The organism is Pseudoalteromonas arctica, from assembly GCF_012927645.1.
Classification (GTDB): domain Bacteria; phylum Pseudomonadota; class Gammaproteobacteria; order Enterobacterales; family Alteromonadaceae; genus Pseudoalteromonas; species Pseudoalteromonas arctica_A.
On sequence record NZ_JABBMT010000006.1, the window covers coordinates 57672 to 115342 of the forward strand.

Here is a 57671-nt window from a genome sequence, read left to right on the forward strand (position 1 = left end):
ACCCACCTACAAGCCCAACATGATGATTTATGGCAAACCTACCAACAACGCATCGCAGAACATCAAGCCAATAAAGACAGCGTACCGATTAAATTCGTCCCGTAATTAGTTAACGAGCGTAAAAAATAACTCCCTCACTTTTGCTATATCGGTTCACGTGGTGGGGCTGATAGTGTATTACTTTTCTCTTTGCGAAGAATGTCAATAATACGGTTATAAATAACCAAAGTAGTCAATTCCGTTTCATCACTTACAGTATTCACAAACTGAACTACCACAGTATCAATATTGTCATGATAACGCGCGATACTTTGATAGCCTAAAACCCAACCTTTGTGGTCATATACATAAATTTCGGAGTAAATATCTTGTTCATTACCAGAAAAAACACTGCCATCATTTAAAGCTCTCACGAATCGCCCTACATCTTCAGCAGTGGCGAGCATGCCAAAATCAATGCTTTTTAAATCCGCCTCTACTCCCACATAGTATCCACTCATCACATCATCTATATTCACTTCACTAAGAGAACTATATGTATTATTTAAACCAAGTGGCATTAATATAGCTTCTTTTATGTATTGTTGATGTGGATAACCCAATGCTTTATCAATAATTTCTCCAATAAAAAAATAGTTTGTGTTTGAATAACTATATTCTTCGTCAGGCTCGAAATCCGCAGGTAAGTCTAATATCAAATCTAACCATGCTTGGCTTGTTTCTGGCGGGTTATCCCATTTAAAGTTGGGCTGATCTGTTAGGTTAGGTAAACCGCTTCTATGTTGTAGCATCTGTTTTAGGGTAATCTTATCTGCGTATTCAATTCTTCCAAGTAATTCAGGGAAATAACCCCCTAATGTATCATCTAACGATAATTCGTGATTACTCACTAATTTTGCCGTCGCAACCGCAAGGTAAAGCTTACTAATACTCGCAATTTTAAATAAAGCCTGAGGATCAGCTGGGATTTTACTGCCTCTATCTTTCCAGCCTGCAGTGTAAAGCTCACTCTCCTGCCCCGCAGTTTCAACATAAACAATTATCCCGTCTAGGCCATAACCTATTGCATCATCAACTTGTTCTTGAACACTATTTGGCAGAGGCATAATCCAAGCCTTAATTCCTTGCCAAGGTGGAAAAATCACCAGACTAGTAATTACTATTGGAATCGTAATTACTCTAAGTAGCTTAGTTAATGTTTTTTTATTCATTATGGTTACCAATTTAATCGCTTAGTAATGTTCTGTTAGATTATTTAAGCATATAAATACTACGTGCCAAGTTGCCCTCATTTACTTCTCATACCCTGCTCTTTGTGCAAAAAAAATTTAGTGAGTTATTCACAAAGAGGTTAAGAGAGACTGCGCTTTAGAGGAATATAAGCAAATGCCGTGCTAATAACGCAAGGGTTATTACGTAGTGATCCTTATATGTATTTGCCGTAAGTTACATGCTTAACAGCCACACCGACAGACTAAGTAAACGAATTTATTTATTGATTTAAAGCTGGCTGTCAATTTATAAAAATGGTGGTTAATAATGTTATCAGGAAAAATTAGGAGCCTACTACTCATCAAAACAGGACTAAGTTTAACTTTTAGCAGTGTCTATAAATCACTCATAGTAGACCCTCAGTTAAAATATAAATCTCCTAGTCAAAACCATAAAAAATATAACCAAGTAGAATTTATAAACCCTGAGTTAAATCTTGCGCCAATGTAGCTGTTGGCTTTTCAATTACACGCACTAGCTCTTTACCATTTTGCTTAACAATAAAAGTAGGGGTGTATTGTAAGTCGTTAGCCTGTGCAATACCTGCATCGTCTTGCTTGTTATAGCCAACAGCCACGTATTCAATGCTTGCAAGTTTTACTTTAGACTCTTCAAGTAACTTAATTAGTTTTGGTACTTCGCGCTGACTGTCGTGGCACCACGTGCCAAACAATACAATAAGCTCTTTTCCTGCTAATTTTTGCATTAGCGCTATATCTTGCGTCGTTGGCGTAAACGCCTGGTATTGTTCGTTAAATTTACTGTGTTCACTCAGCAGTGCATCCGCTGTAATACCGCCAGAAAACGGTGCCGTATCAGCGCAGGCTATCACTGGCATTCCTAAAGCGAATAATAAAATTAATTTTTTAAACATAAGGTTACTTTTTTAAAAGGAGTAATGTGACGACTATACCCAATATTGCGCAGTGAGTGAATAGAGCGGTAGTTAATTTTCTTTATCCATGAAGAAGTTCACTTGTGATAAATTAATTAAATATTCACGCCTTACATTTTTATCTGCTGCCAGCTTATCTAAATCACCAATTAGTGTTATTAGCTTGCTATGATGCTTTAAAAAATCCGTTGATTTTGAATCTTAGCCTACCGAACCCCATAAGTTTTGATGTAATTCCTGTGTTTTATGCCATTGTTTAACTGCTAACCACTCAACTAATGGTTGTGGATCACTTGGGAAATTAATCTGTTTTTGTGAGCTGCTATTGAGCCAATCATCCAACGCATTGGGGTTTAAATAATTCATTACATGCGCGGCTTTCATTGCTAATAATGTTTGTGCATTCGCGTCTTGTTCAAACTGCCCTGACAATGGTTTTAATAATAGTTTTTTACCTAATTTTAGTGCTTCGCTAGAGAGCTCAAAACCTGCATTTGCGATCACGCCACTGGTATTAGCTAAATCATTTAAAAAGCCGTCGCGCGAAGGGGCTCGTAGATGAATATTCGCGATTGAACTATTTTGTGCGTGCGGATGGTAACAATAAAATTCTTTTTCAGGGAACTCTTGTAAGTAATCAATCACACTTCGCAGTTCTTCAAAAGGTAAATATACCAATACTTTATTATCAATATTGACTGGATTATCATGCCGATGATTAGCAATAAAAGGAGGAATGATATTTTGTGCAAATGGCTGCCAATGCACGCCTAAATAGGTATCTGCAGGTGCATAATATTTTATCAATGAGCGGCGCAGCAAACTATGGCCAAACATTGGTACTTTGGGTGATAAAAATGCGGCTTGATGGCTCATACCTATTACTGGTACTTCTTGGCGTTTTGCTGCCCATGCGGTGATCGGTTCAAAGTCATTAAACACAAAATCATAACCCGATACATCTAACTGTTTAATGTCTTTTAGTAATCTACAAATACGGCTATTTTTCACTGTTTGGTAACTATTTACTTGGCCATTTTGAGTAGTAAAAGATAACCCCCGAAAGCTGCGATAATTAGCAAACTCATCCATATCAAAGTAATTCTGCTGGGCTCGCCCTGAAAACACATAATCTACAGCAATCCCCATTTTTTTGAACGCACTCGCCATCACCCGGGCTCGAGTTATATGACCATTACCAGTCCCTTGAATGCCATAAAGTATTTTCATAAAGTAGCCACTATCAAGATTGCCAATAAACCACAACTCCCCCCCATCAATGCACCAAGTACTACATCAACAGGAAAATGTACCCCAAGTAACACGCGCGATGCTGCAACCCCTGTTGCCCACAAAAAACATAGCTCTGCAAAGTGCGGGAAATACTGCGCTAAGATAACGGCCACTAGAAATGCGCCAGCACTGTGCCCAGACGGTAAACTAAATTTATCACTAGGCGTAATGTAAGCGCTTTTTACTAAACAATCACATGGCCGAATTCTGGCAAAACTATTTTTAGCCACGTAATAAATGGGTCGCTCAATTAAAAAGCCCAGCAATAGAGTCATCGCCATAAGCCGTAATTCAGCTTCACTGCTAAGCCAGCCAAAACCAACAGCGATTAATACATACAGCCCTCCATTGCCTGTTTTTGAGAAACCTAAAGCTGAATTTTTTAACCACCTTGGGGCATTGCCATTAAATAGCATCAAAAACAAACTTTGATCCAATTGGACAACTTTTTTTAGCATGTTGTTCTCACTCATCACTTGCTCCTTTAATTGTGCAAACTCTGTACACAATTTCAGCTTAGGCGGTGAAAATAACAATTGAGTGACGCTTTTAAGACACTAATATTGCTTTTCCTGTTTTAGCACAATAATTGTTTAAAAAGAGTGCAATTTACTGTTATTAAGTCGTTGTTATTGCATTTAAGAAAGGTATACTGAACATCAGCTCACGTATCTTTAGAAAGGATAGAAAAATGGATTACAGCACTTCAGATTTATGCGATCACTTTGTCGATGTGGTCGATGTGCTCGAACCTATGTTTATTAACTTTGGTGGTCGTCACAACTTTAGTGGCCGTATTAAAACCGTTAAATGTTTTGAAAATAATGAACTGATCCGCGACATACTCTCTCAAGACGGCGAAGAATGTGTATTATTAATAGATGGTGGTGGTTCAACTCGTCGCGCATTAATCGATATCGAGCTTGCTGAACTCGCTGTTGAAAATAACTGGCAAGGCATTGTGGTATACGGTGCAGTACGTCATGTTGATGAACTTGAAGAACTTGATTTAGGTATTCAAGCAATTGCTTCTATCCCTGTTGCAGCAGACAGCACTGGTGCTGGTGAAGATGGCATTGGCGTTAACTTCGCTGGGGTATCATTCTTTGATGACGACTTTATCTATGCAGATAGCACCGGTATTGTATTATCTGGTGAAGAACTTGAACTGGAAGTCGTAGAAGAATAACGAGTGTCAAACCACCTACATATCTATGATGAAGCGACTATAAAACCTTGGTGTAGCAGTCGCGCTAATGAAAGAAAAGCATGGCAGTCAATAGCCCTGCTTGACACTGGTGTTGATCCTTTACAAGCCATGCACGATGCCGCACAATTTGGTATTAAGTATGTATTATTAGGTATTTGCGAAGATATCGGGCCACGTGCCAACTTAGGCAATGGTGGTGCCGAAGATGGCTGGCAAGCATTCCTTAAACGCTTTTTAAATCAACCTGATAACCAATTTTTAGCGAATGAAAAAGTGTTGTTACTAGGCGAAATCGCGATCAGCGATTTGACTCTCGCGGCGTGCGATTTATCCAACCAAAATCCTCAGCAATTAACGCAATTACGCCAGTTATGCGCCCAACTTGATCAACGTGTTGAGCAAGTACTGAGCTTAATTTTTGCTGCGGGGTTAGAGCCAATCGTTATTGGCGGTGGCCATAATAACTGCCTCGGTATTATTCGCGCATTAAGCAAACATAAACAGCGCCCAATAAACGCGATCAACTTTGACCCTCATGCCGATTTCCGTGACTGTGAAGGCCGCCATAGTGGTAATGGTTTTCGCTATGCCTATAACGAGCAACACTTAAATAATTATCATGTTATTGGAATCCACGAGCTGAAAAACAATCAAGCTATTATTGATGCTTTAGCTGCTGCCCAATTTAGTTATGATAGCTACCAAGCGCTGCAAGTGAGGCGCGAAAAAACCTTAACTGAAGCATGCCAGCAGGCACTATATAATCTCATTGATGCACCACTTGGGGTTGAAGTCGATCTTGATAGCATTTCACTAATGCCCGTCAGTGCGTATACCAATTGTGGTTTTAGTGTTAGCGATGCCGAACACTTTGTGCATTTAGCTGCCAGTCAAGTAAACAGCCAATACTTGCATTTATGTGAAGCAGCCCCCAACCAACATCCTAGTGGTATACAGGCCGGAATGAGCGATACAGGGCAAATAATCACGGCCCTTGTGAATGCTTATTTACAAGCTAAAGCAAACTAAATACATATACCCAAAATCCATAGATTTAATAGTTTATTCACACCAAATTGATAACTTAATTGTGCTGGGTGAGATATTTGCCAGTGAGCTATATCGGCACGCATGCCGACTTTTAACACTCCGCGATCAGTTAAACCCAATGCTTTAGCGGCATTACGCGTAACTCCGGCGAGAGTCTCTTGCGGAGTTAAGCGAAATAAAGTGCAGCCCATATTCATCATTAATTGCAAAGAACACAAGGGTGATGTACCTGGGTTAAAGTCTGTCGAAATCGCTATTGGTACTTGATACTGTTTTAATAGCTCAATTGGCGGCTGTTTGGTTTCGCGTAAAAAATAAAATGCGCCGGGTAATAATACTGCCACAGTGCCTGCTGCAGCCATGGCCTTTACTCCAGCTTCATCTAAATGTTCAATATGATCAGCAGATAACCCATTAAATTCAGCGACTAATTGTGCTCCTTGCTGGTTTGAAAGCTGTTCAGCATGACATTTTACTGGCAAATTATGTTTTTTTGCGGCATTAAAAACCCGCCGAGTTTGCTCATTACTAAAACCAACATTTTCGCAAAACACATCGACTGCATCAGCTAAATTGCCCGCCACGACCTGCTCCAACATATCATTGCACACTAAATCGATATACTCATCACTGCGCCCCTTATATTCCAAAGGTAAGGCATGCGCCCCCAAGAAGGTTGTTTTTATATCAATCGGGTGATTTTCACCTAATAAGCGTGCCACTTCAAGGATTTTAACTTCGTTTTCGCAATCAAGTCCGTAACCAGATTTGATCTCTACGGTACTTACTCCCTCGGCATAAAGGGCATTGAGACGATCCTTCGCGAGCACAAATAAAGCCTCGTGATCCGCAGCTCGCGTTGCTGTTACCGTACTCGCGATACCCCCCCCTTGCGCCGCGATTTGCTCGTAACTAACACCTTGTAAACGCTGTTCAAACTCTTCAGCTCTTGAGCCCGCAAACACTAAATGGGTATGACAATCAATTAAACCTGGCGTTAGCCACTGCCCTTTTGCCGAAATAATCGGCGTTGCCAGTGCATCAAACGGCGGTAAATCGGTTTGCTTGCCAAGCCATGCTATGTGGCTGTCTTTAATCGCCAGAGCTGCATTTTCGATTGCGCCATAAGGTGCTGCAATACTGCAATCCATAGTTGCGATATTGGCATCGGTGATCAATAAATCCCAGTCATTAGCCGGATCATTTGCTGTGATTGTTGTCATATTAACTCCACAAATTATTTTTTATCAGTCTAACAAGTCATCTTGTATATACAAGGTAAATATGCCATCTTATAGTTAATAGCAAATTTAAAAGACCATAATAATTTAATGACGATACCTAAGTTCGCACAAATAAAGCAATTTATTGTTAATAATATCCGCAGCGGCGCATGGCTTGAAAACCAACGAGTGGCTTCTGAAAATGAATTAGCCGAACAATTTAGTGTTAGTCGAATGACTGCGCGCCGAGCGTTAAGCGAGCTCACCGAAGCGGGAATTCTTACTCGCAGCCAAGGTTTAGGCACGTTTGTTGCCAGTTTTAAGTCGCAATCATCATTGCTTGAAATTAAAAATATAGCCGATGAAGTCAAAGCCCGTAACGGCAATTACAGCTGTACTGTATTAGTGCTTGAATCTATCAGCGCTGTTGCACCAATTGCGATTGCACTGGGTGTTGAAGTCGATAGCGTGGTGTATCGCAGTGTCTTAGTGCATAACGAAAACGAACAGCCACTGCAAGTTGAGGAGCGCTTTGTTAACCCAGCACTAGCAACAAGCTACCTACAACAAGATTTTACTGCGTTAACTCCGCACGAATATTTATCTAGCGTCGCACCATTAACTGAAGCGCGTCATACGGTAGAAGCAATAATGCCTAACAGCGAAATGTGCCAATGGCTTAATTTATATCATGAAGAGCCATGCTTACAAGTGATTAGGCGTACTTGGTCATCATCTGGGATTGTTAGTTTTGCCCGTTTAGTATCACCGGGTAGTAAGTATCGCTTAGGCGGACATTTAACTTTTAAAAAGTAATATTAGAAAAATATAAAAATCAAAACGATGTGCTTCACAGCGTATTTTTTGAAACCAATAAGCTTGTATATACAACAGGAGTAATCTATGAACAACAGACTTGATGAATCTCGCGTTATCCGCGCCCCACACGGCGATAAAATCAGCGCTAAGAGCTGGCTCACCGAAGCGGCTAAACGCATGTTAATGAATAATTTAGATCCTGAAGTAGCCGAACATCCACATGCTTTAGTTGTGTACGGTGGGATTGGTCGTGCAGCACGTGATTGGCCTTGTTTTGATAAAATCATCGAAACCCTCGACAGACTCGAAGACGACGAAACGCTGCTCGTACAATCAGGCAAACCTGTTGGGGTATTTAAAACTCACAGTAATGCGCCACGGGTATTAATTGCTAACTCAAACTTAGTACCTCACTGGGCTAATTGGGATCATTTTAACGAACTCGATAGACTCGGGCTGATGATGTATGGGCAAATGACTGCGGGCTCGTGGATTTACATTGGCTCACAAGGCATTGTACAAGGTACATACGAGACCTTTGTGGCGATGGCAAAACAACATTTTAATGGTGATGCAGCAGGTAAATGGGTGTTAACCGGTGGCTTAGGCGGTATGGGCGGCGCGCAACCACTTGCGGCAACCATGGCGGGATTTAGCGCCTTAGTAGTTGAATGCGATGAGACGCGTATCGATTTTCGGATCAAAACCCGCTATGTGGATGTTAAAGCAACTGATTTAGAGCATGCCCTTGAGCTTATCAACGAGGCGTGTGACAAAGGCGAAGCGCTTTCTGTAGGCTTACTTGGTAATGCCGCTGATGTATTTAGTGAACTAGTGGAACGCAAAATTACCCCTGATGTTGTAACTGACCAAACCTCAGCACATGATCCGCTTAATGGTTACTTACCACAAGGTTGGAGTATGCAACACGCGGCTAAAATGCGTGAACAAGATCCGCAAGCGGTTGTCAAAGCAGCTAAACAGTCGATGGCTGTGCAAGTCAATGCAATGCTAGCACTACAACAAGCCGGCGCTGCAACAACTGACTACGGCAACAACATTCGTCAAATGGCATTTGACGAAGGCGTAACAAATGCCTTTGACTTCCCAGGTTTTGTGCCAGCTTATATTCGTCCATTATTTTGCGAAGGTATTGGTCCATTCCGTTGGGTGGCGCTATCAGGCGATCCTGAAGATATTTATAAAACCGACGCAAAAGTGAAAGAGCTTATACCTGACGACAAACACTTACATAACTGGCTGGATATGGCTCGCGAACGTATTCAGTTCCAAGGTTTACCAGCACGTATTTGCTGGGTTGGCTTAAAAGACCGCGCTCGTTTAGCGCTGGCGTTTAATGAAATGGTCAAAAATGGCGAGCTTAAAGCACCGATTGTGATCGGCCGTGACCATTTAGATTCAGGCTCAGTTGCGAGTCCAAATCGTGAAACCGAAGCAATGAAAGACGGCTCAGATGCAGTATCAGATTGGCCATTATTGAATGCATTACTGAATACCGCAGGAGGTGCAACATGGGTGTCGCTGCATCATGGCGGTGGTGTAGGTATGGGCTTTAGCCAACATTCTGGAGTAGTCATTGTTGCTGATGGCACCGACGAAGCTGCTGCGCGGGTTGGCCGCGTATTATGGAATGATCCTGCAACGGGCGTTATGCGCCACGCAGATGCAGGTTACGATATTGCAATTAATTGTGCGACCGAGCAAGGCCTCGACCTACCAATGTTAAATAAGGAATAATCATGTTTAAACTCACCCTAACACCTGGCAAGCTCGATTTAGCAACACTGCGCCAAATTCATTTATCAGCAGTGACGTTAACACTCGCCAAAGATAGTGAGATAAAAATAGCAGCCAGTGCACAAACCGTGCAAAACGTGATTGATCAACACAGAACGGTATATGGCATTAATACCGGTTTTGGCTTACTCGCTAATACTAAAATTGCTGAACATGAATTAGAGTTACTTCAGCGCTCCATTGTACTTTCCCATGCTGCGGGCATCGGTGCGTATATGGATGACAGCACAGTACGATTGATGATGGTACTGAAAATTAATTCATTATCACGTGGTTTTTCTGGTATTCGCCTAAAAGTGATCGAATTCTTTATGCAGTTACTTGCTGCACAAGTCTATCCATGCGTGCCAAAAAAAGGTTCAGTAGGTGCATCGGGCGATTTAGCGCCGCTTTCACATATGTGTTTACCACTGCTCGGCGAAGGCGAAATGCGCTATCAAGGTAGACTCATTAGCGCTGCTGAAGGTCTTAAAATAGCCGGCCTTGAGCCATTAACGCTGGCTGCTAAAGAAGGCTTGGCCCTGCTAAATGGTACTCAAGCCTCTACCGCATTTGCGCTTCAAGGGCTATTTCGGGCTGAGGATTTATATGCACAAAGCTGTGCGATTGGCTCAATTAGTATTGAAGCTGCAATGGGCAGTCGCTCGCCATTTGATGCACGTATTCATGAAATTCGTGGCCAACTTGGTCAAATCGATACCGCAGCACTGTTTCGCGATATGCTCGGTGAACATTCACAGATCAGCGAAGCTCATGTGAATTGTGAAAAAGTACAAGACCCTTACTGCCTACGCTGTCAGCCACAAGTACTTGGTGCGTGTTTAACACAAATTCGCCAAGCCGCTGAAGTATTATTATGTGAATCTAATGGTGTAACCGACAACCCATTAGTATTTGCTGATGTAGGCGATATTATCTCTGGCGGTAACTTCCACGCCGAGCCTGTGGCGATGGCTGCCGACAATTTAGCATTAGCGATTGCCGAAATTGGTGCACTAGCTGAGCGTCGTATTGCGTTACTCATTGATTCAAACTTATCAAAACTCCCACCATTTTTAGTTGAAAATGGCGGCGTTAATTCAGGTTTTATGATTGCACAAGTAACCGCAGCAGCATTAGCGTCTGAAAATAAATCATTGGCGCACCCGGCTTCTGTGGATAGCTTACCAACGTCTGCGAACCAAGAAGATCATGTTTCTATGGCAACGTTTGCAGCACGTCGTCTGCAAGAAATGGCTGATAACACGCAAGGCGTACTGGCAATTGAATGGTTGGCATCTGCGCAAGGGTTAGAATTTAGAAAGCCATTGCAGGCATCAACCAAAGTTGAGCAAGCTAAAGCAACACTGCGTACAAAAGTGAGCTACTACGATAAAGACCGTTATTTTGGCCCAGATATCGAAGCAGCTAATTTATTATTACAGCAAGGTGAGTTATGTAATTTATTACCTAAAGGCGTATTACCGTCGTTTTAAATAGCAAATTGATAGTTAAAACCAAGTGATTCAATAGCCGAACCATCAATGATGCGTTCGGCACTTTCATCACGCGTAAATGTAGGAGGGGTTGTTCCGTATTGCTGGCATTTTTGCTGATAGTAATCTGCTTTGCTTGGATGAGCTGGATTAACTATATTGTAAATTGGCGCTGCAACTTGCCAATTATCCAACACAGTAACAATCGCATTAATCACATCTTGTTGCTGCACCATATTAACGGTTTGCATGCGCGAACTTTGTAGCTCTTTACCTGCCACAAAACGCCCAGGCTCTCGCTCTGGCCCAATTAAACCACCGAGTCTAAGTACTTTTCCACCCGCATTTAATACCAGTTGCTCAGCATCAACTAAGGGTTGTTGGCGTGCAGTGCTTGCTTTAATCTCACTTTGCTCTGTGTAGGTTAGATTATCTTGATCATACACAGCCGTTGATGAACACAACAAAAAGCCTTTTGCATTCATAATGCCTGCTAGTTCAATGGCTAATTTTAGCGTGGCTAAATAATGGCTATCAGCGTGACGACTACGTGGCGGTATAGCACATACCCACCACGCATTATGTAAATCAAGTTGATGAACTAGTTGCTCATCTGCAAATACTAACTGGCGCTGAAAAGCATGTTGATGCTCAGCACTGCGATGGGTGCCTTGAACATCCCAGCCTTTTGCAAGCTGTTGTAAACACAATGGCTGACCCAACCAACCTGCGCCCAAGACTATTAATTGGTTTTTATTTGTACCCGCCACGTAACATCACCCTTACAATTAAATAGAAATTTATTCACTTCTCTCATCGTACCCAATAGCGATTAAGATAAAGATATGATTAGATATGAGTGCTTACTCTACTAAATAATAAGAATGTGTGCACTTATGTTACGAAATCTATCATTACGAAAAAAAATCCTGTTATTAATTGGTGGCACTATCAGTGTGTTGTTACTTATTGCCTCGGCTTACTTTGTGAATCATATCGCTGCCTTGTCTCGTCAAAGTATTGAACGCGAAGCATACAGCTACTTACAAAGCGAACAGCTGTCTATGCAAAGCTATTTTGCTCAATATGGCAAAGTTGTAGAAACTTTTGCGAATAATCCTCATCTCGTTAACTGGTTTGACGCATGGAATAAACGCGACCAAACACTCCAAGACGCGCCAGGCTACGACGAAGTAAATCAAGACTTTATACGCATCAGTGGCAATGATGAAAATATTCTCTCGGCATTTTTTGCCTCCGCCAAAACCGGTGAATATTTTAAAGAGCATGAACGTACTACCCACTATAATGGCCAGCCGTATTACGCTTATAAACGTGGTTGGTGGCAAGATGCATTAAAAATAAACCGTTTATATGTCGGGCCCATTTCAGTTGATTTAACCACAGGTAATGCCTCTGCGGTTGTACAACAGCCTGTTTATAATAAGCAACGCGAACTAATTGGTTTTGGTGGCGTAGATTTACAACTAAATAAAATCAATAAAATGGTCGAAGATATTCGTTTTAACGGCCAAGGTTTTGGCTTTTTACTCGATAGCGACCAAAAAGTGGTGCACTTCTCAAAACGTACTAACCATAAAATTTCAATCACCGATGAAGGCCCTAACGGTAAAGAAGGCTTAGAAGTACTCGAAAAACAATTTAGCGACACGCAAGGCTTTGGTGAACTAAATCAGCAAATGAAAAATAATACCTCAGGTGATGCCAAAGTAACCTTGCAAGGACAAGAATACTTTGTGGTTTATAACCGCTTACAATTAGAGCATCCTTATCTAAACTGGTACGTGGGTATTTTAGTGCCGCGCACTATGATTGATGAGCCAGTGAATGACGCAGTCGTGACCACTACCAGCTCAGTAATTATTATTTTATTAATTATCATAGCAATGATTTTGTGGGCTACAAAAATGATCTCACAACCGATCATCACCTTAACCCATATCATGCGCGATATTGCTTCTGAGGATGGCGATTTAACCCAAAAAATTACTATTGATAGCAAAGATGAAGTTGGCCAGTTAGCTCTTCATATGAATACCTTTATCGATAAGTTACGCGTTATGATGCTTAATACCGCAGCACAGGCTGAGCAACTTACCGATGCGGCGGCACAATTAAAATCGGTTTCGCAACAAACTAATGACGAAATTCAACAAGAAAAACAGCAAGTCGATAGTGTTAGCGTCGCAGTAACCGAAATGGCGACCACGGTTATGGAGATCTCGCGTAATGCACAACACACCAACAATGCAGCTGAGGAAGTCCAACAGATCACTGCAGATGGTGCCACCCGCTCGAAAAATGCACAAAGTGTGATGACCGCCTTAGCTGAACATATTGGCAAAGCCGCTAAAGTGGTCGCAGGCTTAGAGCAAGAAAGTGGTAACATCGGCGCCGTAGTTGATGTGATCAACTCCATTGCAGAGCAAACCAATTTGCTGGCACTGAACGCTGCAATTGAAGCCGCCCGTGCTGGTGAGCAAGGTCGTGGCTTTGCGGTTGTAGCTGATGAAGTTCGCTCGTTGGCCAGTCGCACACAAGAGTCAACTGATGATATTCGCAACATGATCTCACGCTTACAGCAAATTGCCCAGCAAGCTTCAACTATGATGCAACAAGGACAAGAGCGTGCGCAAAGCTCGGTTACGCAAACGCAAGAAGTCCTCGATGCATTGCAAAACATTGCTGACTCAGTGACTAAAGTACAAGATCAAAGTCATCATATTGCCACCTCAACCGAGCAACAAACAGTAGTTGCCGAAGATATAAATAATAGTTTAGCGGCAATTAATCACTTAGTGAACAGCACCGCAGATCATGCTCTTGAGCTTGCTGATGAAGCGAGGGATCTTAACGAACTTGCCAGCTTACTAAATAAAACCGTTAATCAGTTTAAGCTTCAGTAAGCCAATATTGATAAATAAAAGAGTGCTCCGGCACTCTTTTTTGTTATAGATCAATATTCCCTCGACGCATCCTTTTTATACTAACGAAAATGATATAAAAGGTGCGCGTGATGATTTATTTACCCAAATGGGATCAAAGCTTAATAAATAAGTACAATGTGTCTGGACCAAGATACACCTCCTACCCAACAGCATTGTCGTTTAATGATGGCTATCAACAACAAGACTTGATCAGTGCAATAAACTCATCAAACAGTCGCAACTTATCTTTATATATCCACATTCCGTTTTGCAGCCAGCTTTGCTATTACTGTGGCTGTAATAAAGTAATAACCCGCCACCAATCAAAAGCTGACTTATACCTAGATTATCTTGAAAAAGAAATCATCGCTCAAGCACAGCTATTTGATAGCTATCAAGTACAGCAACTGCATTTAGGCGGTGGTACGCCCACCTTTTTGACAACCAGCCAAATGAGCCGTTTAATCGCACTACTAGAGCTACACTTTAAGTTTGCTCCCGATGCAGAGCGTGGTATTGAAATAGACCCTCGCTCACTGGCAACTGACATGCTCAGTCACTTACGTAGCCTTGGTTTTAACCGTGTATCATTTGGTATTCAAGACTTTAATGATGATGTACAGCTTGCCGTTAATCGCCCACAATGTGCTGATACGGTAAAAAGTTTGCTCGGTGAAGCCCGTGAACTCGGCTTTAAATCAATTAATGCCGATATGATTTATGGCTTACCACTGCAAACCCCTGAGAGCTTTAAAGAGACTATTGAGCAATTAATTGCCCTTAGTCCTGATCGTGTATCGGTATTTAATTACGCACACTTACCGGATCGCTTTGCCGCTCAGCGAAAAATTAAGGACGCCGATTTACCCAGCGCCCACGATAAGCTCACCATGTTTAAGAATACCTTAGAACAAATGAGTAACGCAGGTTATCAGTTTATTGGTATGGATCACTTTGCAAAAACCAGCAATGAGTTAGCCATTGCCCAAAATAGTCAGCAATTACATCGTAATTTTCAAGGCTACACCACTCATGGTGACTGTGATCTACTGGGTTTAGGGGTGTCATCAATTTCACAAATTGGCACTGCTATTTTGCAAAACCAAAAAGAGTTAAAGCATTACTATCACGCGATTGATGATCAGCTTGGCAGCGCAATCAGCAAAGGTATGAAACTTGATCATGATGACGTTATTCGCGCTGCTGTGATCAAACAGCTTATTTGCCACTTTGAACTGAATATGCAAAGTATTGCTAATACCTATCAACTCGACTTCAAAAATTACTTTGCCGGCTCACTGCAAGCTCTAGAACCGCTAATAGCAGATGGCATGGTAACTATCGAGGCAGACTTAATAACCATCACAGCGCGCGGTAATTTGTTTATTCGTATCATTTGTATGTGTTTTGATGCTCATTTACAAAAACAAATTAACGCGACCCGCTTCTCTCGAGTAATTTAATCTGAGCACACAAGCATAAAAAAAGCAGACCGAGATCTGCTTTTTTTTTTATAGATACTGTAAAATTAGTTAAACACCACGTTTTCGCTACCAGGGGCTGCTTTAAACTCTTCAATGATTTTCTCACAGTCAGCTTTAATTTGCTCTGCATGAGTTTCTTCAGCACGCCAGCGAGCGCTATCTTGTTTAAATATTTCTTTTTTCGAATATTTTTTACGAGCATCATGAGTTGGCATTTCTTTAACTACTTCATACATCGCAAATATGCCTGGATAACGCCCTGAAAGGTCTTCGTCATCCGTAAAGCTGTATTGCGACATTAACACCCAGACACGTAAGCACCCTTCTGAGAACTCACATTGCTCTTGATGCATCGCGCGGGCGATTAAATGAATGCTGTCTGCGAGCTTGGCATTACGCTCTAAGCGTGACTTAGCTAACTTAGCTTGCTGTTTTACCTGCTCTTTCGCGATCAGTTTTTTTTGCGCACTGAGTTTATACAGTAATTGGCCAGCATAAAATGCCAGCCCTGCAATGATCACAGCGCCAACACACAGAGCTAAGATCATTATGTTCATTATTTATCATCCTCGTCATCTAACCATTCATTGGCTAAATCATTCGACAAGTAATGATCAAAGTCGCTATTAGCTGCTTCGCTAAACTCTTCATCATCAAAATCGTCAGCTTCGTCTTCAATACCAAGTAATTCACATAACACTTGATGACGAGCAATACGGCTGTTGAAATATTTAGCATCTTTACCTGTTAATAACTGGCCACTTTCATGCAGCTCAACCAACTTTAATAGACGCTCGTCATTTTCTAGCGCTTCTAGTTCTTGCTCTGGTGAAAGCTCAGGCTGCACCACTTTTTTCAACTCTACTTGTGGCTTCAAGTTACGTTTGAGCTCAATTACAGGCTCTGCTGCAACAGCAATTAAAGGAACTGGTTTTTTGCTGCCAACACGTTTGTCTTTATGTTGCTGATTACTATTACTCTCAGGCTGTAAAGCATCAATCGAATTACGTGAACCAGGTTTAGCACCTTTGGTTTTTTTAACGCGTTGCTCTTTTAACGCACGTATTTCTTTAAGCTTATCTTGGCTTAAACGAACAGGACCGTTAGACGGGATTTTACGTGACTTTTTAGTTCTACTCATATCTTGATCATCTCACTTAAGAGGTTTTGAACAACGCGCACACTGGCGTTGCGATGCTGGCCTTGCCAGAAGAATTCGGTTTGTGCGGATTGAGGTTGAGTAACTCGACTACTTGCGCACTTTTTATACATTTAAGTATAAACGATGGCTATTGTAACAGGACAAATAAAAAGGCGGTAGAGAAAACATCTCTACCGCCTGCTAATCTGAGCGCCATGTAACTGGACACTTCTCCCTTCGACTTTTTAGTCTTTATTATTGTTATTATTTTGTTGTTCCATGTTGTTATTATTTTTACCTTCCGTGTAATATTCCATTTTGTTTTTATTTTAAACTTCCGTGAGATTTTATTATTCTCGGTCTTCATTGACTCTTTTTTAATATTCCTTCGGTGACATCAACCGATGCCTTATCCCCGATAATTACGCCACACTACTTTCCGTGTAGTTTAGTCCATTTTGTTCTTATTGTTTCAGCGACAGGGGTTAATTTACGCATTAATAATTTTGTTACAACTAATTTATATAACTTTTCTTATAAAATGCAAATCACAACACAACCAAAACATTAAATTACAATAAGTTACGATAAAAACAAAAATAAAAATAGGATTTAGCTTACAGCAGGGCATGGTCAATATCTTACAAGGAAAGAGGTAATATCGACAACATACAAATACAAAAAAAGCAGCTTTCGCTGCTTTTTATAACCACTATAGATTTTATGATTAATAATAAAACTAATCTATACTACTTTAGTGTAGTCCACCTAAGTACTTAGAAAGTACTTCGATATCTTTGTCTGTTAGCTTGGTGGCAATATCTTGCATCATGCCATTTAAATCATTATGACGCACACCATCACGGAATTTCTCAAGTTGTGACTTGATGTATTCTGGATGTTGAAAAGAAATTTTTGGAAACTTAGCTAGTGATGAACCATTACCGCGAGGCCCATGACATGCTGCACATGCTGGAATATCACGTTCTGCATCACCTGCTTTATAAAGCATGGCGCCAACGTCAACCACATCTTTAGGTGTCGCACCTTCAGACATGTTAAGTGACGAAAAATAAGCAGCCAAATCTTTCATGTCTTGATCGTTCAATGGCATTGCCATCGCGCTCATGACTGGATCCATACGACCTTCTTTGCCGCCTGAGGTCATACCTGACTTCAATTCAGTAAGTTGCTTATAAATATAATCCGCGTGTTGGCCTGCAAGTTTCGGGTAGATATTAACCGGCGCGTTACCGTCTGGGCCGTGACAAGCCGCACACGTTGCTGATTTTTCTTTACCTGCGTTTACATCGCCATCAAATGCTGTTGCGTTGCTTGCTGACAACGCACCAAGCAATATAGTTAAAGATAGTGCTATTTTTTTCATGGTGAATTCTCTGTTTCCGACCCTGTATCATCTACAATATGGATGTTGTGATTCATATATTCTACACGATAATAAATTCTCTGGCACGTTTTCTACTCATATTAAACTTATAAATTATAGGGTTTTGACCTAGATTAAGCTTTCGTTGCATCATTTTCGTTAGTTTTAGCCTGCTATCTTAGTCTAAATCCGCTTTTTAATAGTGTAGTAATAGTATAAAATACGCCCCTTAGGTGAACTTTAATTAAGTAAAGTTTACTCGCTGTAATACTTAATTTAGTTTCTAGGAGAGCCTGTGCTCAAATCTCGTATCAAATATAACACTGCGTCGTTCGTTACCAGCGCTCCAGATATCACTAAATTGCCTGCTGATACGGGAATTGAAGTCGCCTTTGCTGGCCGCTCCAACGCTGGTAAATCTAGTGCTCTTAATGCCTTAACTGACCAAAAGCTGGCACGTACAAGTAAAACCCCTGGCCGTACGCAACTGATCAACACATTTGAATTAGCCGATGTTGATAATATGCGTCTAATCGATTTACCTGGCTATGGTTTTGCTAAGGTGCCGATCGAAATGAAAAAGAAATGGCAAAAGTCATTAGGTGAATACCTGCAAAAACGTCAAAGTTTAAAAGGTATCGTGATCTTAATGGATATTCGTCATCCGCTTAAAGATTTAGACCGCGATTTAATTAATTGGGCTATTGGCAGTGAAATTCCAGTATTGGCACTACTAACTAAAGCAGACAAACTAAAGCAAGGTGCACGTAAAGCACAGGTGCTGCAAGTTCGTCGCGAGTTAAGCAGTTTAGAGGGTGATATTACCGTTCATGCATTTTCATCTTTAAAAGGCACCGGCTTACCTGAAGTCGCTAAAAAATTAGATGAATGGTTCCTAGGGCCAATTGTTGCAATACCACCTACTGATGTTGAACCAACGCCTGAATCTGACGCTTAATTACACGTTTAAGTAAAAATGCTTACCCGCAGATTGAATGAAATAGCCTTGCTTATCCGCTTGTGCTATTTCAGCCCACTGATAAAACACACTCCTTGATACCCGAGCACTACAGCCATACGGTAACTGTAAATAGGGCACATCATTGCCCTGATAATCTTGTACTATTAAAGGCTGATCGCAGGTTACTAGCCACGTTCGCTGTAAATTATCCACACAACATAACACTTGCCCTTGCTCTGTCATTTCAAAGCGCCAATTAACGATTATAAAAGGAGCATCGTGGACGCTAATAGCTATTTTTTCGATTGGTGTTTTTAAATAAAAAGCATCCTGCTCTTTACACAAAACTGAGGCAAACAGCTTAACCATAGTGATACGATTAATTTTACTACCGCTATAAAACCAATCTCCTTGTTGATCAATCACAATTGGCAGCTCACCACAATGCTGCGGCTGCCATTGTGCAAATGGCTTACTTGGCTGCTCAAGTGCAGTGGCAAGCTCATTTAAAGAGTGCATTATTTAAGCGTGTTCATCGTTAATGAAAAACTAACTGGTACTGCCGTTGCTATCGATGGTAAACCAGCTAACTTTTGCAATTTCATAATACCGTCGATGACCGTAAAGTCTGCGCCATTAATGATAATTGGGCTTATTGATGAAACAGTAATATCCCCTTGCGATGATAGGTTGGCTATAACATCCAGTGTAATCTCTTTCTTAGCACCATGAAAATCAAGTTCAGCACTAACAGCTTTAAACACATGCTGACCAGGCTCAAGCGCTTTTAATTGCTTGCTTAAATTAGCTGTTATGATTGCAGTTGGAAACTTCGCTGTTTCAAATAGCAACTTGGTCATGCGTTCATTACGAATAGGGATCATAGTTTCAACTGAGCTTAGATCAATATCAACTGAGAAAGCGCCATCTTCAGCTAAACTACCTGACACATTTTTGAAGTGATGCACTTCAGCAATACTATTTGACTTAATAGACACAAAACTTACTTTGCTTTGATCATTGTTAACCTGCCAATCAGCACAGGCAACACCAGAGACTAATAGGCTTGATAACGAAAGACCTAATATCGCAATTGATTTAACCATCACGCATTCCTTTCAAAATGAAAATGAGATTCAATGGTATCACTTGCTCTATGAAGTGCAATCGTAACAACAAAGAATTAAAGGTTGGAATAAAAAACGACCCAACAAATTAATGCTGGGCCGGTATAGCAAACTGGGGAGAAGCTATCAATACGAGCACCCTTTCGAGTGCATCATCAACAGGATGTCCTACAGGACGAGGACGACGCGGACTTTACCAAACTAACCATGATAAATAAACTAAATACAGGTACTAACTAGTCGAATTGATAAACATATAACTAATACTACAAATTGCATGTTAATTTAACCTAATATTAACATTGAGTTTCAGCTCAAAATTTGCTCTATTATTTAATTGGAATAAAAAATCCACACACTTTTTCTGCAAACAGCAGTGCAAAGCGTGATCAAACACACACTAAAAGAGCACTGATCATGAAAAAAATAACCACTCTATACTTATGCTGCCTGCTATTTATCTTCAGTAATAGCGCTAATGCAGGCTATACCCAAACTAAATACCCAATTGTATTAGCACATGGCTTGATGGGTTTTGACGATGTATTAGGTGTCGATTATTTTTATCGGGTACCAGCAAGCCTCAGTCGTGATGGCGCACAGGTTTTCGTCACGGCCGTATCCTCGCTGAATAATTCTGAACAACGAGGCGAGCAGTTACTACAGCAAGTTGAACAGGTTATTGCGCTAACTGGTACAATAAAAGTGAATCTCATTGGTCATAGTCAAGGTGCGCAAAGTATTCGCTATGTTGCCTCACTACGCCCCGACTTAGTTGCCTCTGCGACCAGTGTTGGCGGGGTTAATTTTGGGAGCCCTGTGGCTGATGTGGTGCGCCAAGGACTGACTCCTGGATCTAAGCTAGAAGGTATAGCTAAAACAGCCTTTGATGCATTTGGCGGGTTAATCGCATTACTCTCTGGCAATAGTCAGTTACCACAAGATGCGCTTGGTGCACTGGAGAGCTTAACCACTGAGGGCGCGCTGGCCTTTAATCAAAAATATCCAGAAGGCCTACCTGCTGAGCAATGCCAGCAAGGACCTATGCATGCCAGTAATGGCGTATATTACTTTTCTTGGAGTGGTACTCGAACTTTAACAAATATATTTGACCCATCAGATGCAGCACTGGCGATCACTGCAATACTGATCCCAGGCGATGACGATGGCTTAGTCTCTCGTTGTAGTAGCCATTTAGGTTATGTATTAAAAGATAATTACCGCATGAATCACCTGGATGAAGTGAATCAACTAATTGGCTTTCATCATTTATTTGCAACCGATCCACTGACAGTCTACCGTCAACATGCTAATCGCTTAAAAAAATTAGGCTTATAAATAATGAAGCGGTTGCTCATTTTAGTGTTAGTGATATCTATCACTAGCACAGCTATGATTTTTTTACTCAGCGACGATAAGCTTACAAGTGCAACGCCACCGCATGTCGATCAACCGATGGCAATCGATAGCATTTTTGAACACGTTATTTTAGCTAGCCAAGAGTCCGGTGAGTTTAGTGCTTCGCAGGCTCTAGAACAGTGCGAAAAGTTAGCTGCATGCGAAATCAATAGTGAGCTATTTAATCGCTACCTCAGCTTTAAAATAGCGCTGGCAGAGCTACAACAACAACTTGCTCATTTGCCGCTAAGCGAACAATTAATTGCAATGATCGCTTTTCAACAACGCTACTTCAATGCAGCTGAAATCGCTCTTTTATTTAACGATGATAATGAGTGGCAGCACTATACAATTGCCAAGCTTGAAATTAATCAGAACAACCATATTAGTGATGAATTAAAGCAACAATTGTTATCTAATTTAGAGGGCGAGCAACCTGAGCGTATTACCCAGGCACTTAAACCTAGTAACGATCTAAAAGCTTTAAACACTGAGCTAAAAGATGCCCTGCAACAACAAGACTACAATCAACTGGCAGCGGAGTTTGGCGATGCTGCGGCAACAAGGTTAATCGCTCTAGAGCAGCAGCGCCGGCAATGGCAAACATTGAGTGAGCAACTCACACAACAAATTAAACAGTTAAAACAAGACCATGAACCACAACAAGCAGAGCAAAAAATTACCCAGCTACTTGATGAGCATTTAACCGCAAATCAAAAGCGACGATTTTTAGTGTTATATCCATTGCATTAAATGAGTGACCTACTATAGCGTTAAGAAAGTAGCCGAATGGCCAGCTTTTAAAAAACTTACTACCCTATTCACAGACATAAAAAAGCGCGGTTTCACTCAATGCAGCCGCGCTTATATGATTTAAAAAGCTCAGTGATTAATGGGCTTGTTGCCAATTATCTCCGCTATCAGCTTCAACCACTAATGGCACATCTAATTTCGCAGCATCAGACATTAACTGGCAAATTTCTGTAGTGTATTGCTCAACACACTCAGTTTTGATTTCAAATACCAATTCATCGTGTACTTGCATCAGTAATTTAACCGTATTCGGTGCTTGTTCGTACACCCATTTATTTACTGTTAACATGGCTTTTTTGATGATATCTGCCGCTGTGCCTTGCATTGGCGCATTGATCGCAGCACGTTCAGCTCCTTTACGGCGTGCGCCATTACGGGCATTGATCTCAGGTAAATGTAAGCGACGACCAAAAATAGTTTCAACATAGCCATTTTCGGCGGCTTTCTCACGGGTTGATTCCATATACTCAAGTACCCCTGGGAAGCGCTCAAAATATTTATCAATATAGTGCTGTGCTTCATGGCGTGGCACATCAAGCTGACGCGCTAAACCAAATGCCGACATACCATAAATTAAACCAAAGTTAACCGCTTTGGCTTTACGACGCATATCGGTAGTTACGTCTTCTAGAGCAACACCAAATACTTCTGCCGCAGTTGCACTGTGTACATCAAGACCATTGGCAAAGGCATTGAGCAGGCCTTTATCTTGCGATAAATGCGCCATGATACGTAGTTCGATTTGACTGTAATCGGCAGCCACTATCTTATAGCCATCCGCAGCAATAAAAGCCTCACGAATACGACGCCCTTCTTCTGAACGAATTGGAATATTCTGTAAGTTAGGATCGGTCGAGCTTAAACGCCCTGTCGCCGTGACAGCTTGATGGTAAGACGTGTGAACACGGTTAGTTTGCTCATTTACCATCAGTGGCAGCTTGTCAGTGTAAGTCGATTTTAGCTTAGATAAACCACGGTGTTCGATGATCACTTTTGGCAGTGGGTAATCGTGTGCTAACTCTTGTAACACTTCTTCAGCTGTGGATGGTGCGCCTTTAGGTGTTTTTTTAATAACGGGTAATTCGAGCTTTTCAAACAACAATACTTGTAATTGTTTTGGTGAGCTTAAATTAAATGGTCCACCCGCAATTTCATGAGCTTCTTTTTCCAGTTCAATTAGGCGTTCGCCTAAACGCTGGCTATGCGCAGCTAACATTTTGCTATCGATTGCGACACCAGTACGCTCAATATCTGAAATAACGCTGACAAGCGGCATCTCTATGTCTTCAAATACTGATTTTAGCTTTTCATCGGCTACAATTTTAGGCCATAGCACTTCATGTAAACGAAGCGTAATATCCGCATCTTCTGCGGCATACGGCGCGGCTTTTTCAAGTTCAATTTGATTAAATGTCAGCTGTTTTTTACCTTTCCCAGCAATATCTTCAAAGCTGATATTTTTATGGCCTAGGTATTTAAGTGCTAACGAGTCCATGTCATGACGAGTGCCAACACTATTAAATACGTAAGATTCAAGCATAGTATCGAATTTAATACCTTTTAGCTCAAAACCGGCATTAGCCAATACACTCTTATCATATTTTAAATTTTGACCTACTTTGGCTTTATTCTCATCAGCTAAAATTGGCCCAATCTTAGCCATGACCGTCTCTAAACTTAATTGCTCAGGCACGCCAGGATAATCATGGGCAACCGGTAAATACACGGCTTCGCCAGCTTTAACAGCAAAGCTCATCCCGACAAGTCCAGCTTGCATGTAATCAAGGCTGGTTGTTTCAGTATCAAAGGCAAATAGTTCTGCGGCATTTAATTGCTCGACTAAAGTATCTAATTGCTCTGTGGTTAGGATGGTTTCATAGTGGACATCGGTCACTTGCGGTAATTCATCTGCCTCACTGGGGACAGCTAAGTGGGTATCGGCATCTTTCGGGTTATCGAGTAGCTCAGCTAACCAGCGGCGGAACTCACACTCGCCATATAAGGCAATCAGTGCATCGCGATTTGGCTCTTGTAGTTTAAAGGTATCTAAATCTGACTCGACTTCAACATCGCATTTAATGGTAGCCAGTTCATAACTTAGCGGTAAATGATCGACTGCTGCGGCAAGCTTTTCACCGATCTTACCTTTGATCTCACCGGCATGATCAAGCACACCTTGTAATGATCCATATTTTTGCAACCACTTAACCGCCGTTTTAGGACCGCATCCATCTACACCAGGGATATTATCTACTTTATCACCCATCAAAGCTAAGTAATCGATGATCAGTTCAGGACCAACGCCAAATTTTTCAACCACAGTGTCGGGATCAGAAATACTGTCGGTCATGGTATTGATCAAAGTGACATGCTCATTCACTAACTGAGCCATGTCTTTATCACCGGTTGAGATCAATACATGGCGCTGCTGCTCTGAGGCAATACGGGCAAACGTACCAATCACGTCATCCGCTTCAACACCCTCAATACTAATAAGCGGAAAACCCATCGCCCTAATAATATCGTGCAGTGGCGCTATTTGCGTGCGCAAATCATCGGGCATTGGCGGACGGTTAGCTTTATACTCACTGTACATATCATTACGGAAAGTTTTTCCTTTAGCATCAAAAACCACCACCATATGGCTTGGATCATACTGTTTGATCAGGCTTTTCATCATATTAACAACGCCATAAATAGCGCCTGTTGCTTCACCTTTTGAATTAGTTAAATGTGGTGGTGAATGATATGCACGGAATAAGTAGGAAGAGCCATCAACTAAAATGAGTGGATTTTCAGGGATCTGAGCCATGATGTAATTGGATCCTAAATGAGAGAAAACGAAATATCTGTAAGCATGCCATAAGGGCACGCATAAAACGACTGTGAATTAAGCTTTGTTTAAACCGTTAAATAAGAGTAAGTTGTGGATAACTATGTAGATAACACCCACAAGCTATTCCTCCAAAGTAATTTAAAAATACTTAGAAAAAAGTTAAGTGTATGTTTTATTTTAAAAAAGATAATGCGAGGTTCTTTTTTTATTATTTTTATCACAATGTGGAAAAACGTTTTATTGCTTTGCTTGATTGTGGTTTTTTTACAACTTAAAAACGGTTAATTCATCCCTTATAAATAACCGAACAAGTATTCTATCACAATGGATCAAAGATCATAGTGATCCTTTATAATTTTTTCCTATTAGCCAACTTAAAAAAAAGCATATAGCCCGTTTTTGCTCTGCCTAGACCCGGTTGATCAAATAAAAATAATCTTTAACTCATCATTATTGATGATCACAAAATGATCTTAATAAGGCGATAACAGCCAGTAAAAGTCATGCTAAACTGACTTTTATTAATAATAAACAAGGGCGTAGTATATGAAAAAAATAGCTGTAATTTTAGCAGGTTGCGGAGTCTATGACGGTGCAGAAATCAACGAAGCCGTATTAACGTTATTACATATTGCCAAAGCTGGGGCAAGCTACCAATGTTTTGCCCCTGATATTGAGCAATTGCACACCATCAATCACCTAAATGGGGAACAAATGACCCCTAACCGTAACGTTTTAGTCGAAGCAGCGCGTATTGCCCGTGGCGATATCAAAGCGTTAACACTGTTAGATGCTAATAACTTTGATGCTTTAATTGTGCCTGGTGGATTTGGCGCAGCTAAAAACCTGTGTGATTTTGCGATCAAAGGTACACAAGCAAAATTAAACCCTGAAATACTCCGTGCAGCTAAAGCATTTGCAAATGCCAAAAAACCAGCAGGCTATATGTGTATAGCACCAGCAATGATCCCATTGATCTACAGTGCTGGCGTAAAAACCACTATTGGAAATGATCTTGATACTGCTAACGCACTACAAAGTTTAGGCGCTCAACACATTGATTGTGCAGTAGATGATATTGTAATTGATGAGCAACACAAACTCGTAAGCACTCCAGCCTATATGTTAGCACAATCAATTTTAGATGCTGATGCAGGCATCAAGAAATTAGTTACGAATGTACTGGCTATGAGCTAAACAGCTGCGAAACGTCGTAATTTGAGCTCGTCAATCCACCAGCTTGTATACGATCTTTTCTTGCGTTAGCGCAAACAATAGTACTTTTTTAATAATAAAAAGTACTCGTAACGTTTTATAAATTGTGGCTAAGCCGTTATACCCAAACCACCCCAAGATACAGAATTCAGCGTTTCACAGGTGCTTAATATCAAGGCGTTACTTTGCAAGAACAGTCCCTTTTAAGAAATAACAACTATGAGAGTAAGTTCCTGTGAAGCACCCAACGGGTTGGTTTAAAAGCGGTTTATACTGCGTTATTGATTTTAACAAGGGAACAACCATTATCTGCAATCAATGCCTTGCCTAAATCGCTTTTAATTCCAACTGAAACTCGCATCTTGGGGTGGTTTAGGTATATAATCGTTCTAAATTCCGTCATCTATCGTGATTGAGCACGTTCAAATCGAAGTGAGCAAGGCAAAATGAAAAAACTATCAGCAGCATTATTATTGCTAGCAACCACCGCATACGCACAGCCATATGATAACTCTATGACTGAAGATGCAATCAAAAAACGTATCGCACCTATTGGCGCCGTTTACTTTGAAGGCGATAAAGCAGCAGTTGCTGAAGTGCCAACGGGTCCTCGTACCGGTGAACAAGTATACCAAGCAGCATGTTTCGCTTGTCATGGTACTGGCGCACTTGGCGCACCAAAATCAGCCGACGATTGGGCTCCACGCTTAGCAAAAGGTACTGACACTCTATTAAACCATGCAATTAACGGTTTTAATGCAATGCCACCACGCGGTACATGCATGGATTGCTCAGATGATGAAATAAGCGCAGCTATTGATTTTATGAGCAAAAAATAAGACTTAATTCGGTACTATTTTTATAAAGGCTGACTTTTGTCAGCCTTTTTTATTATAACAATAAATATTCCACACCTTTATCACTATTTATTATCATCATTTTCTAATACTATTGGCCGCTTGACGATTAACCAAAAAAGTGAAAATATAAGAAGAACAATAAATATACAATAATAAAATCGATTTAATGTCACTGGAAGATATAACAGCTTTACTGCATAAGCTGGAGCATAAAAATAATCGTTTAAAAGCTCTAGTCCAAAAGTATAAGCAATCCCACCACTTACAAAATGCCCTGATCCAATTATCAGAGCAGGCTAGTTCTGTTGCCGAATTATCACTACTTTACCCTGCTATTCATGATATTTTGCAAGATTATATGCCAAGTAAAAGTTTTTACGTGGTGCTGTTAAATCAATTTAGTAACACCCTTGAACTATCTTACTTTGCTGATGAAAAAGATGGTATCTCTATGCCACTTAATCAAGATAATAACTTTATTCAAGGTGTCACTGGGTATGTATTTAAGCAAGGTAAAACCACCTACTTCCAAGGTGATGAAATGCAGGCTGCTGCCAACAAGGGGTTATTTAAGTTACTTGGCACACCAGCAGAACATTGGGTGGGCGTGCCGGTATACCGGGAACAAAGCATTATTGGGGTGCTTGTCGCACAAAGTTACGATAAACAACAAAACTACTCTGAGCAACAAATCGAGCTATTAGAAGTCATGTCACTCTACTTATCGACAGCTATCGAGCGGGTAAAAAAACGCGAGCTACTAGAGTCTGAAGTAAAAATAAGAACACGCGCATTAACGCAAAGTAATGAAGCACTTAACCTCGAAGTAGAACAACACAAAAAAACCCTCGCACGGCAACATATTCTGTTTAAAATTTCAGAATTAGCAACGCAAACGAAGCATATTGATGAAGTATACCTACAAGTACATGAAATAATAAAATCAATTACTTACGCTAAAAATTTATACATCGCTTTATATGATCGCGAAACCGGTTGGTTAAACTTTCCGTACTATGTGGATGAATATAGAAATACTACTCAAGCGCGTCCTTTCGCCAAAGGTTATAGCGAATTAGTGTTACGCACCGAACAAACTCAACTCATTGATTGTGATCGAGCACAAAAACTACTCAAATCAGGTGAATTAGAGCAACGAGGACAAGTCTCAAACTCAGCAACCAGCTGGTTAGGCGCACCATTAAAAACTGCACAAGGTGTAATTGGCTTAATAACTTGTCAAGCCTACAATCATAAGCATATTTTTAATCAAGACGACTTTGAATTAATTACCTTTGTATCGCATCAAATAGCAACTGTATTACAAGCCCATTTGGCTGCTCAAGCCTTAAAACAGAGTCATCAGCAATTAGAGTTTCGGGTTGCTGAAAAAACCAAAGAGATCCGCCAAACCAATATGCATTTACAAATGCAAATTGAAGAGCGTAAAAAAGTAGAGCAACAGCTGTACCACGATGCACACCACGACCCGCTAACTGGCTTGCCTAATCGCAGTTTATTTTTAACCCAATTAGAAAAAACCCTACAGCATTATCAACGTTACCCTGAGCAACAGTTTGCTGTGCTATTTATTGATTTAGACAAGTTTAAAGATATTAACGATCAGCTTGGTCATCAAGCTGGTGATCAGTTTTTAATTAGCGTCAGTGAGTCTTTTTCACAATGTATTCGGGAGCACGATTTACTTGCTCGCTTAGGCGGTGATGAATTTGTTATTTTATTAACTCATTTAACCGACCGTCAACAAGCCGAAGATGTTGCTAAGCGATTAATTGAACTGATGAAAAAACCATTTTGCATGAAAGGTATTTGCGTACAAAGTGGTGCCAGTGTCGGTATTACTTATTCGAAAACAAACTACAAGAACACTGATGAGATTATTCGTGATGCTGATGCTGCTATGTATTATGCAAAAAATGCTGGCCGTAGCCGGTTTGAATTTTATCACCCATTACTCAGTGTCGGCACCAGTCCGTATGAGTTAGAAACCAGTCATCACTTAGACTCTTTACCAATGCATTTTCGCTGCTCTGAAATAATCACACTTGATGAACAGCATCAATCAGAATCATTGCTTGAAGCATTTGGCGAACATCCTGTGCTTGGTAGTACCAGTTTTGAAATATTAAAGAAGTTTGCCGCTGATAAAGCACAACAACTGGAAGTGGAAATACAGTTATTAATCAAAGCCTGCCTGCAGATCCAAGCGGCACAACTGCAAATGGTGCTATTCCCTTGCTCAGGTTTATTACTAGAGAAAAATGAATTTCAGGTGTTGTGCCAGACAATGCAAGCGCACACCATAAAAAAACAAATTTGTTTATTATTTAACGAGCAAGAGATCCGCTATGCTTCAGCGGTGCAAATTAGTAATTTAAAAATGCTAAGTGAGCACGGCTATTCGATTGGCTTAAATGATTTTGCTAAAGATCGCTGCGAACTTAATTTACTTTGCGATCTTCATTTCGACTATTTGTTACTTAGCTCTACCTTTAGTAAGCGAGTGTTGCAACAACAAAGCTTTGATTTACAACTACAGGGGGTACTGGCAATCACTAAAATAAAACAAATAAAAGTAATCGCGAAAGGGCCTTCAATATTAAATTATAGAGCCTTACTCGACACCCATGGTTTATCGCTTTTTATCGGTAAGCAGCATGCAGTTAGTTCCACAACAACACTCCCAGCTGACTCTTCGAGCGAGCAAGTTTTAAGTTAATGATATGCATTGTTGATTATCAGCAGTTTAGATGAGCTACTCAGGCTTTTTCAACATGGCACGTAAATTAGCCACTCTGGCTTGGCCTTTTTCCATTCGTTCGGCTTGGGTATTGGGCGCTTTTTTATTTTCAAATGCTAAATCATCTTGCGGTAGCTCTTGTATAAAACGACTCAACTCGGTTTGTGATGTTTCGCCAAATTGACGCCGAATTTTCGCATAGGTCATGGTCAGCTCTTGTTGAGCGCGAGTGATCCCCACATAGGCTAAGCGACGTTCTTCATCAACGTTTTCTTCATCAATACTTACTTGATGCGGTAATAACCCCTCTTCCATGCCGACCATAAATACGTAAGGATACTCCAAGCCTTTAGAAGCATGCAGCGTGAGTAATTGCACCGCATCGGCTTCATCTTCTTCTTCGTTACGTTCTAACATATCACGCAAAGTTAACTTACTCACCACTTCAGCAAGCGTCAATGGCGGGTTATCCGCATCACCTGTGAGCATATCGGTGATCCAACGGTACAACTCAGACACGTTCTTCATACGCATTTCTGCGGCTTTCGCACTCGGCGATGACTCATATAAATAGGCTTCGTAATTTATTTGCCTTACTAAGTCTTTTACCGCTTCAAGGGTATCGCCGCGCACCGCATTATCTGAAAGCTCTACCACCCAACGTGCAAATCCCGCCAACGAGTTTAAACCACGTCCTTTTAAGCGATAACCTAAGTCGTTATCAAAACAGGTGGCAAATAAACTGGCATGCTTTTCATTGGCTAAAGTACCCAGCTTTTCAAGGGTCACTGTGCCAATCTCGCGTCGCGGTGTATTCACAATACGTAGAAACGCATTGTCGTCATCTTGATTCACCAATAAGCGCAAGTACGCCATGATATCTTTGATCTCAGAGCGTGAGAAAAACGACATCCCACCGCTGATCTTGTAAGGTATTCGGTTACTCATTAACGACTTTTCAAAGCCACGCGCTTGGTGATTACCACGGTATAAAATAGCGTAATCTTTATAACTAGTGCGTTTCATAAATTTATGCGAGATGATCTCGGCGACGACCCGCTCTGATTCATGCTCTTCATCACGACAGCCAATCACTTTGATCGGCTCGCCATTTTCTAACTCACTAAACAGTTTTTTATCAAATTCATGGGGGTTATTGGCAATTAAGATATTAGCGGCTTTTAAAATACGCTTCACACTGCGATAGTTTTGCTCAAGCTTAATGAGCCGTAAACCAGGAAAGTCTTTGCTTAATAAAACTAAGTTTTGTGGTCGTGCACCGCGCCATGAATAAATTGATTGGTCATCATCGCCTACCACAGTAAAACGCGCACGCTCACCCACAAGCAACTTAACTAATTGATATTGACTGGTATTGGTATCTTGATATTCGTCCACCAGCAGGTAACGGAAACGTTGTTGCCAACGCTCACGCGAGGTTGCATTAGTGGTAAGTAACAGTGTTGGGATCATGATCAGATCATCAAAATCCAAGGCATTGTAAGCACGTAACTGGGTTTGATAACGCGCATATAACTGCGCAAATAACGCCTTTTGTGGCTCTCGCGCTTCGCGGATCGCTTGCTCTGGTAAAATCAGTTCGTTCTTCCAACTGCCTATTTGCATTTTTAATAGGTTGAGTAAATCTTTATCTTTTTTAAGCTCGTCTTCTGTTAGATCGCCCAATAACTGATTGGTGTCTTGATCATCAAATAACGAAAAACCCGGTTTAAAGCCCAGCGTTGTAAGTTCTTTTTTAATGATTTCCAGCCCTAAGGTATGAAAGGTCGACACCCACAGCCCCTTAGACTCTTTTTTTCCTAAGGTTTGAAAAACCCGTTCACGCATCTCTTTCGCCGCTTTGTTGGTAAAGGTGACAGCAGCGATATTACGAGCTTGATACTCACATTTCTGTACTAAGTAAGCGATTTTATTAGTAATTACACGGGTTTTTCCGGAGCCCGCCCCTGCTAATACCAGGCATGGGCCACTAATATATTTTACCGCTTCATCTTGTTTAGGATTGAGTTTCATATCGACCAAAGAGATTGCATAAAGACGGGCAATTTTAACGTAATCACTACAATACGCCTAGCCAATAAGGTAATATTAGCTATTATCATTTTAGCGACAGTAAGGGACGAACATGATCAACCCAGCAAAGATTGAAGAAATAGCCAAACAGATTTCAAGTAATATGCCACAAGGCGTTAAAAACCTTGCAGATACGTTTGAAGCAAAAACCAAACAGGCGATTCAAAACAAGCTTGCTGAGATGGACTTTGTCAGCCGCGAAGAATTTGATGTACAAAGCCAAGTACTAATCCGTACCCGTGAAAAGCTTGTTGAACTGGAAGCTAAAGTGGCACTACTTGAGCAGCAACTCAGTACTGATAAGCAAAGCGAGCAACCCGAATAATACCAATTTTAGTTATTACTTCAGGCAGCTTAGGCTGCCTGATTTGTTTTACGCCTTGCATACATGTGAACATCTATATACGATTCATATACATTTTATATATAGGCAGTGTTATGGGTATCGTAAAAATTAGCGACCAACTTCACGAAGAAATACGCAAAGCCAGCACCACTATGGTGCGTTCAATCAATTCACAATCTGAATACTGGATAAAAATCGGCATGTTAGCCGAACTTAACCCAACCATGACTTACGCCGAAATCATTAAACAACAACTCGTACAAGCTGATGTGCAAGTTGGAGAACCTATTCATGAGTGAAATCATTATCAAAACACCTGAGCAAATCGCTTTAATGCGTGAGTCAGGCCGATTACTTGCGCAAGTGTTTGCCTATTTAGACGAGCAAGTAAAAACCGGTATCACCACCATGGAAATTAATGATTTAGTGGAGCGTTATATTGTTGATGAACTTGCCGCGCGACCATCCAGTAAAGGTCAATACGATTATCCTTATGTATTAAACAGTTCAGTTAATGAAGTAGTCTGCCATGGGTTTCCAGATCCTAAGCGAGTATTAAAATCAGGCGATATTGTTAATATCGATATTACGCTTGAGAAAAACGGTTACATCGCCGATTCCAGCAAAATGTATATGCTGGGTGAAGTGTCTCCACTAGCAAAGCGCTTAGTTGATAAAACCTATGAAGCGATGTGGCAAGGTATCAAGATGGTTAAACCAGGGGTGAGACTCGGTGATATTGGCAATGCTATCGCAAACTTTGCTCATAGCAATGGTTACAGCATAGTTCGTGAATATTGCGGCCACGGTATCGGCGAGCAAATGCATGAAGAACCACAAGTTTTACATTATGGTAAGCGCAATACTGGCGTTGAACTCAAACAAGGCATGACCTTTACAATTGAACCGATGCTCAACCAAGGTGCGGCAAAAATAAAAACCAAACCCGATGGTTGGACTGTGGTTACCCGTGATAAAAAGCTCTCTGCTCAGTGGGAGCATACTATTGCCGTCACCGCGGATGGCTATGAAGTACTCACTTTACGCGCCGAAGAAAGCGCAATTACGACTGAGTAACCAAGGTTAAGCATATGGCTATTTTATTGTTAAATGATCCATTGCCCCACCTGAAATTTCAAAAGTTCTTACCCGATCAACGCTTAGCTGATTGGGTACAGTGCTATTGGAAAATAGGTTCACCAATCAAACAGACCGCACTGTTATTTAATGAGAAACTCTATCCCGATGCAGGCGCAAGCTTAACTATTGATTTAAGTCACGATCACGCTCACTTTTGTCACGCCTTTCATAATTTTACCTTTGAGACACCACGGCAATACCGTAAACGAAAAACATCAAAACGGCTCTAAATTGACAGTTCTAACAAGCGGGTTAAAACACTCTTAACTCGCTTGTTAACATACATCGGAATTACTTTTCCCCAAGGTAGCGATCAAATACTTTTAGTGCCGCACTCTTATAAATATCGGTTACTTCATCAGCACACGTCACCACTGATTCAAGATCGGTCAAGTGGCCGTTTGCTAAACCATATACCCAACCATGAATGGTGAGTTCTTGGCCACGTTGCCATGCTTCTTGCACAATATTGGTACGACAAACATTACGTACTTGCTCAATGACATTAAGCTCAATCAAGCTATTGAGGCGATCTTTTTCTGCTAGGGCATCAATTTTTGCAATGTATTTTTCTTTTACATCGCCAACATGACGTAGCCAGTTATCGATCAGGCCAAACTTAGCGTCATTTAAGACCGCTTGCACACCACCACAGCCATAGTGACCAACAACCATAATATGCTTTACTTTTAACACTTCAACAGCGTACTGCATCACTGATAAGCAGTTATGATCGGTATGCACCACTACATTCGCCACGTTACGGTGAACAAACAGCTCACCTGGCATTAAATCAACGATTTCATTAGCCGGTACACGAGAGTCCGAACAACCAATCCATAGATATTCTGGATTTTGTTGCATTGACAGAATTTTAAAAAATTCTGGATCATCTTTACACGTGCGCTCAGCCCAACGTTTATTATTTTCGAATAAATTTTTTAATTTTCTCATTACATCTCTTTTCTATCTTTGACGGTAGCTTGGATCAAAATATTGCGCGGCGTTAATTGCTTTTCACAAAACGTCTGCACATTGACTTGATAACCTTGTTGTTGCAAATATAAAGCACGATCGAGTACAAGCCAAACTTCAATTGCTCTTCTGAACACATGTCGAACCAGTTCAATACGCTCAGTTACTCTTTTGCGCATTTTCCCTTTCTCTAAAAAATAGTCATAATCAATATCTTGCGGTATATTCAAGCTCTTTTTCTCCGCTGCCCATGCACAAAAAGCTTTAAATGAATCTGAAAAAATAACTTTGTTAACCGAGGGCACGCTCACGTAATTTTGTTCGCCAGTAAGACTTTTGCGTAAGGCATCAAAACCCAATCGCCATTGCACTTCAATTTTACGAACTTTTTCTACCCGAGAAGGAGCTGTCACCGTTTCTTGTAGTGCTAATTTTAAATCACGGTGAGTTAACTTTAGCTTACTGTGCTGCGCAACTGTGCTCATTGCTTGATAGTCATTGGCAGTAAACAAGTGATAACAGCACGGCGACAAGCTAATCTTTTCTGTTTGGGCGCTAACTGCGGCGCTTATAAAGGTTTGATGTAACGATCCGCAAGCATGTAGTGCTACTGCATGTTGTGCTTGTTGAAAATACCCAGTTACATCATCTTTGAGCACATCAGCTTGGCTAAAACGCATGGCTAACCCTTGCTGCTGAGCACTCTGCTGACCTTGTTCACATAAATGTTTTTGTAGTTCGATACTATGCACACTCGGCGCACGGTTGAATGCCAGCATACGTCCTAAATGGCCTTTCCCCGCACACCATTCTAATACCGGTAATTGTGACTCTTGGCCAAGCGCACAAACAAAATCTTGCAGCTGCGCAAACTTGCGTCCTTTAATGCCATTGCTGATCCAAAACGGATAGTCGCTACGCGTAGTGGAAGCTTGAGGTAAATCACACAATGTAGCTAAATTATTGACTGCTGGAATGTATGAGCTAAAGAATTGATACAAGGCATCTTGATTGCTATCGAGATCAGCAACTTGTTGGTCGCTCAACACCGTTAATGGTTGTTCTAATTCAGGCCATGGCAGCTGATCAAAATCGAATGCTGTGCATTGCCAATAATGGCGAGTACTATGTAATAAGTTATCTAGGGCTGTAAACTGCTCAGCAAGGCTCATGTGATTTTAGCGATGGTCAATTCGTATTGGCATTATACGCTTTTTCTGAGCATCAAGCGTAAATAAAGTGGTATCGATAACAAACTAATTATAATTGCTAAATTAACTCAAGGTTTTTGCATCTCAACAGGAATGACAAAAGCACCTCAATTGAGGTGCTTTTAAAGGTATATATTTAATTATTAGCTGCTTTAGCCCTATCAACAAGCCCTTGCGTAGTTAAAAATTGGGTAAAACACGGATTAAGTGTTTCATCTTGGACGCTATAACCTAAGCGATTTAAATGCTCGTTAAAAACCTCATACTGATTAGGTTCAATCGCAAACCCCGCCAAAACATTGCCCATTGAGCCGCCGTGGTTGCGATAATGAAATAACGTAATGTTCCAATTACAGCCTAAGGTATCTAAAAAGCGCGCTAGTGCACCTGGATATTCAGGAAACTCAAAGCGTAATAAGCGTTCATGAAGCTGCTCAGGTGCTTTACCGCCGACCATATATCGCACGTGCAGTTTAGCGAGTTCGTTATCTGATAAATCACAAAATTGATAACCGTTTGTAGTTAAATCGGCTTTGAGTTCATCTAACTCTTGCTGACCTTGACGCAGCGCAATACCAACAAAAATCTGTGCTTCACCTGGTCCTGCAAAACGGTAGTTAAATTCTGTGATTGCACGGCCACCTAACGAGGCACAAAACTGTTTAAAACTGCCTTTTTCTTCATTGATGGTTACCGCTAACAACGCTTCGTTTTTTTCACCCAGCGCAGTACGCTCAGCCACATAACGTAAGCGGTCAAAGTTCAAGTTCGCACCAGATAAGATAGCCGCTAAATGCAGCCCCTTTTGACCACTTTGTTGGCACCACTTTTTAAGCCCCGCAGTAGCAAGCGCCCCAGAAGGCTCAGTAATAGCACGGGTTGATACAAAAATATCTTGCATCGCTGCACATATTTCGTCGCCCGTTACAGTCACCACTTCATCACAAAACTTTTGTGCTAAACGAAACGTTTCGCCGCCGATAATTTTCACCGCAACGCCGTCAGCAAAACTACCAACTCGCTCTAGCTCTACTGGTTTACCTGCTTTAAGCGCCGCTTGTAAACAGGCACTTTCGTCGGCTTCCACACCGATGACTTTGATATCTGGGCGCAGTGACTTTATATACACCGCCATGCCAGCCAATAAGCCTCCGCCACCGACAGGAATAAACACCGCATCCAGTTGGTTAAGTTGCTGCATAAGTTCGCGAGCTACGGTTCCTTGACCAACAATCACATCAGGATCATCAAATGGTGGCACAAATACGCCATTGCGCTGTTCAGTCAATTCTAAGGCATGCGCTTTAGCGGCATCAAAATGATGGCCATGTAGTACCACTTCACCACCGAGTGTTCGCACTGCACTGACTTTGATTTCAGGTGTAGTGACCGGCATGACGATAGTCGCTTGATGACCTAAATGCGAGGCACTGAGCGCCACCCCTTGGGCATGATTACCAGCAGATGCGGTGATCACCACCGAGCCCTTTGGTAATTTAGCCAGTTTGTTATATGCACCACGCAGTTTAAACGAATAAACGGGTTGTTGATCTTCACGCTTTAACCACACTTGATTACCAAGGCGAGCACTGAGTTCAGCCATTTCGCTAACCTCAGTCACTTTTGCCAGTGGTTCCATATTGGCTTGGATAATAGCGCGAAAATAATCGAGCTCTTGAGAAACCATAATTAGCTAAGCTCCTCCAGTTTGGCTAAATCACGTACCGCGCCTTTATCAGCACTGGTTGCAAGTAGCGCATACGCTTTTAGCGCAGATGAGACATAACGCTCACGGTCTAGCGGTTTATATGCCTGCTTGCCACGGGCTAGTTGTTTTTGCTTACGCGCTTCAAGTTCTTCATCTGTTAACGCTAACGTGATTTCGCGGGTAGCGATGTCGATAATAATTTTATCGCCGCTTTCAACGTAAGCAATGGCACCGCCACTGGCCGCTTCAGGTGAAACGTGACCAATTGATAAGCCAGACGTACCGCCCGAGAAGCGACCATCAGTGATCAAGGCGCATTTTTCAGCCAAACCTTTTGATTTTAAGTAACTGGTTGGGTAAAGCATTTCTTGCATACCAGGTCCACCTTTCGGTCCTTCGTAGCGAATAACCACAACATCACCTGCTTTTACTTCATCATTTAAAATACCATCAACTGAATCATCTTGTGATTCATACACCACGGCGGTGCCTTCAAAATGCAGCATTTCATCAACCACACCCGCGCTTTTCACAATACAGCCATCAACAGCTAAGTTACCCGATAGTACGGCTAAGCCGCCATCTTGGCGAAACGCATGTTCAACGCTACGGATACAGCCATGTTCACGGTCGTTATCACCTTCATCCCAACGACACTCCTGGCTCATTGCTTTAGTAGTACGAATACCCGCAGGCCCTGCACGGTAAAACTTTTGTGCAGCTTCGTTGTTTGGATCAGTAGCATCCCATTTTTTAACTAGCTCTGCCATGGTCATCCCAGCAACATGGTTTACCGACAGATCAACTAAGCCCGCTTTACCCAGTTCGCAAATAATCGCCATCATGCCACCAGCGCGGTGTACATCTTCAATGTGATACTGCGCAGTAGCTGGAGCAACTTTACATAAGAATGGCGTTTTACGAGATAACGCATCAATGTGCGACATATCAAAATCAACACCGGCTTCTTGCGCAGCGGCAAGTAAATGCAATACCGTATTTGATGATCCACCCATCGCAATATCAACCACCATGGCATTCATAAAGGCTGTTTTATTGGCAATGCCGCGTGGTAGTACGTCTTTATTATCTTTTTGGTAATACTCACGACATAAATCAACAATGCGTGCACCGGCTTCAACATACAACTGTTTGCGGTCTTTATGAGTCGCAAGCGTAGTACCGTTACCCGGCAGTGCTAGACCAATCGCCTCTAATAAACAGTTCATTGAATTGGCGGTAAACATACCAGAACATGAACCACAAGTTGGGCATGCTGAACGCTCAACTTGCTCTGAGTCCGCATCACTTACCGATTCATCTGCGCCTTTTACCATAGCATCGACCAAATCGAGTTTGATATCGATATTGGCAAGCTTAGTTTTACCGGCTTCCATCGGGCCGCCTGACACAAAGATCACTGGAATATCTAAACGTAGTGCCGCAAGCATCATCCCTGGGGTGATTTTGTCGCAGTTAGAAATACAGATCATTGCATCGGCGCAGTGACCATTAACCATGTATTCAACCGAGTCGGCGATTAAGTCGCGCGATGGTAATGAATACAACATGCCGCCGTGACCCATTGCAATACCATCATCGATAGCGATAGTATTAAATTCTTTTGGCACACCACCGGCTTGGGTGATGGTTTCAGCCATGAGCTCACTAAGTTGATTAAGATGCACGTGCCCCGGTACAAATTGTGTGAACGAGTTTACAACCGCAATAATTGGTTTACCAAAATCGGTATCTGTCATGCCTGTGGCACGCCATAATGCACGAGCACCTGCTCGCTTTCGACCTTCAGTTGTTGTTGCACTTCTTAATTTAGCCATAGTTACCTCTGTGTTTGCAGTTACTTTTGATATGTAACTGACATCCTCATTCTTAAATTTTTATTGCTAAAGGGAAAATACCCAATAGCCCTGTTGATTTAGTTTTTACAACAAACTACATTGCTTGCTGGTGTAAATTTTCTAGTGTTACTTGCTTAACGTCCACCAGCTTATTGAGCTGTGTGGTTAATAAGTGAATTGGTTTATCACTGTCGACCGTCATGGCGACATGGTACTGACCATCATCCATATTCAGTTGAAAATGGGTTAAATTAAAACCACGGTGACGAACTACACGTAAAAAGCGCTCCACGGCAACACTTTGGTTTTTTAAAGCAACTGTTAAACTGTGTTTCATTTTGCACTCTCCGTCATCATTTCATCATTGGCAGCACCCGGTGGTACTAACGGCCATACGTTTTCTTTATCATCTATACAGGCATGTACTATATAAGGGCCTTCACTATTGACTAATGCTGTAATTGCATCATCAACTTGGTTTGCATGAGTAATTGTTTGCCCAGGTATTCCAAACACCGCAGCTAATTGCACAAAGTCTGGGTTATCTGATAAATCAGTTTCAGAATAACGCCCTTCAAAAAACAACTCTTGCCATTGACGAACCATACCTAAGCGTTGGTTGTCCAAAATCAATATTTTTACCGGTAAGTTATTACGACGAATAGTGGCTAACTCTTGAATGTTCATCATGATTGAGCCATCACCAGAAACCGTGATCACAAAATCATTTGGTCGCGCTACTTGCGCACCAATGGCCGCAGGCAAACCAAAGCCCATAGTGCCTGCGCCACCACTACTTAAATGGTTGCTTGGATGACTAAATTTCATATGTTGTGCTACCCACATTTGGTGCTGGCCTACATCACAACAAACCACGCCATTTTGTGGCATACGCTGACTAAGCTGATTTAATAAGTATGGCGCGAAAACTTTCTCACCAGGGTAATCATATCGCCATGCATATTCAGTCATCATCGCTTTGGTATGCGCTAACCAAGCTTGCTCAGTAACAAAACACTCAAGCTGAGGTAATGAACTTTTTAAGTCTGCAATCAACGAAGCTTTGGCCGGTTTACGTTTACCTACTTCTGCGGCATCGATATCTAAATGAATTACTTTTGCTTTGGCTGCAAACTTACCTAAATTACCAGTTACGCGGTCGTCAAAGCGCGCACCGATACATACTAGTACATCACACTCTTGTACCGCTAAATTTGCAGCTTGGCCGCCATGCATACCTAACATACCTAAGTGATATTCGTAATCAGGTAATACACTGCCTAATGCTTTTAGCGTTGAAACCGCAGGCATTTGAGTTTTTTCTAAAAATTGCATTAGCTGTGCTTGCGCATCAGCCGCTTGTACACCACCACCAACATAGGCAACAGGTTGTTTCGCTTCACTTAATAACTGATTAGCAATCGCCACTTGGTTTAAATCTAACACTGGTAAGTAATCATCGGCAGCAAGCCAAGGATGAAAAGGCACTTGCGCCATTTGAATATCTTTAGGGATATCAACTAAAACAGGGCCCGGGCGGCCACTTTGCGCTAAGTGCATAGCTTCTTGTAATATTTCGGCTAAATCTTCTGAGCGCTCGACCATATAACTGTGTTTGGTGCAGGATAATGACATACCTAATACATCGATTTCTTGAAACGCATCAGAACCGATAGCAGCAGTTGGAACTTGACCTGTGATCGCAAGTAATGGCACCGAGTCCATCATCGCATCAGCAAGCGCGGTGATTAAGTTAGTAGCCCCTGGGCCTGAGGTCGCAAAACAAACTCCTAATTTGCCGGTGCTACGAGCAAAACCAACCGCCGCAAACCCTGCACCTTGCTCATGACGAGTGAGGTAGTGCTTAACCGGCGCACCATACAGCGCATCGTAAATTGGCATAATGGCTCCACCTGGGTAACCAAAAACTTCATTTACGCCGTGTTTGGCTAATAAATCAATTGTTAACTCTGCACCTGTCATTAATAAATCCTCATTCCTCAGTGACATACCTAAACTTAATAACTCATTCTAAACCCTGAAACTAAAAAGCCCCCCGGACTGTTAAGTGCGGGGGGCTTTTTCAATGCTTCTCTTTTTTAAAGCACTAACAAGCCCCCGCGGTAATAATAATCACCACGACGTTAATTAGGACTAGGTTTAGTGCATTTGTAAGCATGTAATCAATACCAAAAATTTGTTTATTCGCAAGAGGAGTTATTTACTCCCCCGCTGTCTTTTTCTATTAGTACCGCGATGAGGGGGTTAAGTCAACCTTAAAATCAATCCAATTTCCATATAAACACCAGCCTTTGAAGGCATAAAAATCCAACATAAGCACACAAATAGATTAATTTTTCTCATATGCGAAAAAATTAATATTTCACACCTCGTTATAACCAAATAGCGGTTTGATTAATTTTTGACGAACTCGCTAATTTTAACATTACCCAATTAAGCATATTGGTTTAATATGGATGTATACCCAACCAATAAGGACAATTATGAACCTCACTCAGCGTATTAGCAGTTACTTTATTTTATCGCTTCTACTGTGTATTAGCTTTGCTAGTCATAGCGCACCGGGTCTTTGGAAAGTCGAAAAAAACGGCATTAACAGCTATTTATTTGGCACTGTGCATGTGGGCGATGCCAGTATGAAAGGCCTGCCAGAGAAAGTCACCAAAGCCATTGCTGCCAGTGATAAAGTGATTGTAGAAGTCGATGTTAGTGCTATCAGCCCGATGGAAATGCAGCGCCGCTCTATGCCATTTATGATGCTAAAAAATGGTAAGACCCTACAAAGTGAATTATCAGAGCAGAACTACGCCAAATTAAATGAATATTTCAGCAAAAAGTCGATAGATATCGCGATGTTTAACAAACTAGCCCCGTGGGCGGTGATGGTTACTATGCTGCAAATGGAGTTTCAAAATGCAGGTTTTTCTGATCAAACCGGCATTGACAAGCAAGTACTTGCTTACGCTAAAAAAAACAATATAGCGGTGGGTGAATTAGAAACCCTCGAATATCAAATGGAGATGTTTAATAATCTATCGTTGTTAAGTAACGAAATGATTGAAGAAACCTTTGAACAGCTTGCCGATATTGAAACCTACTTTATTACCCTAGTAAATGCGTGGAAAAACGGCGATATGGCGACGTTAACTAAGTACTACAATGAAAGCTTTGACGACAGTAACTATGGCGAGATCAGCGAACAAGTGATGCTGATTGAACGTAACAATAACTGGGTAAAAGAGCTCACGCCACGCATCGGTAAAGAGAAACTATTTATCGCCGTAGGCGCCCTGCACTTACCAGAGCAACACGGTTTATTAAAGCAATTTAAAGATCAGGGTTTTACAGTAACTCGCCTGTAATTACTCGCCAATAGACAATTTAACCGCTTGACTAGTAATAACCAAGCGGACTGCCTTATTACTCCACCCTCAGTCACTGCTATTTGTTCAAAAAATTTAGTGAATTATTCACAAAGAGGTTAAGAGACGCTGCGCTTTAGAGGAATATATAAGTAAATACTGCGCAATAGCGTAAGGATAAGGCAAATTATAAGATATCTTTTTTGTTCTCTTGTTTCTTTTAAAACTCATTTGTTTTTGCTTGTTTTTTGTACCTTTTGTTTTATAGTGATTATTCTTCACCTTAGAAGACTACAATATAATCGGAATATAGGAGAAGAAAATGATTCAAAACTTTATAAAAACGTCGGTAGTGTTACTGATTATATCTTTTGTTTCAATTCCAATCCATTCTCAACAAATCAGCAAGGATAAAGCGCATACTAACTCTGTATATCATGTAACTAGTACTCTTTTCGCTGCACAAGTCAGATGTTACAAGTGCAACTCTAATAAAACTGTTAATGCGCACTCATAGGTTTTTAATTCTTTAAACGGTTTCAAACATTCAATTGGATATTAGAAATGAACATAAAAATAAAATGCTTAATTGCTTTTCCACTTATAGCTTTTGTATTTATATATTTTTCAAATACGCCTAGCCATTTAGTGAATAATAACTCGAGTAATGAAGAGCAAAGTTTGAACAGAGCAGAAGCTGTAAGTAGCAATATTAGTTTTATTGATAAACCAGAAGATAGTGCCCCGCAAGAAACTAGATCTTCTATTCTTAATGTATCAAAACCTTTAGCTCATCAAGAAATGTCTAAAAAAGAGAGTACATTAGAAAAAGATATAAAAGTAAATGACTCAACTCCATCAGAAAAATTCATTTCTTTTGATGAACAGGAAGTTAATTATGAATGGGCGGATAACATGACATATAAATTAAATGATTTTTTTTCTTTTAATGAACATTTAGCTGATCTGAATCTAGTAGATGTTCAATGCAGGGAAACACTATGCCATCTAAAATTATCTTCTACTGAAGCTGATTCTATAGAGAAAGCAATTATTATTGGTAATGAACTTCGTTCTGATAAGGAATGGGAAAATTATTCTTTTTATTTAGTGGGTCAACCTGATGAAAATACTATGACAGTTGAGATTGGTGTTAACTGAAAATTAGGTGTATCCGACCACTAAATTTCTTTGCGCCTACATGCTTATACAGCACTTTATATTCTTGCATATTATTGATGCCTCAAGCAGCTATGGCACATACTTCTGCCATAGCTGCTCAAATTTTTTTTGAGATACTTATTCCCTGAAATTCAACATCGGAGTTTATCTCCTCTAATTGCGGCACTTCAACAATACCGAGCATCGTATTTTCGGTGTGGGTTTCACCTGAAGCAAATCCAAGCTATGACTCATATCCGTTTGTTTCTTTGAGTAAGTTCAGATAATCATTAGGGATTTTATTAATTGCCCATTCCAACAATTTGGTAATTTCTTCATCACTAGCACCACCTGAACATGATTGGAAACTCTCTTGCATCACTGCGACTCGCTTATATGCTACAAGGCTGAAGAACTATCAAAAAGAGGCCGTTGGCCTCTCAGCAGTACGATACAGCCTAAACTTGTTAAGGGTTGACTTGGTAGCCATGCTCGGTATCAGTAGTGATAGTAAGCTCTCTAATTGCACATCAGTTTTTGAGATAAACGTTACATCGCCTGCATCCGAATCGTGATCAGGCTCTTAACGCGAAGCTTTGAATAAACGGTTTGAAATTTTTCATTGTAATTATCTTCATGCCCACGCAGTTAGTATCAAATAATCACTTATTAGCTACCTAATCGAGATAAATAGTTTCTTGCGCATTCACCGACGAAACGCCGGCCAGGATTAGTGCCAGCAATCCAGTCCTCAATGGGAAAAAGATCAAATAGGCCGACTTTCACAAGCGTTGGAACAGCAAGTTCTAGCTCTTTCTCTACTCGCTCTCGCTCGCCAGCATTATAAAGATTAATGTTATATAACATTGTTGCCACGGTTCCTGTCTGAACCCGACTCCCATCTTTTAAATGAACCGAAGGTAAAACCTCCCCGTCCTTAACTACTTTCTGATTTACAGTAGCCAGCTGTTCTGTATTCTCAACACTAGTTTTCATTCAGGATAACCCTATTTCAAGTAGTTAACGAACTTGTAGAATAACGCAATTTTATTTTTATTTCTCAACCATAGCCGAGTTCCTATTTTGATTCAATCGTTTGCTATTCATTCATTACTCTTTGCGCAAAAAATTTAAGTGAACTATTCACAAAGAGGGTAAGAAACGCTGCGCTTTAGAGGCTGTAAACGAATTTGTTTATTGATTTAAAGTTGGCCGTCACTGTATAAAAACGGCCAAAAAGAACATTAGTACCTATTGTTGCCAGAGTTAAGGTTCGTATGTGTTATGTGTTGCCACGCTCCGCTGTCAAAGATGAGCTTTCATCCAACCTCTCGAAGTCATATTTAACCTTAGATACTACAAACAAGTCACACTGAACAACTGCCGCATCATTTAAATTAAAAAGGACATAATTATGCCCTTTAGTTAAAGAGCTTTTATAAATAATCCCGTCATACCCTTTCGATTTAATAAACTCTGATATTATTTGCGTCGGCGCATATTCTGATTTGGAATCAGATTCCGTTATAGGCCAAGAAAAAGCAATATCCATCGCAGCCCACACAGCGTCAATTTTCTGCTCAATAGAAGGTTCGTCGATGTAAAAATATGGGTACTGCTCGGCATCAGCAGTCTCCGAAAAATCTATCAACTTCATATCCTTTGTCAAATGCAATTTAGCGATTGTTACGGGTAATCCAGGCCAAGGCCTCACTTCGTGTACCGCAGTTTCTGCATCTGCTGCTACATATAAACAAGGGTTCCCTTTTAAGTTCGCTCTCCCCTCTGAGGGGCTATTGCTCAAGGGTTTCATTCGCTTGAATGAGTAAGGTATACGCTTATCAACATGGAACTCTTGTTCTGCACTATCAGAAGCCTTTTCCTTATCGCATCCAGTTTGTGCACGCCATACCACAGAACCAGATTTCAAGGTTTTAATCCTGTCATTACAAGTGTCATTAATTGAATTTAGAAATTCACTCGACTCATGATCTAAAATGTAGCGCAACTTAGAGCACGCTTTTTTAGAAAAGTCAGAATAGCTTAACCAAGATTTGAAGCTCATTCATACTCCTTAGTTTGTAGTAACACATAACACTTACAACAAGCAGTTTTGTGACGTTCTTCCACAAAATTATTCTACTACTAGTATCTAAATCAGGTGAATATTATATTCTTGGCCAGCAATTATCACCAAAATACCTGAATGCATGAGATGGTCTATCAATTTTGATAAATGTAACCTGAGCTGTTACTTCCATTGAGCTATCCTTGCCAAATAAAAACTTAATCAAAGAGTATTTTCCTCTTTTATACAAAAGGCGCGTTCTCTTATTTACATTACTCATTAATAACAAATTATGTAATTGTTTGCTATCCATATAACCAAACCACCTAAAGATGCAGAATTCAGCGTTTATCTGGTGCTTAATATCAAGGCGTTACTTCGCAAGAGTGGCTGTTGGTTTTGTTGCACTCAACCCAACGCCGGTAAATTTAACGCCGAGCTGTTCTGGTTTTCCCTAGCGCCTAGCTCCTAAAGCCTAGCTCCTTTCTCTACCCCCCTAAAATCAGCCATATCTAAATAGTGTTCAATACCGGCAATTTTATCTTGAGCATGGTGATTTACATAGATCACGGTGCTAGTTCCAGCGGCGCATATTTTCTCAATTAACAGTAATACACGCTGGCGATTGGCTTCATCTAGTCCTAAGCATGGCTCGTCTAAAATCAGTAAGGTGGGGTGTTTTACCATAGCGCGGGCAATTAATAACATGCGTTGGTCGCCAAAGGAAAGTTGCGTGAAAGGCGTATTTTTAAATTCGCTCAAGCCAAGTAAAGCCAGCCATTGCGCTGCAATATCAAGCTGTGTTTGACTCGCACTTTGATATAACCCGATGCTGTCGTAAAAACCCGACACTATAGTGTTAAGCGCAGAAATGCTGACGCGGTAATCCATATGAAAGGCATTTGAAATATAGCCAATATGCTGCTTAATTTGCCAAATACTTTCACCATTGCCGCGCTGATAACCAAACACAAAAATATCATTGTTATAACACTGCGGATTATCACCGGTGATCAAGTTAAGTAAGCACGTTTTACCCGAGCCATTTTGCCCACTTAGCTGCCAGTGTTGCTGAGTATTAATAGTCCAATTAAGCTGCTTAAAAACGGTTTTACCGCTGTAGCTTACTTGAGCGTCTTGCAAGCGCACTAACACATTTTCACTCAACTCTGGTGCTGCATGGGTCGTGTCTTTACTCGGAATAGTTAAATCTGTGTGCTGCAAATGCAGTAACTTAAATAAATCATCACGTTGCTTATTATCTGGATTAGCTAATTGCTGTTGTAGTTCGCCATGTTTCACATAGCCATAATGCGTAATAAAAGGGGGGATTTCATCTAAACGATTCACCACAAATATCATCGTTATGCTGCTTTTTAACTGAGTTAGTATTACATTCAGTTGTTCGCAGCTATCAACGTCTAAACCATCGAAAGGTTCATCAAGTACAATTAGATCAGGGCAATTACTTAGTGCTTTTATTAACATCAGCTTGCGAGTTTCGCCTGTAGAGAGCGATCGTAAACGTTGATTTAATAAATGTTCAAAAGAAAAACCATTGATTAACTGTTGACACAACTGCGGATCAAAAGGCCTGTTTGATTGCTGGAAAATAAGTTCAGACACTAAAGTGGCCGGTGTTTTACCATCGGTAATGTCATCTTGATCTATGAGTAACTCAGCGGTAATCAATTGCTTTTGCAGATCTGAAGAGACGATTTCTGTACGCTTAAAATCACAACTTCGGGTGCCACTGATAATATTAGCCTGATCTAGTAACGTGGCTGTAATGGCTGATTTTCCGGCTCCATTACCACCCAATAATACCCAATGTTGATTACTTTCAACTTGCCAATTTAACCTACTCACAAAAAAACTTTCTTGCTCTTGTGATCCAAGACTCGCTGTCACATTATTTAGTTTAATTGACTTCACACTAATCCCTTTTAACCCACCCGCTTAATTCATTAACACGAAAGTACATGACTTTAATTACAATGGCTATAGAATAAAATTCACGCTATTTAAACCTTTTTAAATTACGTTACGTCTAACCTATAAAGCCATCAACAACGAGTAATAAAATGAACACATTTAGCATTTCGACCTTAGCCATTGCGCTATTATCTAGCAGTGCATTTGCTCATTCAGAGCATAAACTTGAACATACTTTTGATGTTAGTGCGCAACAAGAGTTAATGATTAACGTGCCTGTGGGTAGCCTTGAGCTGGTTACTTATAAAGGAAACCAAGTAAAGGTTTCTATTGAACTAAAAGCTAAAAATGATAGTTGGTTCAACGATGATGTTGCACTCGAAGATATCACTTTAAGCCATAAACAAAATAACGATAAGCTTAGCTTGGCTATTGATAATGATGATGTTCAACAGACCTGGATTGTAAGCATGCCAACAACTATGGCAATTGATTTAGAGCTTGGAGTAGGTGATATTGAAGTGAATGATTTTGCTAACTCTGCAACAATTGATGTCGGTGTGGGCGCCGTACAGATCAGCAGTGCATTAGATGACTATCAGTCTATTACTCTTGAGAGCGGGGTTGGCGATACGAAAATATCAGGTATGAAGAATGCGCCTAAGCATAGCCGCAAAATAGTTAGCTCTGAAAGTGAGTATAAGGGGAACGGTCAATATAAAATAAATATTGAAGTGGGTGTCGGTGACATTAAGGTAAAAAACTAATACTTCATAAATCAGGGTCTACGAATTTGCAATCCGTAGACCCTATTTAAACTTATCTGTTTTCTAAGCGATTATAATCAAACAACCCATATTCAACACCACGATATTGTTTTGCGACCTGATGTAAAATATCGCTGTACTGCCAAAACTGAGGATGTGTACGGCGAATAGCAAATTGGCTTTTCAGTGCTCGGTAATCCGCTTCAATCTGCATTAAAGGCAACTGCTCTGCAAATGATGCAACCTGTTGCTCATTGTGCAAATACCAAATCGCTTCAGGGTAATCACCTATAAACCCAGGGACTATAGTGACTGTATCTTCCGCGTATGCACGTTGCCCTTCTTCGTTTAATAGGCTTGAGATATTATAGTGTGCGTTATGATGAATAAGCGTATAAGCTTGATGAGTTTTGCCTCCATTCTTAACTAATATAAATGAAATTTGCGGCAATAAATTAACTGCTTTAGCTGGCATCTTATTTAGCTGATGCAATGGTTCAGGCACTTGTGTGTAGTCAAAACGCGGACTTAACACCGGCTTTAAGGTTTGTTTAATTAAGCCATATAACTCGTGTTGTTGATCCTGAGTTTTGTAGTCAATCCCAGTTGGTTGACTAAACTCATCACCACTTTCAAAGAAATTAGTTAAACTAGGAGGTGCTTTACGATACCAGTTTGCTTTTAACTCTTTACGTTGTGGCTTAGGTAACAGTGCTAAAAAGTTTTGCTCGCCTTCTAGGCGTAAAAAATCCATGTATAAACGTGTGATCAATTGATGACCTACGTTGCCATAAACATCAAAGCCTGCGACCAATAAGTAGTGAATGCGTTCAAATAGTGCGTAGTCTAATACCCACATAGTTTTAGGCTCTTGTCCTATAAAACCTTTTACTACTGTCGCACTATCAAAATGACGGAAAATAGTCAGTGCAGCATTATCATTCACCTCGTCACCACGCCACAATAGATCGGTGGTTAGATTTTCACCATTTTTAAACATACTATTTGCCAACCTTGTCTTGGCTTTAAGGTAAGTATTTTGACGATTGGCGTATTTGACCCAGCTAGATATAGGTAAAGCATTGCTTTCTTCAGCCGCTGGCAATGCCAAAGCATCTTCATGTTGTAGCAGCATTTCACCCACTTCTGGCGTTGCCGCTTTAGCAGGATCAGCAAATGCAACCCAAAAATGGTCGTTAATAACATTTAACGCTATTTGACCACGACAAACAGGCCCTTTAATAAAGCCCATAATGATTAATTCGGCTTCGTCTAGCATGAATTGATATTTAGATTTAACCGGCATGGCGGCAAATACTTTAAACGGGTTGGATGCTATTTCTGGCAAGTAGCTTGGCATACTGTCAACGTGATAATCAGGCGCAATAAACTGGCTGTACAAACGCGCTAATTTACTGTCATTCAGTGCCAGTGGTAAATGCGTTTTTGCCAAAATTGTTGAACGGTCATGCATTAATCGATAATAAACACGCTTAACTTTAGGGTCATCATACGGACGGCGCGTATTTATTAATTTAATATCTTGCCCTGGTGGTGTACTTGAACGCACAAGTTTAAAATAGCTTTTTTCACCGTCTTGCACAAAATAAATATGTGCTAAATACCAATGTTCAAAAACATAACGAGCTGTTAATTGGTATTTTAATTCGTCTTGGTTTAAAAAGCTCTCCCAGCGTTGTGCCTGCGCTAAAGCGGCTTTACTCGGCGGTTTAATATGCGCCATTTTACCTCCGTTTTTAAGCCACTTCTCTAGGTGCTTAAACTCGGCGCGTGAAATACCGGGTAATCCGTATGGCATTCCTGCATGAGGCTGACTATCGGCAAAGCGGTCAAACTCCCCCATAGTGGTGCAACTTTGTGAGCGGTCGAGAGCAAAATCAAACTCATCACCTAGCACTTCATCACCTGGTAATGGTGAGCTCATTTTTAACACTAGGCTATTATAAAGTACGCTCCCGGCTAGGTTTGCTTGCTCTGTTTGCGCTCGCTCATTTAATACTGGGGTAAAGTTTTTTGCTCGCCAACCTTGTGTGTCAGTTGCATCATAAAGTAAGCGGCTGGGAGCCGATGCTAATAAACGCGTACCATTGTAAACACGTTCTTTGCTTAGACCACGGTCGATCCCTTCAGGCGATGACAATTTGAGTTGGCATGGCGCATCGTAGCAACCATGGCAAACTACACAGCGACTCTCGAGCACGGGTTGCACATGCTGTAAAAATTCGGCGCCACTGCTAGTATTATGCCCAACGATACGTTGCTGCGTTTGCTCTGGGCCAAACAGCTCATTGTAATGAGCTGCACCTAAATAAGCGCAGCCACTGAGCACAATAATAAATACACTCAGAAAAAAAGACTTTTTCATCGTATTACTCCTCCTCATCGCCCAAGTCAAACGTCGGCATCATATCCATTTGTGGCGATACAAATGTGTGTTCTGATGCTGTATCTAGCACTGCACTTAACAATGGCCCGTGGGTTAATGTTAACTGTGCATGATGTGCATCGCTTACTAGGTCTGTAAATACTGGGTTATGAGCTTCTATAATATAATCTGAAATGATAAGAGCAATACTGCTATCCGATGCTGGATTTTGACAAAGTTGGGTCAATAAATCGTCATCTAAAAGTACGCTTAATGAGAGATCTGGAGTTGATAAATCTCGCTCATTTAAAGTCTCATCAAAAAGAAATAACGGAAGGGTTAAACTGCTGTCTTGCTCTAATTCCATGTGCTGCTCTCTAAATTCGGCTATTTAGGCTTTTAATAGAGCGATTATAGCAAATAATAACATTAAAAATTAGCGAAAAATTTCAACAGTTAGTGGCTTTTTATCCTCCAACTGTTGAAATACTGATCACAGTCACACCTAGCGCTTTGCTAAATATTGCTGACATAAATTAGCCGCATTTCACATCATTCATAGCGGAGGTCATAATTGAAAACACCGCGCCTTGTGGATCGGTGATCACACTAAAACGGCCCACCTCGGGAATATCGGTTGGTGCCACACACACCTCACCGCCAAGTTGCTGAGCCGTTGCGACATAGTTATCACAATCATCAACAGCAAAATAAATCATCCAGTGAGCAGGAATTTCTGCAGGCCATTCATCGGTCATTTCAATCATCCCTGCAACGGGTTGGTCAGCGACAGTGAATAATGTGTAGCTCATTCCTTGCATAGGTTTTTCAACGCTCTGCCAACCCAATAACTGGCAATAAAACTCACGGCTTGCAGCACTGTTGCGGGTTGCCAGTTCATGCCAATAGGGAGTGTTAAGCTCACCTAAACGTTTGCAACCTTTATGTTGATTACCTTGCCATAAGGCAAATAATGCACCACCAGGTTCATTTAGCAACACCATGCGACCCGCGTCCATTACATCATGAGGACCGGCGATAATATCAGCACCTAATTGTTTGGCTTTTTCAGCTACTTCATCAATATTATCTACTGCAATATAGGCTAACCAATGACTTGATACCGCTGCGTTTTTTTGCTCGTTCGGCATTTGATACATGGCAGCAATATCATCACCTTGCTTTTGCAACATAGTGTAATAAAGACCATCACCAATGGGTTGATCATCAGCCCCCCAAGCAAATAACTCAGTGTAAAAAGCTTTGCCGCTTTTCCAGTTAGATGTACATAACTCTGACCAACAGAAAACCCCGTGGGGGTGATTATTTTTTGTGTCGTTCACGATTCAACCTCCTTAAATAGTACAACTACTAAAGTTAAAAGAGGAAAGCCATTTTAGCCAATTTTATTTGTATCGTAAGGTGATGTTTATAGCAAAACAAACAATGAGTAATTTTAACCCGACCTAAATACAGCTGCAATAGTGTAATGGAATATCACTTATTACGGTTAAGCGAATCGATGCTTTGCGGGCACTAGCCACATGCTAGTTTATAAAACAGGAATTTAGCTTTTTAACACTCAAATCGAGACTTTAAAAGAGCATTCACCGGCTCTTTTTAGTGGCTGTGCCCACCACCAAGCGCTTTACCATTGGTATCATAAAAGCCCGACGCACCATGCTCTATAAATCCTAAGTTAATCATTTTGGCTAAAAATGGGTCGCCTTCGTTATCACCGATATCCGCATAATCAGTCGTTTGATAAGCATCCCACAGGGCAAATTGCTGCTGTATCGGATCTTTTTTAAAGTCCACAGTGCCCAACGTTAATGTTTGAGTAAGTTGCGCTTTACCAATACTCATTGCGCTTACCAGCTTTTGATTTACCAACCATGCAAGTTCAATCGTAGTATCACCCTGCACTAATTGATAATGCTGTATTTTCTCACAGCCATCACCTTGCTCATCGGTTAAAGTCATCTTAGCAATGAAATCATCACTAACTAATTGGTATTTAGTACTCCAATTTTGCTGACCTTGCACCTCTGAAGGTTGATATTCAATACCACGTTGCTGCGTTTGAAAATAACGAATTGGCCGAATCTGCTGATTACTCAACTGTTGCCACACTTCAACTAATTCAATACCTTGCTCTGCCACCTGGTGCGGTGTTCGCCATAATGTGAATTGTTGAGATTCAGCCACAGCTTTACCTGCTACTTGCTTACTAACCTGATAGCTTGCTTGTACATATTGACTGTCCAACGCGCACTGCGCGGCACTGGCTAATGGACTTATTAACGCTAAAGATAAGATGATTGTTTTCACTGGATTCTCTTTTCGATTTAATATCGTGGGTCACTGTAATGTGTTTATTTTACAGATTAATGACAAAGAGCAACTCAGTTTTGAGTTGCTCTTTAGTAAAGCGTATTACATGACAATTACTTAATTTGTAACTTTAGCATCCGCTTTTTTTGCTAAGTCAGCAGCATAATTCATCACGTGGAAAATAAAGCTCTGCTCGTTAGTACCTGTTACCAAATGCGCACCAGGGCCAATTGCATAAACACCAACATCTTCACCTGCATGAGTTTCAGATGACAGCGGCACTAGTGCTTCTTGGTGGAAACCTGGACTTTGCGTATCAACATCGGTTAAGTCAACACGACCTGTTACCGGAGCAAATTTATAACCTGCATCAGCATCTGTTTCTTCACCTAAATCTCTAAAGCCACCACCATTAGTATAACCAACTGTGGTGTATGGCATATTATCAGCAGCAAGTGTTGGCTCGGTTTCACCCACGGCAACCACTTTACCTAAAATTGGATTACCACGTTTTGGGTAGCCTGCAATGGTGAATACATGACTGTGATCGGCAGTAACAATAATTAGCGTATCTTCAATGCTGGTTTTATCAAGCGCCACTTGCACCGCTTTTGATAACTCAATGGTATCGTTTAAAGCGTTATAGGCATTACCCGCATGGTGTGCATGGTCAATTCGTCCAGCTTCAACCGTTAAGAAAAAACCTTTCTCGTTGTTATCCAATACATCCAGTGCTTTTGCTGTCATCTCTGATAACGATGGTTCACCTGCAATATCATTACCACGGTCAGCTTCGTATTGCATGTGTGATTCATTAAACAGGCCAAAAATATGTTTACTGTTAGTCACATCAATCGCATCAAAGCCCGCTTGATCCATTACGTATTGACCATTTGGATACTGAGCTTGCCATTCAGCAGTTAAATCACGGCCATCAGTACGATCGCCTTCCACTAAACTTACTGCATCGGCTGAATTATACCTTGCATCTTTAGGTAAGAAATGACGACGACCACCGCCCATTACCACTTCAAGACCATCAACATCGATCCCAGCAAAACGCGCTTCTAAGTTCTTTTCAAAATTAACCAGTTGCGATGCAATATCTTCACAATTAGCTGCTTCAGACTTAGGCATATCTGAAACATCTTCCCAATTGCGGTTTGCCGCTTTTGCATACGTTGCAGCGGGTGTGGCATGGGTAATACGTGCTGTTGAAATAAGTCCCGTTGATTTACCTGCAATTTCAGCAAGCTCTAATGACGTTACTAATTCATGGCCCTTACCTGATAAACACTTACCTTTAATCACTGCTTCATCAATACCAATAACACCCACATCGGTTTTTACACCTGATGCCATTGCTGTCATCGTACCGGCAGAATCAGGCGTTTGTGCATCAACATTGTACGTTTTAGCAAAACCTGAAAATGGCAAGGTTTCAAAGCTTAACTGATGCTCTTCACCCATTTTCCCTTGTAACTGACCCGCTAAAATACGCGCCGCTGTTACTGTTGAAATCCCCATACCGTCGCCAACAAACAAAATGACGTTTTTCGCTTTGCCTGACTCTTTAACAATATTAGCAATATTATCTTGGCTACTAGCTAATTTAGCGTGTGCTTCTTTATACCAAGTATTGGTAGTAAGTGATGCTAACTGTTGAGCATTTAATGACGTTGCAGAGTCATTACACACTAAAGACGTGGTTGTGATTTCATCTGCATCAAGCTCACCATTTTGATTGGCGTCATCACCCGTTAGTGTTTCAATACCACCATTGATACATTGCTCTGAACCAACTGCAATAGTATTTTCAACAGTCAATGACTCAATAGGCACTGGCACCGGATCTATAATTGGGGTAACTGGATCCGGCGTATTTTTATCATTATCAGAGCAACCTGCTAACGCAACTACTACAGCGAGAGATATTAAGTTAAGTTTTTTCATTATAATCACCATTATTCTTCTATTAGTTCGAGCGCTTGACTGATAATGTGGAAAATAACATTTTGCTCCACAACGCCTTGTGCCAACTGTGCTCCAGGGCCCTTAGCATGCAATGAGATATCTTCACCAGCATGAGTTTCTGAGCTAAGTGGGATAGTTGCTTCTTGATGAAAGCCCGGTGCTAAGGTATCAATACCGCTTAATCCAACACGTCCAGCAACGGCTTTTTCTAAATATGAAGCATCGGCATTAGTTTCATTACCTAAATCTCTAAAGCCCAAGCCATTTACATAACCGACTGTGGTATACGGCATACCGTCTTTAGCAACTGTTGGTGTATTGCGGCCTACGCCCACAACTTGACCCAAAATTGGATTACCGCGTTTTGGATAGCCAGCAATAGTAAATACATGGCTGTGATCTGCGGTGACTAAAATAAGTGTTTCATTTGGATCAGTATTTTCTACAGCTGCTTTTACCGCATTGGCAAATTCAATCGTGTCATTTAATGCGTTGTAAGCATTACCTGCGTGATGTGCGTGATCGATACGACCCGATTCAACAGTTAGGAAAAACCCTTTTTCATTATTCTTTAAGATATCAATCGCTTTAGTCGTCATTTGCGTTAATGAAGGCTCACCTGCAATATCATTACTACGATCCGCTTCATATTGCATATGCGATTCATTAAATAATCCAAATACACGTTTAGTATCACCACTTATTTTGTCAAAGCCAGCCTGATCAGTAATGTATTTACCATCACTATACATTTGCTGCCATTGCGCCGTTAAATCACGTTCGTCAGTGCGATCGCCTTCTACTGCACTCATGGCATCGTTAGAGTTAAATGCAGCATCTTTTGGTAAGAAATGACGACGACCGCCACCCATCACCACTTCTAGACCATCAACATCAACACCTGCAAAGCGTGCTTCAAGATTTTTTTCAAAATTAACTAATTGCGATGCAATATCTTCACAACCAGCAGTAACTGCATCTTCAGGCATATCGGAAATATCTTCCCAATTACGATCGGCTGATTTTGCATACGTTGCGGCAGGCGTTGCGTGCGTGATCCGTGCAGTAGAAATAATACCTGTGGCTAGGCCTTTAATTTCTGCAAGCTCTGTAGCTGTAATTAATTCATTACCTGCTACAGTTGCACATTTACCACGCTCAATGTCTTCGTTTACACCAATAACACCAACATCCGTTTTAACACCTGAGATAATAGCCGTCATGGTGCCTGCTGAATCCGGTGTTTGTGCATCAACGTTATACGTTTTTATTTGTGCAGAATACGGAAATTCTTCAAAGCTCAAAAAGCCTTCTTCACCTAAAGCGCCTTGCTTTTGGCCAGCAAGGATACGTGCCGCTGTTAGTGTTGATATACCCATGCCATCACCAACAAATAGAATTACGTTTTTTGCTTTAGTAGCTGGCGTTGCATTAGCCATCATTTCTTTAGAGGTTAATTTAGCCTGTGCAGCGCTATACCAATTACTATTCATTTGGTTATCAGGTAACACACCTGCATTAGCACCCGCTGACAATGCCAGTGTTAAACCAATTGCAGTCGCAATTTTATTAATTTTCATTTTTAAGTTCCATTGATACGATTTGGTCAAGAATGTCTGTAGTAATGAGAGCGCTATACTAAGTAGGTTTTGTTACTTAAAAAGTGACTTTATGTTACATAAAAATGAAAAGGTTACATTGTTTATTTTTTATATCATAACGTTACGATAGATCGTAACCGTTCGGCTAACCACACCTAGCAACAACATTTTTTATATTTGAAAATACCTTCAATTCTTTATTGGAGGTCATTATGAATTCACTCCTGCACAAATCAAAGTGATTGAGCATATTCGCCCGAAATACGCCTGTCGTGATTGTGAAAAATCATGCACCGAGTCAAGAATAAAACAACAGCCGATGCCAGCGATGCCAATTAACAAAGGCATGGCCACAGCCAGCTTGCTAAGCCAAATCATCACCAGTAATACCAATATGGCTTACCGCTTCATCGTCAAAAGAGTCTGTTTACGCCGCTCATTGAACGTTTAAAAACAGAATGACTCAAACAGCCCGTACTTAACTCCGATGAAACTACGGTTAATGTGGTGAAATCGGACAAAGTAAACAGTTACATGTGGATGGCTATCAAGCGTATGAAAAAACACAGGCCACCCTTGTGGGCTGTTGGGAGCATGCTCATCGCAAATTTATAGAGGCGAAAAAGCTGCAAGGGAAAAACAAAACAGGCAAAGCCGATATAGTACTTAGCTTAGTACAAAAATTGTATGGGATAGAATCGCGATTAAAAGTAAATCAGTTGATGAGGTCTATCAGACTCGGC

At 40.9% G+C, this 57671-nt stretch carries 49 protein-coding genes and 2 pseudogenes (2 of these 51 cut by a window edge); 22 read left to right on the top strand and 29 right to left on the bottom strand.

The annotated features are described in order from the left end of the window. Positions 1-105: the final stretch of a gamma-butyrobetaine hydroxylase-like domain-containing protein gene (locus HHO47_RS05665; RefSeq protein WP_169019407.1), read on the top strand. Its footprint begins 270 nt before the window's first position; 105 of the gene's 375 nt are visible here — the last part of the coding sequence; its start codon lies beyond the left edge, outside the window; it ends in the stop codon at positions 103-105. Between the two features lie 38 nt (positions 106-143). Here HHO47_RS05665 and HHO47_RS05670 read toward each other — a convergent pair whose 3' ends face one another. From HHO47_RS05670 to HHO47_RS05685, 4 genes are all read right to left on the bottom strand, one after another. Beyond that, positions 144-1211 (bottom strand): serine hydrolase domain-containing protein, encoded by a 1068-nt coding sequence (locus HHO47_RS05670; RefSeq protein WP_169019408.1) that lies wholly within the window; start codon positions 1209-1211, stop codon positions 144-146. A gap of 476 nt (positions 1212-1687) precedes the next feature. Further along, positions 1688-2146 (bottom strand): thioredoxin family protein, encoded by a 459-nt coding sequence (locus HHO47_RS05675; RefSeq protein ID WP_169019409.1) that lies wholly within the window; start codon positions 2144-2146, stop codon positions 1688-1690. A 222-nt stretch (positions 2147-2368) separates the two neighbouring features. Beyond that, positions 2369-3397, bottom strand: a complete 1029-nt coding sequence (locus HHO47_RS05680; RefSeq protein WP_169019410.1) for an MJ1255/VC2487 family glycosyltransferase — start codon at positions 3395-3397, stop codon at positions 2369-2371. Then, entirely contained in the window at positions 3394-3933 is a 540-nt protein-coding gene (locus HHO47_RS05685) for a phosphatase PAP2 family protein (RefSeq protein WP_211183622.1), read from the bottom strand. Before HHO47_RS05685 ends, HHO47_RS05680 begins: the two co-directional genes overlap by 4 nt. Positions 3934-4151: 218 nt before the next feature. Between HHO47_RS05685 and rraA the strand changes: the two genes are divergently transcribed. Together rraA and HHO47_RS05695 are read left to right on the top strand one after the other, a co-directional pair. Then, positions 4152-4649, top strand: coding sequence for a ribonuclease E activity regulator RraA (gene rraA / locus HHO47_RS05690; RefSeq protein WP_169019411.1), 498 nt, complete (start codon positions 4152-4154; stop codon positions 4647-4649). Between the two features lie 3 nt (positions 4650-4652). Continuing rightward, a complete protein-coding gene (locus HHO47_RS05695; protein ID WP_169019412.1) occupies positions 4653-5699 on the top strand; it encodes an arginase family protein in 1047 nt (348 codons plus the stop codon). Here the strand turns inward: HHO47_RS05695 and hutI are convergent. After that, positions 5696-6943, bottom strand: a complete 1248-nt coding sequence (gene hutI, locus HHO47_RS05700; protein WP_169019413.1) for an imidazolonepropionase — start codon at positions 6941-6943, stop codon at positions 5696-5698. The genes HHO47_RS05695 and hutI overlap by 4 nt on opposite strands. 108 nt (positions 6944-7051) lie before the next feature. On the opposite strand from hutI, the gene hutC reads away from it, so the two are divergent. The 3 genes from hutC (at position 7052) to hutH (ending at position 11055) form a co-directional block, all read left to right on the top strand. Further along, complete coding sequence (hutC, locus tag HHO47_RS05705; protein ID WP_169019414.1) at positions 7052-7759, top strand: histidine utilization repressor; 708 nt, start codon at positions 7052-7054, stop codon at positions 7757-7759. Between the two features lie 87 nt (positions 7760-7846). Continuing rightward, a complete protein-coding gene (gene hutU, locus HHO47_RS05710) occupies positions 7847-9520 on the top strand; it encodes a urocanate hydratase (protein WP_169019415.1) in 1674 nt (557 codons plus the stop codon). A gap of 2 nt (positions 9521-9522) precedes the next feature. After that, complete coding sequence (hutH, locus tag HHO47_RS05715) at positions 9523-11055, top strand: histidine ammonia-lyase (RefSeq protein ID WP_169019416.1); 1533 nt, start codon at positions 9523-9525, stop codon at positions 11053-11055. Here the strand turns inward: hutH and HHO47_RS05720 are convergent. Further along, positions 11052-11825 (bottom strand): NADP-binding protein, encoded by a 774-nt coding sequence (locus tag HHO47_RS05720; protein WP_169019417.1) that lies wholly within the window; start codon positions 11823-11825, stop codon positions 11052-11054. The two genes, hutH and HHO47_RS05720, sit on opposite strands and share 4 nt — an antisense overlap. A gap of 126 nt (positions 11826-11951) precedes the next feature. Here HHO47_RS05720 and HHO47_RS05725 point away from each other — a divergent pair, with 126 nt between their 5' ends. Beyond that, positions 11952-13982, top strand: coding sequence for a methyl-accepting chemotaxis protein (locus HHO47_RS05725; RefSeq protein ID WP_169019418.1), 2031 nt, complete (start codon positions 11952-11954; stop codon positions 13980-13982). Positions 13983-14092: 110 nt separating this feature from the next. Then, positions 14093-15466, top strand: a complete 1374-nt coding sequence (gene hemN, locus HHO47_RS05730) for an oxygen-independent coproporphyrinogen III oxidase (protein ID WP_169019419.1) — start codon at positions 14093-14095, stop codon at positions 15464-15466. A gap of 65 nt (positions 15467-15531) precedes the next feature. Here hemN and HHO47_RS05735 read toward each other — a convergent pair whose 3' ends face one another. From HHO47_RS05735 to HHO47_RS05745, 3 genes are all read right to left on the bottom strand, one after another. Beyond that, on the bottom strand, positions 15532-16044 hold the full coding sequence (locus HHO47_RS05735; RefSeq protein WP_211183623.1) for a DUF2489 domain-containing protein: 513 nt from the start codon (positions 16042-16044) through the stop codon (positions 15532-15534). After that, positions 16044-16628, bottom strand: coding sequence for a Der GTPase-activating protein YihI (yihI, locus tag HHO47_RS05740; RefSeq protein WP_169019420.1), 585 nt, complete (start codon positions 16626-16628; stop codon positions 16044-16046). The genes HHO47_RS05735 and yihI overlap by 1 nt, the downstream gene beginning before the upstream one ends. A 754-nt stretch (positions 16629-17382) precedes the next feature. After that, positions 17383-18015, bottom strand: coding sequence for a c-type cytochrome (locus tag HHO47_RS05745; protein ID WP_169019421.1), 633 nt, complete (start codon positions 18013-18015; stop codon positions 17383-17385). A gap of 295 nt (positions 18016-18310) precedes the next feature. On the opposite strand from HHO47_RS05745, the gene yihA reads away from it, so the two are divergent. Then, positions 18311-18973, top strand: coding sequence for a ribosome biogenesis GTP-binding protein YihA/YsxC (gene yihA / locus HHO47_RS05750; RefSeq protein ID WP_169019422.1), 663 nt, complete (start codon positions 18311-18313; stop codon positions 18971-18973). Here the strand turns inward: yihA and HHO47_RS05755 are convergent, their stop codons facing one another. Next, on the bottom strand, positions 18974-19495 hold the full coding sequence (locus HHO47_RS05755) for a DUF1285 domain-containing protein (RefSeq protein ID WP_169019423.1): 522 nt from the start codon (positions 19493-19495) through the stop codon (positions 18974-18976). Then, positions 19495-20082: a YceI family protein gene (locus HHO47_RS05760; RefSeq protein ID WP_169019424.1), complete on the bottom strand. Its 588-nt coding sequence runs from the start codon at positions 20080-20082 to the stop codon at positions 19495-19497. Before HHO47_RS05760 ends, HHO47_RS05755 begins: the two co-directional genes overlap by 1 nt. A 438-nt stretch (positions 20083-20520) precedes the next feature. On the opposite strand from HHO47_RS05760, the gene HHO47_RS05765 reads away from it, so the two are divergent. Next, positions 20521-21441 (top strand): lipase family alpha/beta hydrolase, encoded by a 921-nt coding sequence (locus HHO47_RS05765; RefSeq protein WP_169019425.1) that lies wholly within the window; start codon positions 20521-20523, stop codon positions 21439-21441. Positions 21442-21444: 3 nt separating this feature from the next. After that, positions 21445-22254 carry a lipase secretion chaperone gene (locus tag HHO47_RS05770; RefSeq protein ID WP_169019426.1) on the top strand — a complete coding sequence of 270 codons (810 nt, stop codon included), beginning with the start codon at positions 21445-21447 and terminating at the stop codon, positions 22252-22254. Positions 22255-22390: 136 nt separating this feature from the next. On the opposite strand, the gene polA is transcribed toward HHO47_RS05770, so the two are convergent. After that, positions 22391-25126 carry a DNA polymerase I gene (polA, locus tag HHO47_RS05775; protein WP_169019427.1) on the bottom strand — a complete coding sequence of 912 codons (2736 nt, stop codon included), beginning with the start codon at positions 25124-25126 and terminating at the stop codon, positions 22391-22393. A gap of 570 nt (positions 25127-25696) precedes the next feature. Between polA and elbB the strand changes: the two genes are divergently transcribed. From elbB to HHO47_RS05790, 3 genes are all read left to right on the top strand, one after another. Next, a complete protein-coding gene (gene elbB, locus HHO47_RS05780; RefSeq protein WP_169019428.1) occupies positions 25697-26347 on the top strand; it encodes an isoprenoid biosynthesis glyoxalase ElbB in 651 nt (216 codons plus the stop codon). Positions 26348-26811: 464 nt separating this feature from the next. Then, entirely contained in the window at positions 26812-27204 is a 393-nt protein-coding gene (locus HHO47_RS05785; protein WP_169019429.1) for a c-type cytochrome, read from the top strand. Between the two features lie 187 nt (positions 27205-27391). Continuing rightward, on the top strand, positions 27392-29965 hold the full coding sequence (locus HHO47_RS05790) for a diguanylate cyclase domain-containing protein (RefSeq protein WP_169019430.1): 2574 nt from the start codon (positions 27392-27394) through the stop codon (positions 29963-29965). A 36-nt stretch (positions 29966-30001) separates the two neighbouring features. Here the strand turns inward: HHO47_RS05790 and rep are convergent, their stop codons facing one another. Continuing rightward, the gene (gene rep, locus HHO47_RS05795) at positions 30002-32020 is read right to left on the bottom strand and encodes a DNA helicase Rep (protein WP_169019431.1); all 2019 of its coding nucleotides are present in this window, start codon (positions 32018-32020) and stop codon (positions 30002-30004) included. 112 nt (positions 32021-32132) lie between these two features. Between rep and ubiK the strand changes: the two genes are divergently transcribed. The 4 genes from ubiK to HHO47_RS05815 all read left to right on the top strand — a co-directional run bounded on the left by ubiK (position 32133) and on the right by HHO47_RS05815 (position 33796). Beyond that, positions 32133-32405: a ubiquinone biosynthesis accessory factor UbiK gene (gene ubiK, locus HHO47_RS05800; RefSeq protein WP_169019432.1), complete on the top strand. Its 273-nt coding sequence runs from the start codon at positions 32133-32135 to the stop codon at positions 32403-32405. A 113-nt stretch (positions 32406-32518) separates the two neighbouring features. Beyond that, entirely contained in the window at positions 32519-32725 is a 207-nt protein-coding gene (locus tag HHO47_RS05805) for a ParD-like family protein (protein ID WP_169019433.1), read from the top strand. Next, positions 32718-33503, top strand: a complete 786-nt coding sequence (gene map, locus HHO47_RS05810) for a type I methionyl aminopeptidase (RefSeq protein WP_169019434.1) — start codon at positions 32718-32720, stop codon at positions 33501-33503. The genes HHO47_RS05805 and map overlap by 8 nt, the downstream gene beginning before the upstream one ends. Positions 33504-33517: 14 nt before the next feature. Then, positions 33518-33796, top strand: a complete 279-nt coding sequence (locus tag HHO47_RS05815) for a hypothetical protein (RefSeq protein WP_169019435.1) — start codon at positions 33518-33520, stop codon at positions 33794-33796. Positions 33797-33857: 61 nt separating this feature from the next. Here HHO47_RS05815 and can read toward each other — a convergent pair whose 3' ends face one another. The 6 genes from can to ilvG form a co-directional block, all read right to left on the bottom strand. Further along, positions 33858-34520, bottom strand: coding sequence for a carbonate dehydratase (gene can / locus HHO47_RS05820; protein ID WP_169019436.1), 663 nt, complete (start codon positions 34518-34520; stop codon positions 33858-33860). After that, positions 34520-35713: a methyltransferase gene (locus HHO47_RS05825; RefSeq protein WP_169019437.1), complete on the bottom strand. Its 1194-nt coding sequence runs from the start codon at positions 35711-35713 to the stop codon at positions 34520-34522. The genes can and HHO47_RS05825 overlap by 1 nt, the downstream gene beginning before the upstream one ends. Before the next feature lie 175 nt (positions 35714-35888). Then, entirely contained in the window at positions 35889-37439 is a 1551-nt protein-coding gene (gene ilvA, locus HHO47_RS05830; RefSeq protein WP_169019438.1) for a threonine ammonia-lyase, biosynthetic, read from the bottom strand. A gap of 2 nt (positions 37440-37441) precedes the next feature. Next, the gene (ilvD, locus tag HHO47_RS05835) at positions 37442-39298 is read right to left on the bottom strand and encodes a dihydroxy-acid dehydratase (protein ID WP_169019439.1); all 1857 of its coding nucleotides are present in this window, start codon (positions 39296-39298) and stop codon (positions 37442-37444) included. A 115-nt stretch (positions 39299-39413) separates the two neighbouring features. Then, positions 39414-39656: an acetolactate synthase 2 small subunit gene (ilvM, locus tag HHO47_RS05840; RefSeq protein WP_169019440.1), complete on the bottom strand. Its 243-nt coding sequence runs from the start codon at positions 39654-39656 to the stop codon at positions 39414-39416. Next, positions 39653-41302, bottom strand: a complete 1650-nt coding sequence (ilvG, locus tag HHO47_RS05845; protein WP_169019441.1) for an acetolactate synthase 2 catalytic subunit — start codon at positions 41300-41302, stop codon at positions 39653-39655. The genes ilvM and ilvG overlap by 4 nt, the downstream gene beginning before the upstream one ends. Before the next feature lie 521 nt (positions 41303-41823). Between ilvG and HHO47_RS05850 the strand changes: the two genes are divergently transcribed. Continuing rightward, on the top strand, positions 41824-42702 hold the full coding sequence (locus HHO47_RS05850) for a TraB/GumN family protein (protein WP_169019442.1): 879 nt from the start codon (positions 41824-41826) through the stop codon (positions 42700-42702). Positions 42703-43266: 564 nt separating this feature from the next. After that, entirely contained in the window at positions 43267-43863 is a 597-nt protein-coding gene (locus HHO47_RS05855; protein ID WP_169019443.1) for a hypothetical protein, read from the top strand. Positions 43864-43981: 118 nt separating this feature from the next. Here HHO47_RS05855 and HHO47_RS19735 read toward each other — a convergent pair. The 4 genes and pseudogenes from HHO47_RS19735 to modF form a co-directional block, all read right to left on the bottom strand. Further along, positions 43982-44092, bottom strand: a pseudogene (locus HHO47_RS19735) (hypothetical protein); the annotation flags it as partial. Between the two features lie 440 nt (positions 44093-44532). Then, positions 44533-44859, bottom strand: coding sequence for a DUF7709 family protein (locus HHO47_RS05860; protein ID WP_169019444.1), 327 nt, complete (start codon positions 44857-44859; stop codon positions 44533-44535). 286 nt (positions 44860-45145) lie between these two features. Next, positions 45146-45928, bottom strand: a complete 783-nt coding sequence (locus HHO47_RS05865) for an RES family NAD+ phosphorylase (RefSeq protein ID WP_211183624.1) — start codon at positions 45926-45928, stop codon at positions 45146-45148. A 471-nt stretch (positions 45929-46399) separates the two neighbouring features. Then, positions 46400-47866 carry a molybdate ABC transporter ATP-binding protein ModF gene (modF, locus tag HHO47_RS05870; protein ID WP_169019445.1) on the bottom strand — a complete coding sequence of 489 codons (1467 nt, stop codon included), beginning with the start codon at positions 47864-47866 and terminating at the stop codon, positions 46400-46402. 149 nt (positions 47867-48015) lie between these two features. On the opposite strand from modF, the gene HHO47_RS05875 reads away from it, so the two are divergent. After that, positions 48016-48633 (top strand): hypothetical protein, encoded by a 618-nt coding sequence (locus HHO47_RS05875; protein WP_169019446.1) that lies wholly within the window; start codon positions 48016-48018, stop codon positions 48631-48633. Positions 48634-48685: 52 nt separating this feature from the next. Here the strand turns inward: HHO47_RS05875 and HHO47_RS05880 are convergent, their stop codons facing one another. The 6 genes from HHO47_RS05880 to HHO47_RS05905 form a co-directional block, all read right to left on the bottom strand. Next, a complete protein-coding gene (locus HHO47_RS05880) occupies positions 48686-51019 on the bottom strand; it encodes a fatty acid cis/trans isomerase (protein WP_169019447.1) in 2334 nt (777 codons plus the stop codon). A 4-nt stretch (positions 51020-51023) separates the two neighbouring features. Then, positions 51024-51386 (bottom strand): hypothetical protein, encoded by a 363-nt coding sequence (locus tag HHO47_RS05885; RefSeq protein WP_169019448.1) that lies wholly within the window; start codon positions 51384-51386, stop codon positions 51024-51026. A 169-nt stretch (positions 51387-51555) separates the two neighbouring features. Next, positions 51556-52362 (bottom strand): VOC family protein, encoded by an 807-nt coding sequence (locus HHO47_RS05890; protein WP_169019449.1) that lies wholly within the window; start codon positions 52360-52362, stop codon positions 51556-51558. 277 nt (positions 52363-52639) lie between these two features. Continuing rightward, on the bottom strand, positions 52640-53350 hold the full coding sequence (locus tag HHO47_RS05895) for a hypothetical protein (protein ID WP_169019450.1): 711 nt from the start codon (positions 53348-53350) through the stop codon (positions 52640-52642). 120 nt (positions 53351-53470) lie between these two features. Then, positions 53471-55306, bottom strand: coding sequence for an alkaline phosphatase (locus HHO47_RS05900; protein WP_169019451.1), 1836 nt, complete (start codon positions 55304-55306; stop codon positions 53471-53473). Between the two features lie 11 nt (positions 55307-55317). Beyond that, positions 55318-56907: an alkaline phosphatase gene (locus HHO47_RS05905; protein ID WP_169019452.1), complete on the bottom strand. Its 1590-nt coding sequence runs from the start codon at positions 56905-56907 to the stop codon at positions 55318-55320. Between the two features lie 235 nt (positions 56908-57142). Between HHO47_RS05905 and HHO47_RS05910 the strand changes: the two are divergent. Then, positions 57143-57671, top strand: a pseudogene (locus HHO47_RS05910) (IS66 family transposase) (its annotated part continues 179 nt past the right edge of the window); the annotation flags it as partial.

What these genes read in the sequence shown, in the direction of transcription:
- HHO47_RS05670 (WP_169019408.1), bottom strand. Translation starts at nt 1,211, where the DNA reads ATGAATAAAAAAACATTAACTAAGCTACTTAGAGTAATTACGATTCCA.
- HHO47_RS05675 (WP_169019409.1), bottom strand. Translation starts at nt 2,146, where the DNA reads ATGTTTAAAAAATTAATTTTATTATTCGCTTTAGGAATGCCAGTGATA.
- HHO47_RS05680 (WP_169019410.1), bottom strand. Translation starts at nt 3,397, where the DNA reads ATGAAAATACTTTATGGCATTCAAGGGACTGGTAATGGTCATATAACT.
- HHO47_RS05685 (WP_211183622.1), bottom strand. Translation starts at nt 3,933, where the DNA reads ATGAGTGAGAACAACATGCTAAAAAAAGTTGTCCAATTGGATCAAAGT.
- rraA (WP_169019411.1), top strand. Translation starts at nt 4,152, where the DNA reads ATGGATTACAGCACTTCAGATTTATGCGATCACTTTGTCGATGTGGTC.
- hutI (WP_169019413.1), bottom strand. Translation starts at nt 6,943, where the DNA reads ATGACAACAATCACAGCAAATGATCCGGCTAATGACTGGGATTTATTG.
- hutC (WP_169019414.1), top strand. Translation starts at nt 7,052, where the DNA reads ATGACGATACCTAAGTTCGCACAAATAAAGCAATTTATTGTTAATAAT.
- hutU (WP_169019415.1), top strand. Translation starts at nt 7,847, where the DNA reads ATGAACAACAGACTTGATGAATCTCGCGTTATCCGCGCCCCACACGGC.
- hutH (WP_169019416.1), top strand. Translation starts at nt 9,523, where the DNA reads ATGTTTAAACTCACCCTAACACCTGGCAAGCTCGATTTAGCAACACTG.
- HHO47_RS05725 (WP_169019418.1), top strand. Translation starts at nt 11,952, where the DNA reads ATGTTACGAAATCTATCATTACGAAAAAAAATCCTGTTATTAATTGGT.
- hemN (WP_169019419.1), top strand. Translation starts at nt 14,093, where the DNA reads ATGATTTATTTACCCAAATGGGATCAAAGCTTAATAAATAAGTACAAT.
- HHO47_RS05735 (WP_211183623.1), bottom strand. Translation starts at nt 16,044, where the DNA reads ATGAACATAATGATCTTAGCTCTGTGTGTTGGCGCTGTGATCATTGCA.
- yihI (WP_169019420.1), bottom strand. Translation starts at nt 16,628, where the DNA reads ATGAGTAGAACTAAAAAGTCACGTAAAATCCCGTCTAACGGTCCTGTT.
- HHO47_RS05745 (WP_169019421.1), bottom strand. Translation starts at nt 18,015, where the DNA reads ATGAAAAAAATAGCACTATCTTTAACTATATTGCTTGGTGCGTTGTCA.
- HHO47_RS05755 (WP_169019423.1), bottom strand. Translation starts at nt 19,495, where the DNA reads ATGCACTCTTTAAATGAGCTTGCCACTGCACTTGAGCAGCCAAGTAAG.
- HHO47_RS05760 (WP_169019424.1), bottom strand. Translation starts at nt 20,082, where the DNA reads ATGGTTAAATCAATTGCGATATTAGGTCTTTCGTTATCAAGCCTATTA.
- HHO47_RS05765 (WP_169019425.1), top strand. Translation starts at nt 20,521, where the DNA reads ATGAAAAAAATAACCACTCTATACTTATGCTGCCTGCTATTTATCTTC.
- HHO47_RS05770 (WP_169019426.1), top strand. Translation starts at nt 21,445, where the DNA reads ATGAAGCGGTTGCTCATTTTAGTGTTAGTGATATCTATCACTAGCACA.
- polA (WP_169019427.1), bottom strand. Translation starts at nt 25,126, where the DNA reads ATGGCTCAGATCCCTGAAAATCCACTCATTTTAGTTGATGGCTCTTCC.
- elbB (WP_169019428.1), top strand. Translation starts at nt 25,697, where the DNA reads ATGAAAAAAATAGCTGTAATTTTAGCAGGTTGCGGAGTCTATGACGGT.
- HHO47_RS05785 (WP_169019429.1), top strand. Translation starts at nt 26,812, where the DNA reads ATGAAAAAACTATCAGCAGCATTATTATTGCTAGCAACCACCGCATAC.
- HHO47_RS05790 (WP_169019430.1), top strand. Translation starts at nt 27,392, where the DNA reads ATGTCACTGGAAGATATAACAGCTTTACTGCATAAGCTGGAGCATAAA.
- rep (WP_169019431.1), bottom strand. Translation starts at nt 32,020, where the DNA reads ATGAAACTCAATCCTAAACAAGATGAAGCGGTAAAATATATTAGTGGC.
- ubiK (WP_169019432.1), top strand. Translation starts at nt 32,133, where the DNA reads ATGATCAACCCAGCAAAGATTGAAGAAATAGCCAAACAGATTTCAAGT.
- HHO47_RS05805 (WP_169019433.1), top strand. Translation starts at nt 32,519, where the DNA reads ATGGGTATCGTAAAAATTAGCGACCAACTTCACGAAGAAATACGCAAA.
- map (WP_169019434.1), top strand. Translation starts at nt 32,718, where the DNA reads ATGAGTGAAATCATTATCAAAACACCTGAGCAAATCGCTTTAATGCGT.
- HHO47_RS05815 (WP_169019435.1), top strand. Translation starts at nt 33,518, where the DNA reads ATGGCTATTTTATTGTTAAATGATCCATTGCCCCACCTGAAATTTCAA.
- can (WP_169019436.1), bottom strand. Translation starts at nt 34,520, where the DNA reads ATGAGAAAATTAAAAAATTTATTCGAAAATAATAAACGTTGGGCTGAG.
- HHO47_RS05825 (WP_169019437.1), bottom strand. Translation starts at nt 35,713, where the DNA reads ATGAGCCTTGCTGAGCAGTTTACAGCCCTAGATAACTTATTACATAGT.
- ilvA (WP_169019438.1), bottom strand. Translation starts at nt 37,439, where the DNA reads ATGGTTTCTCAAGAGCTCGATTATTTTCGCGCTATTATCCAAGCCAAT.
- ilvD (WP_169019439.1), bottom strand. Translation starts at nt 39,298, where the DNA reads ATGGCTAAATTAAGAAGTGCAACAACAACTGAAGGTCGAAAGCGAGCA.
- ilvM (WP_169019440.1), bottom strand. Translation starts at nt 39,656, where the DNA reads ATGAAACACAGTTTAACAGTTGCTTTAAAAAACCAAAGTGTTGCCGTG.
- ilvG (WP_169019441.1), bottom strand. Translation starts at nt 41,302, where the DNA reads ATGACAGGTGCAGAGTTAACAATTGATTTATTAGCCAAACACGGCGTA.
- HHO47_RS05850 (WP_169019442.1), top strand. Translation starts at nt 41,824, where the DNA reads ATGAACCTCACTCAGCGTATTAGCAGTTACTTTATTTTATCGCTTCTA.
- HHO47_RS05855 (WP_169019443.1), top strand. Translation starts at nt 43,267, where the DNA reads ATGAACATAAAAATAAAATGCTTAATTGCTTTTCCACTTATAGCTTTT.
- HHO47_RS05860 (WP_169019444.1), bottom strand. Translation starts at nt 44,859, where the DNA reads ATGAAAACTAGTGTTGAGAATACAGAACAGCTGGCTACTGTAAATCAG.
- HHO47_RS05865 (WP_211183624.1), bottom strand. Translation starts at nt 45,928, where the DNA reads ATGAGCTTCAAATCTTGGTTAAGCTATTCTGACTTTTCTAAAAAAGCG.
- HHO47_RS05875 (WP_169019446.1), top strand. Translation starts at nt 48,016, where the DNA reads ATGAACACATTTAGCATTTCGACCTTAGCCATTGCGCTATTATCTAGC.
- HHO47_RS05880 (WP_169019447.1), bottom strand. Translation starts at nt 51,019, where the DNA reads ATGAAAAAGTCTTTTTTTCTGAGTGTATTTATTATTGTGCTCAGTGGC.
- HHO47_RS05885 (WP_169019448.1), bottom strand. Translation starts at nt 51,386, where the DNA reads ATGGAATTAGAGCAAGACAGCAGTTTAACCCTTCCGTTATTTCTTTTT.
- HHO47_RS05900 (WP_169019451.1), bottom strand. Translation starts at nt 55,306, where the DNA reads ATGAAAAAACTTAACTTAATATCTCTCGCTGTAGTAGTTGCGTTAGCA.
- HHO47_RS05905 (WP_169019452.1), bottom strand. Translation starts at nt 56,907, where the DNA reads ATGAAAATTAATAAAATTGCGACTGCAATTGGTTTAACACTGGCATTG.